We start from the raw sequence: 57,671 nt of genomic DNA on the forward strand, positions 1-57,671 counted from the left end.
TGCTGTGTTTCGACGAATTCACCGTCACGGATATTGCCGACGCCATGATCCTCGGGCGGCTGTTCAAGGCGATGTTCGAGCAGGGCGTTACCGTCGTGGCGACATCGAACGTTGAACCGCACCGTTTGTATGAAAATGGCCTCAACCGCAGCCTGTTCTTGCCGTTCATCGATCTGATCACGGCTCATATGGATGTAGTCCAGCTCGATTCGCGCACTGATTTCCGTCTGGAAAAACTCGCTGGCGCGCGGGTCTTCCATACGCCAGCGAATGAAGAGGCTCATGCAGCCCTTCGCGACGCTTTCCGTCGTCTGTCCGGCATGGCCCATGGTCGGTCGGTGACCCTGACAGTGAAGGGGCACCGGGTAGCCGTGCCGGAAGCTGGCCCGGGAGTCGGCCGCTTCGATTTCAACGACCTGTGCGCGCGGGCCTATGGCGCTGCCGACTATCGGGCGATCGCCGAGAACTTCCATACGGTCATCATCGAAAAGATTCCGGTGATGGCGATGGAGAACCGGAACGAGGCCAAGCGGTTTATCACTCTGGTCGACACCCTGTATGAGTATCGGATCAAGTTGTTGGCCTCGGCCGATGCGGAGCCGACGGCGCTGTACACCGCGACTTCCGGTCGGGAAGCATTCGAGTTTGACCGCACGGTTTCACGGCTGATCGAAATGCAGTCCGAAGCTTACCTGGCGCTGCCTTACGGGCGTCCCACGGACCTGGAGGACGTGGACGCGGAGGCTGACGTGGGCGGGAGCGTGGGGTGAACGCCGATAGCCGTCGCCTGTCCGGTGATCCGAAGGGGCGGTTGCTGGCCATCGCGACGGAACATCTGCGACGCGGCGGCGCCAAACGGGTTCGGCTGGTTGCCGTCGCCGAAGAAGCTGGCATGACCCATGCCAACGTCTACCGGTATTTTACGTCGCGAGATGATCTGCTGGACGCGGTTGTGACCGCGGCGTTGCGGCCGGTTGAGGCGCATCTGGCCGATGTGGCTGGCGCTCCGGATCCAGCTGACGACAAACTCGAGCGGATGATCTTTGCCCTGGCGCGCGGCTATCGCGACCTGCTTGAGCGCGAGCCCCGTGTATTTGAGTGCTACGCCAGCGCCGCCGCTGGCAACCGACCCCTGGCGCGCCGGCACCTTGGTCGGGTGCGGCGGCTTTTTGGCGATGTGATCGACGAGGGCCGGGTCGCCGGAATTTTCGAAGTTTCGGACCGTGACGCTGCCCTGGCGTTTCTTGTCGATGCGCTGCATCGTTTTACCCAGCCGTCCTCCGTGACGGCGGATGCGGCGCGGGTCCGGACCATGATTGACAACCGTCTGCAGGCGTCGGTGCGGGTTGTCTTGCGCGTGATGCGAGCGGGAATTGTGTGACGACTTACAAAAATGGAAACTTGTAACTCCCGTCGTTGCCGGTTTCTCGAAAGCCGACCCGCAAAAAGAAGAAAATTTTACTTAATAATTACAAATAGTTACCATGATTCTCCTGGTCGGTGAGGCTGAGCCGGCGTCTTCGTCGCCCTGCGCCACAACCACTTGAAACATAACATGGAACCTGTCTAAACGACCCTGCTTGGAAAGAGCCTTTCGCGCGATGGGCGCGATGGCCCAATCCTGGCGCAGACAGGGCGCATAGGCCGGAGAGGCATGAATACGGGTGTCGTTGCGATTGTTGGCGTCGGGCATGCTGGGCAGATTGTGGCCCGGTTGCTGCATCGCGCTGGCGTCGCCAGGCTCCGGCTGATCGATACCGCCATTGGCGTCGCAGCGAGACGGGCCGAAGACATGCGCCGCGCTGCGGTGGTGTTTGACGAAACCCTTGATGTGGCAGCCTCGGTGGATCTGGCTGATATGCGAGGCGCCGACGTTGTTATTGTGACCGCCGGGCTTCCCGCCGCTTCCCTGTCCTCCAGCGACGACTTGCTGGCGATGAACGCCGCCGCCATGACGCAGATCGGCCAGGCGATCGGTCAGGTGGCGCGCGACGCTTTCGTGCTGTGCCTGACCGGGCCGGTGGCGGCGATGACAGCGCGTTTGCAGGACGCGTCCGGCCTGGCGCCGCATCGTATCGTGGGCGTTCCGTCGTCTGCTTTCATAGCGGAGTTGTCCCTTCAGATCGCAAGCGAGCTCGACGTGGCGGTCGCCGATGTGCAGGTCAATATCATTGGCGGCGAGTTTGATGCCGATGACACGGCGGTCCTCCTGCGCTATTCGACGGTTGCCGGCGTTCCGCTTCCGGAAATTGTCCCTCCAGGACAGTCCGGCCGGGAGCGGATCGAGGCTGCGGTGGCGCGCGCGCGCAAGGTTGCGGGCGAGCCTGGAAGCGGGTTGAGGACTGGTTCGGCGTCCAGCGCGCCGGCCGCCCTGGCTGTCATCGCAGCAAAAAGTTATCTGAGCGATCAGAAACGCGTGCTCACGCTGGCGGCGCGTCTTGATGGCGACTATGGCGAGCGCGACGTTGTCGTGAACGCGCCGGTCGTCATTGGCCGGCGCGGCGTCGAACGCATCATCGGGTTGGGTCTGGATGATGCGGAGCGCGCGACGTTTGCAGAGGCTGTCGCTGTCTTCAGAAGGCGTATGGCGCTCTGCGCGGACATGGCTCCGGCATCTGTCCAGACTGGAACGGCGCCTTGATGGGGCCAGACAGACGGTTCGCGTGGCTTCCGCTGAAGCTGGCGCGCTCACAACGGAAGCCCCATCGGGCATAGAGGGACGCTTCGTATGAATATCCACGAGTACCAGGCCAAGGCCGTCATCAAGGAGTTCGGTGCGCCGGTCTCCCGCGGCAAGGCAATCTTCTCGGCTGATGAGGCCGAAGCCGCCGCGCGCGAGCTTGGCGGCCCGCTTTGGGTCGTGAAGAGCCAGATCCATGCCGGCGGTCGCGGCAAGGGCAAATTCAAGGAAGCTTCGGCTGGCGAAAAGGGCGGCGTGCGCCTTGCGAAGTCGGTGGAAGAAGTCCGCGAGTTCGCGCAGCAGATGCTGGGCGCCACGCTGGTGACGATCCAGACCGGCGAAGCCGGCAAGCAGGTCAACCGCCTCTATATTGAGGACGGCTCGGACATCGAAAAGGAATTCTACCTGTCGATGCTCGTGGACCGCGAGACGGGCCGCGTTGCATTCGTTGTGTCGACCGAAGGCGGCATGGACATCGAACAGGTCGCCCACGATACGCCCGAGAAGATCGTGTCATTCTCGGTTGATCCGGCGACAGGCGTCATGCCGCACCACGGCCGCGCTGTCGCCAAGGCGCTCAACCTGACCGGCGATCTCGCCAAGCAGGCCGAGAAGCTCACAGCGATCCTCTACACGGCGTTCACCAGCAAAGACATGGAAATGCTGGAGATCAACCCGTTGATCGTGACGACGCAGGGCCAGCTCAAGTGCCTTGACGCCAAGATCAGCTTCGACGGCAACTCGCTGTACCGTCATGCCGATATCGTTGCGCTGCGCGACATCACCGAAGAAGACTCGAAGGAAATCGAGGCTTCCAAGCACGATCTCGCCTATATCGCGCTCGACGGCACCATTGGTTGCATGGTCAACGGCGCCGGCCTCGCCATGGCGACCCTCGACATCATCAAGCTGTACGGCGAAGAGCCGGCCAACTTCCTCGACGTCGGCGGCGGCGCCAGCGAGGAGAAGGTCACCGCGGCGTTCGAGATCATCACCTCTGATCCGAACGTGAAGGGCATTCTCGTCAACATCTTCGGCGGCATCATGAAGTGCGACGTCATCGCGCGTGGCGTCATCGCCGCCGTGAAGACCGTTGGTCTGAAGGTTCCGCTGGTTGTCCGCCTTGAGGGCACCAACGTCGAAGAAGGCAAGAAAATCATTCGCGAGTCGGGTCTCAATGTGATTCCCGCCGACGATCTCGATGACGCGGCCCAGAAAATCGTCAAGGCTGTGAAGGAGCAGGGCTGATGTCCATTCTGATCGACAAGAACACCCGGATCATCACCCAGGGCTTCACCGGCAAGACCGGCACCTTCCATTCCGAGCAGGCGATCGCCTATGGCGCGACCCTGGTTGGCGGCACTTCGCCGGGCAAGGGCGGCTCCACCCACCTCGGCCTGCCGGTGTTCGACACCGTCGCTGAGGCGGCCGGCAAGACTGGCGCCAACGCCACCGTCGTGTACGTGCCGCCGCCAGGCGCCGCTGACGCGATCTGCGAGGCCATCGACGCCGAGATCCCGCTGATCGTCTGCATCACCGAGGGCATCCCGGTGCTCGACATGGTGCGCGTCAAGCGGTCGCTGGAAGGTTCGAAGTCGCGTCTCATTGGCCCGAACTGCCCTGGCGTCGTCACTGCTGGCGAGTCGAAGATCGGCATCATGCCGGCCAACATCTTCAAGCCTGGCAACGTCGGCATCGTGTCGCGCTCCGGCACCCTGACCTACGAGGCGGTGTTCCAGACCACCAACGAAGGCCTCGGCCAGACCACGGCTGTCGGCATCGGCGGCGACCCGGTCAAGGGCACCGAGTTCATCGACATGCTGGAGATGTTCCTGGCGGACCCGAAGACCGAGTCGATCGTCATGATCGGCGAGATCGGCGGCTCGGCCGAGGAAGACGCCGCCCAGTTCATCAAGGACGAGGCGAAGCGCGGCCGCAAGAAGCCGATGGTTGGCTTCATTGCCGGCCGCACCGCTCCTCCCGGCCGCCGCATGGGCCACGCTGGCGCCATCATTTCTGGCGGCAAGGGCGGCGCCGAGGACAAGATCGCGGCGATGGAGGCCGCCGGCATTCGCGTGTCGCCGTCTCCGGCTCGCCTTGGCAAAACGCTGGTTGAAGTCCTCAAGGGCTGATCTGGCCAGGCACAGGCCGTCGTTCACTGGCAAAACTGGCGAAAATCACCATATCCTCGCCAGTTTTGGATTTCAGTAACGGGGCCAGGCCAACATCATCGACAAAGGCGGATCGACCACCGAGGGCCGATTCGCGCTCCGTCTCTCCAACCGGAGAGAGACGGACCGGACTGAAAGGTCCACCATGGCGCGCCACATTCTGGTGGCGGCCAGCGGGTTCCGGCAGGGACAGACAGTTATGGCGCGACAGGACGACAACGCTCTTTTTGCCGACACAGCGTTCCTCTACGGAGGTAACGCCGCCTACCTTGAGCAGCTTCAGGCCAGGTACGAAAATGACCCGGCCTCCGTTGACGCCGAGTGGCGGGAGTTCTTCGGTGGTTTGAGCGACGACGCGTCGCTGGTGCGCAAGAACGCCGAGGGCGCCTCCTGGCGTCGGCCGAACTGGCCGGTGGCCGCCAATGGCGAACTGGTTTCGGCCATGGACGGCGACTGGCCGGCCGAGAAGGTCGTCGGCGACAAGCTGCGCAAGAAGGCGCAGGAGCAGGGCGTCGCCATGTCGGAGGGCGCCGTCGCCCAGGCCACCCGCGACAGCGTCCGCGCCATCATGATGATCCGCGCCTATCGCATGCGCGGTCACCTTCACGCGGACCTGGACCCGTTGCGCCTTGAACCGCGCGGCGATCATGTCGAGCTGCATCCCTCGTCCTATGGTTTCGAGGAAGCGGATTACGATCGCAAGATTTTCATCGACAATGTGCTCGGGCTTGAATTCGCCACCGTGCGCCAGATGCTGGATATCCTGCGCCGCACCTACTGCCAGACGATCGGCTTTGAATTCATGCACATCTCCGATCCGGTCGAGAAGGCCTGGATCCAGGAGCGCATTGAGGGACCCGACAAGGAAGTTGCGTTCACGCCGGAGGGCAAGCGCGCCATCCTGAACAAGCTCATCGAGGCGGAAGGCTTCGAGAAGTTCCTGGACCTCAAGTACACCGGCACCAAGCGCTTTGGTCTCGACGGCGGCGAAGCCATCGTTCCGGCGCTTGAGCAGATCATCAAGCGCGGCGGCGCGCTTGGCGTGCGCGATATTTCCTTCGGCATGGCCCACCGTGGTCGCCTCAACGTGCTTGCGCAGGTGATGGCGAAGCCGCATCGCGCCATTTTCAATGAGTTCAAGGGCGGTTCGTTCAAGCCGGACGACGTCGAGGGCTCTGGCGACGTGAAGTATCACCTTGGCGTCTCCTCGGACCGCGTGTTCGACAACAATCAGGTTCACCTGTCGCTGGCGGCCAATCCGTCCCATCTCGAGATCGTCGATCCGGTGGTGCTGGGCAAGGTGCGCGCCAAGCAGGATCAGCTTGACGACCGTATTGAACGCTCGAAGGCCATGCCGTTGCTCATCCATGGCGACGCGGCCTTCGCTGGCCAGGGCGTTGTGGCGGAATGCTTTGGTCTGTCGGGTCTGAAGGGGCACCGCACCGGCGGTTCGCTGCACTTCATCATCAACAACCAGATCGGCTTCACCACCAATCCGCGTTTCTCGCGCTCCTCGCCCTATCCGTCTGACGTGGCGAAGATGGTCGAGGCGCCGGTGTTTCACTGCAACGGCGACGATCCGGAAGCGGTTGTGTTCGCGGCCAAGGTGGCGACCGAGTTTCGCCAGCGCTTCCACAAGCCGGTGGTCATCGACATGTTCTGCTACCGGCGGTTCGGTCACAACGAGGGCGACGAGCCCGCGTTCACCCAGCCGCTGATGTACAAGACCATTCGCAAGCACCAGACGACGCTCGATATCTACGCGAAGAAGCTGGTCGACGAGGGCGTGGTCACCGAGGCGCAGGTCGACGAGCGCAAGGCGGAATGGCGCGCCCATCTCGACGGCGAATTCGAAGCTGCGCAGACCTACAAGCCCAACAAGGCTGACTGGCTCGATGGTCGCTGGTCCGGCATGAAGGCCGTCCGCGAAGACAGCGACGATCCACGCCGTGGTCACACCGGCGTGCCGGTGGCTGAGCTGAAGGACATCGGGCTGCGACTGACGGAGCTGCCGAAGGACTTCACCGCGCACCGCACCATCGTCCGCTTCCTCGACACCCGTCGCAAGGCGATCGAGAGCGGCGAGGGCATCGACTGGGCGACGGCTGAGGCGCTGGCTTTCGGTTCGCTGTTGCTGGACGGAAACCCTGTCCGCCTGTCCGGCCAGGACGTTGAGCGGGGCACCTTCTCGCAGCGTCATTCGGTGGTGCACGATCAGGAGACCGACCGGCGTTACAAGCCCCTGAATCATCTGCGCGAAGGTCAGGCGCGCTACGAGGCCATCAACTCGATGCTCTCGGAAGAAGCGGTGCTCGGTTTCGAGTATGGCTACTCGCTGGCGGAGCCCAACGCCCTGACCATCTGGGAAGCCCAGTTCGGCGACTTCGCCAACGGCGCCCAGGTGGTGGTGGACCAGTTCATCTCGTCCGGCGAGCGCAAATGGTTGCGCATGTCTGGCCTGGTGATGCTGCTTCCGCATGGCTATGAGGGGCAGGGGCCTGAGCACTCCTCGGCCCGCCTTGAGCGCTATCTGCAGCTTTGCGCCGAAGACAATATGCAGGTCGCCAACTGCTCGACGCCGGCCAGCTACTTCCACATCCTGCGCCGGCAGCAGAAGCGCGACTTCCGCAAGCCGCTGGTGCTGATGACGCCGAAGTCGCTGCTGCGTCACAAGCGTTGCGTGTCGCTGCTGTCGGAGCTGGGCGAGGATTCGACCTTCCACCGCATCCTGCACGATGACGCCGAGCGCTATCCCGACGCCAGCCCGATCAAGCTGGTGAAGGATGACCGCATCCGCCGCGTCGTCCTGTGCACCGGCAAGGTCTATTACGATCTGCTGGAAGAGCGCGAGAAGCGGGGCATTGATGACGTCTATCTGCTTCGCGCCGAGCAGCTTTATCCGTTCCCCGTGAAGACGCTGACCAACATCTTCAGCCGCTTCCCGAACGCTGAGCTGGTCTGGTGTCAGGAAGAGCCCCGGAACATGGGCGCCTGGACGTTCGTGCAGCCTTATCTCGACTGGGTGCTGGAGCATTGCAACGCCAGGGTGCAGCGCCCCCGTTATGTCGGGCGTCCGGCGGCGGCTTCGCCGGCGGTGGGGCAAATGTCCAAGCATCTGGCGCAGCTCCAGTCCTTCCTAGACGACGCTTTCGCGTCTTGACAGTCAGCGGGCGTGGCGCAGCCGGCTGTCGGCGCGTCACGTCCGGAAACGCCGCCCCGTCCGCACGACCGGCGGTGACTGGACTCACAGACGCCAGTCGGGCGACAGTCCGCAGGGAAGCGCGCAATTCCTGTCAGGACATGAGCGCGCCTGGATATACAATTCGGCGAGTCGCTGCGGCCTGTCCGCCCATCGCCCGATCCGAAATCTGACGCGGCGCTCCCGCTGCTTCCGGCCAGGCTGGAAAAGGCTTCAGGCGCACCGTCGCTGAAAGAAAGACCGATACGATCATGGCGACCGAAATCCGCGTTCCAACCCTTGGCGAGTCGGTGACCGAGGCCACCATCGGCCGCTGGTTCAAGAAGGCTGGCGAAGCCGTCAAGGCGGACGAGCCCCTGTGTGAGCTTGAAACCGACAAGGTGACGCTTGAAGTGAACGCGCCGGCTTCGGGCGTTCTGGCCGAGATCGTGGCCCAGGAAGGCGAGACGGTCGCCGCCGGGGCGTTGCTTGGCGCCATTACTGAAGGCGCTGCTGGCGCAGCCCCTGCGGCGCCCGCGCCGAAAAAGGAAGAGGCAAAGGCGGCTCCGCCGGCGCCCGCCCCAGCCGCTGCGAAGGTCGCCGCAGAGAACGGCCCGGCGGTTGGTCGCATTGCTGCGGAAAGCGGCGTCGATCCCGCATCCGTCGCTGGCAGCGGCAAGGATGGCCGGGTGACCAAGGGCGACATGCTTGGCGCCGTTGCGCGTCTCGCCAACGCACCCGCCCAGCAGACCGTGGCTCCGGCTGCGATGCGCGCGCCGTCTGCTCCGGATGACGCCTCCCGCGAAGAGCGGGTGCGCATGACCCGGCTGCGTCAGACCATCGCCCGTCGTCTGAAGGACGCCCAGCAGACCGCCGCCATGCTGACGACGTTTAACGACGTCGACATGACTGCGGTGATGGAGTTGCGTTCCCAGTACAAGGACGCCTTCGAGAAGAAGCACGGAGCCAAGCTCGGTTTCATGGGCTTCTTCGTGAAGGCCGCCGTCGCCGCCCTGAAGGACGTGCCCTCGGTCAACGCCGAGATCGACGGCGTCGATCTGGTCTACAAGAATTACTACCACATTGGCGTCGCCGTCGGCACGGACAAGGGGCTGGTCGTTCCTGTGGTGCGTGACGCCGACACGCTCTCCATCGCCGACATCGAGAAGCAGATTTCCGACTATGGCCGCAAGGCCCGCGACGGTCAGTTGAAGATCGAGGACATGCAGGGCGGCACGTTCACCATCTCCAACGGCGGCATCTATGGTTCGCTGATGTCGACCCCGATCCTGAACGCGCCGCAGTCAGCCATTCTGGGCATGCACCGAATCGAGCAGCGTCCGGTGGTCTACAAGGGGCAGATCGTGGCGCGGCCGATGATGTATCTGGCGGTCAGCTATGACCACCGCATCATCGACGGCAAGGAAGCGGTCACCTTCCTTGTTCGCATCAAGGAGAACCTTGAGGATCCGACCCGTCTGGTGCTCGACCTCTGATCTGGCGCGCAATCATCCCGGCGGCGGCGCGGCCCTGACCGCCTGCGCCGGGGGCGATCGCCTTCCCTGTACATGGCACTGAGAGTTCAATCATGTCCTATGATCTCGTCGTCATCGGTTCCGGCCCGGCCGGATATGTCTGCGCCATCCGGGCCGCTCAGCTTGGACTGAAGACGGCGGTGGTGGAGAAGCGCAAGACGTTCGGCGGCACCTGCCTCAACGTCGGGTGCATCCCCTCCAAGGCGCTGCTGCACGCCTCTGAGATGTTCGAGGAAGCAGGCCACGGCCTGGCGGCGCTTGGCGTCAAGGTGAGCGCGCCGGAGCTCGACCTGCCGAAGATGATGGGACACAAGACCGACACCGTGTCAGCCAACGTCAATGGCGTCGCCTTCCTGTTCAAGAAGAACAAGATCGACAGTCACATCGGCGCCGGCCGCATCACTGCGCCCGGCAAGGTTGAGGTCACGGCGGAAGACGGTTCGAAGAGCACGCTGGAGACGAAGGCGATCGTCATCGCCACAGGCTCCGACGTCATGCCGCTGAAGGGCGTGGACATCGACGAGAAGCGCATCGTCTCCTCCACCGGCGCGCTGGAGCTGGACAAGGTTCCGGGTCGCCTGGTGGTCATCGGCGCTGGCGTCATCGGCCTGGAGCTCGGTTCAGTGTGGCGGCGCCTCGGCGCCGAAGTTGAGGTCATCGAGTTCCTCGACCGCATCCTGCCGGGCATGGACGACGAAGTGGCGAAGCAGGCCCAGCGCCTGTTCCAGAAACAGGGCGTCAAGTTCCGTCTCGGCGCCAAGGTGACGGGCGCCAAGGCTACGGCGAAGGGCGTGACCCTCACGGTTGAGCCGGCGGCTGGCGGCGAAGCCGGGCAGGTGCAGGCGGATGTCGTGCTGGTCGCCATCGGCCGCAAGCCCTACACCGAAGGCCTTGGCCTGCAGGACGTTGGCGTCGCCGTCGATGAGCGCGGGCGCGTGGCCATCGATGATCACTACCGCACCAACGTTCCTGGCATCTATGCCGTTGGCGACGTGGTTATCGGGCCGATGCTGGCCCACAAGGGCGAGGACGAAGGCATCGCCATCGCCGAAATGCTGGCGGGCAAGGCTGGCCACGTAAACTACGACGCCATTCCGGCGGTGGTGTACACCCAGCCCGAGATCGCCTCTGTCGGCAAGACTGAGGATGAGTTGAAGAAGGCGGGCGTTGAATACAACGTCGGCAAGTTCCCGTTCACCGCCAATGGTCGCGCCCGCGCCAATCTGGCGACGGATGGCTTCGTCAAGGTGTTGGCCGACAAGGCTACGGACCGGGTTCTTGGCGTGCACATTGTTGGCGCCAATGCCGGCGAGATGATTCATGAAGCGGTGGTGTTGATGGAATTCGGCGGCTCGGCCGAGGATCTCGCCCGTTCAACCCACGCTCACCCAACCATGTCGGAAGCTGTGCGCGAGGCGGCGCTGGCCGTCGAGAAGCGCGCGATTCACATCTGATCTCCGGTACATTCCGGTGGTGTAGCGGCGCGAACCCATGGTTCGCGCCGCTACTGTTTCCGGCCCTCTACGGGACTGTCGCATGCGAAGCATCAAGAAGGCGCTGTGGCTGCTGCTTGCGCTGGCGTTCCTGCTGGAAGCCTGGGCATGGGCGCAGTTGCAGCCGCTGTTGCACTGGCTTGGCCGCGTGCTGCCGTGGGCGCGGTTGCGCGCCCGCACGGAAGCGGCGCTCGCGCGGTTGCCGGCCTGGGCGGCGTTGCTGGTGTTCATCGTGCCATTCGCCTGCGTCGAGCCGCTCAAGCTCGTCTCGCTATGGCTGCTGGCGCAGGGAAAATTCAAATCCGGCGTTCTGACCTTTATTGTCGCCCATCTGCTGACGGCGGGCCTCAGCCTGTTTCTGTTCGATATCCTGCGCCCGAAGCTGATGACGATCGGCTGGTTCGCAACCGGTTATGGCTGGCTAACCCGCCTGCATGCCTGGGCGATGGAGCAGACCGCGCCGTTGCGCGCGCGTTTGCGCGCCATCGCCGCAAGAATGCGACTGCGCGGCGGCGGGGCTGTGCAGCGTCTTGTGCGGCGCATGCGCCTGATACGCGCGAGGGTCAGGCGCGGGGGTGGGCCGAATCATACGCCGTGAGCAGGCGGGCGGCGTCGATCTTGGTGTAGCCCTGCGTGGTCGACAGGGAGGCGTGCCCCAACAGCTCCTGTATGCTGCGTAAATCCGCCCCGCCGCCCAGCAGATGGGTGGCGAATGAATGACGCAAGGCATGGGGCGTTGCGCTTTCGGGTAAATTGAGCGCCCCCCGCAAATTTTGCATGGCGAGCTGGATAATGCGCGGTGACAACGGTCCGCCACGCACGCCCACGAACAGCGGCCCGTCCGGCGGCAGGCCCCAGGGGCACTGGTTGATATAGTCGCCAACGAGCGCCGCCGCCTGAGGGAGAACCGGAGCCGAGCGGGTTTTTGCGCCCTTGCCGGTGACGGTCACCTGCTCCACGCCAGGCACGGGCGCGTCCTTGCGGCGGATCGCCAGAGCTTCGCTGATGCGCAGTCCGCTGCCGTAGAGCAGCGCCAGTACGGCGGCGTCGCGGGCCAGAACCCAGGCGGGGCGCTCATCGCCGGCGCGGCTGTCTACGTCAGTGACCGCCACGGCGGCGGCTGATGTCAGTGGCCGGGGCAGGTTGCGGGTCAGTTTTGGCCCGCGCACGGCGGCAATGGCGGCGAGCGTCACAATACCCTCCCGCTCGCAATAGCGGGCGAAGGAGCGCAGGGCGGAGAGTTGCCGCATCAGCGTGCGGTTGTCGATGTTGTCGCGGCGGCGCGACGACAGAAAAGCGCGCAGATCCAGCGGTTTTAATGCTGCGACCTTGGCTGTGGATGGCGGCGCCCCCAGATGCGTCGTAAGAAAGGCGAAGAACTGCCGCAGATCCCGGCCGTAAGCTTCGATGGTCAGCGGCGACAGGCGGCGGACGCTGGCCAGGTGCTCGAGCCATTGCTGGAATATGGTCTGGACGTCGGTGGCGACGATCATCCGCTGCTCCTCTGGTCCTCGACAGGTTGCGCCGGAACATTATCGCTGGCCGCCTAACGCGAGGTTGCCATTGGCGTCGCCAGGCGTTTTCCAGCGACGTCGACGACGCCTGGCGTGAAGTAAATGCGCCAACGCTGAATGATGGAGCGAGAATTCGGTGCAACATGAGCCGATTTTGCGCAAGGCGCGTTTTGCCACCCGGTCGCCCCCGAATCGATGTTATCTCCCCGCTCATGATGAACGCCGACGACCTGGACCGGAAACCGAAGCCCTCCGATGATGACGGAGCGCCAGCTGGCGCCGCGATCATTGTCGACGTGCTGGCGCCGCTGGCCCTCGATATGGTCTGGTCGTATCTGGCGCCGCCGGAGCTGGCTTTGGCGGCGGGCGATATTGTCCGCATTCCCTTTGGTTCGCGTGAGGTCATTGGCGTTGTTTGGGCGGTTCGCTCGCCGGGCGCCATCGCCAGCGACCGCAAGCTCAAGACCGTCAGCGGCAAATACGACGCTCCGCCGCTGCCCGATGGGTTACGGACGCTGCTCGACTGGATCGCCCGCTACACGCTGGCGCCGCGCGGCCAGGTTCTGCGCCTCGCCCTGCGTCATCCTGAGAAACTGCCGCCGGAAGCGCCGCGCGTCGCCGTGGCGGCGACCGGCAAGCTGCCCGCGCGGCTGACGCCGGCGCGACGGCGGGTGCTGGCGGCGTTGGCCGGTCACCGCGAGATGTCGCGCAAGGCGCTGGCCGAGGCGGCCGAAGTCAGCCTGACCGTCATCAATGGTTTGATCGATGACGGCTGCCTCGAAACCCACGTGTTGCTGGATGCGCCGCCGCTCGCGCCGGACCCGGATTTCGCGCCGGCGACGCTGTCAGACGGCCAGACGGCCGCCGCCGCCAGCTTGCGGGCGGCTGTAGCGGACCGGCAATTTGGCGTCACCCTGATTGAGGGCGTGACGGGCTCGGGCAAGACAGAGGTCTACTTCGAAGCGATCGCTGAAGCGTTGCGTCAGGGCTGGCAGGCGCTGGTGATGATGCCGGAAATCGCCCTGACGGCCCAGTTTCTTGACCGCTTCGCCGCCCGGTTCGGCGTGCGCCCGGCCGAGTGGCACTCGGGCGTCAGTCCCCGCCAGCGCGAGCGCATTCACGCCGGCGTCGCCAGCGGCGACATCCAGGTCGTTGCCGGCGCCCGCTCCGCGCTGTTTCTGCCGTTCAGCAAACTCGGCCTCCTCATCGTCGATGAGGAGCACGAGACCGCCTACAAGCAGGAAGACGGCGTGCATTACCACGCCCGCGACATGGCGGTGGTGCGCGGTCGTATCGAAAGTTGCCACGTCGCGCTGGCCTCGGCGACCCCGTCCATCGAAAGCCGGGTCAACGCCATGCGCGGACGCTATGGTCATCTGCGTCTGCCGGAGCGCTATGGCCAGCGCGCCATGCCGCGCCTGTCGGCCATCGACCTGCGCAAGCAGCCGCCGCCAAAAGGGCGCTGGTTGTCAGAACCGCTGATCGAGGCTGCGCGTGAAACCCTGGCTCGCGACGAGCAGGCGTTATTTTATCTCAACCGGCGCGGCTACGCGCCGCTGACCCTGTGCCGGAGCTGCGGTCACCGCTTCCAGTGTCCCAATTGTTCGGCGTCGCTGGTCGAGCACCGCTTCCGCCGCGCCCTGATCTGTCACCACTGCGGCCATACCGAGCGGCGGCCTGACGCCTGCCCTGCCTGTGGCGAGGTTGACGCGCTGGTTCCGGCCGGGCCCGGGGTGGAGCGTCTGGCCGAGGAGGTGGCGGGGCTGTTTCCCGGCGTGCCGGCGATCACCCTGTCGAGTGATCTGGCTGGCGGTTCCGAGCGGATGCGCAAGGAGCTGGACGCCGTCGCCGCCGGTGAGTTCCGGATCATCATTGGCACCCAGCTCGTGGCCAAGGGCCATAATTTTCCGCGTCTGACTCTGGTGGGCGTGGTTGACGCCGATGTCGGCCTCGCCACGGGCGACCCGCGTGGGGCTGAACGCACCTTCCAGATGCTGCAGCAGGTCACCGGTCGCGCCGGCCGTGGCGACGCGCCTGGTCGCGCCATTCTGCAAACGCACCAGCCGGATCACCCGGTGATGATGGCGCTGCTGTCCGGTCAGTCGGAGCAGTTCTATGCAGAAGAGATCGGCGCCCGGGAGGCGGCGGGGCTCGCGCCGTTCGGGCGGCTGGCGGCGGTGATTGTAGCGGGGCCGGACCGGCATGCGGCGGAAACGCATGCGCAGGCCCTGGCCCGGGCCGCACACGCCATGCCTGACGTATCCGGGGACATCATTGTGTTGGGGCCAGCCGAGGCTCCGCTGGCCATCGTGCGCGGCATGCACCGCTTCCGGCTGCTGGTCAAATGCGCCCGTCACACGGACCTGCAGGGCTTCCTGCGCGCGGTGCTCGCGGCGGCGCCCAATCCGGCGGCGCGCATGCGGGTGACTGTCGATGTCGACCCGCAAAGTTTCTTCTGACGATGATGTTACGCGCAACAAGGACGCGTGGTCCGGCCTGTGATCTGACGCGCGCGGATCCAGACCCCGCGCAATTGCTGATTCGATGCGACGGACCGCGACGCATCCTGAACGCAAATGCAATGTTTTTCCTGTCATCCGGCCGTATGACGGGCGCTTCCTGTGAAAAGCTGTGAACGCCGGGGATTGTCATGGCGCCTGCACGCGCCAGCATGAAGCAGCCGCTGTTGTTCGCGCAAATCGTTGGCCGTGGCGTCGGCGTTCGCCGTGCTTCTGCCCCGCGCGCCCCAATCCTGGCGCAAACATGACCACGTTGCGACGTTCAGGCGCCTGCAAGCGGTTGCGCCCCAATAATCCCCATGATAGGGGACCTGCCAACGGGCGGCTGAAACGCTTCCCGCTCCCTGTCCATGTGCTCGCGCAGCCATGTGCGTCATTGACGTGACGCCACGTGAGTCGCCGTGAGCCTGAAAGTGAGACGCCGACGTGGCCGAACAGCCTTCAATGACAGGTCCGATTTCAGGGGTCGCTGGCCGCTATGCTTCCGCGTTGCTCGATACGGCAGCGGAATCCGGCGCCGCAGCGATCGACCGCGTTGAAGCCGATCTCGACCGGTTCGACGCCCTGGTGAGGGAGAGCGCCGACCTGCAGCGCCTCGTCCGCAGTCCGGTATTCTCGGCGGATGAGCAACTGGCGGCTGTCACCGCGATCCTCGATCGGTCCGGAATTAGCGGACTTGCCGCCAATTTTCTGAAACTCGTCGCATCCCGTCGCCGTCTGTTCGCAGTTCAGCAGATGATTGCGGCGTACAAGGCGCTGGTCGCCGCCCGCAAGGGCGTGGTCCGCGCCGACGTGACGCTCGCCGGGCAGCCGTCCGATCAGGTCCTCGCCGACCTGAAGCAGGCGCTGCGCGACGTCGCCGGCGGCGACGTCGATCTGCACGTCAAAATCGACCCGTCGATCATCGGCGGTCTCGTCGTCAGGCTTGGCAGTCGCATGCTCGACGCCAGCCTGCGCAATAAACTCAATTCGATCCGTCTCGCGATGAAAGAGGTCGGCTGATGGACATTCGGGCCGCAGAAATTTCCGCCATTCTCAAAGAGCAAATCAAGAACTTTGGCCAGGAGGCTGAGGTCTCCGAGGTTGGCCAGGTTCTGTCCGTTGGTGACGGCATCGCCCGCTGCTACGGTCTGGACAACGTCCAGGCCGGCGAAATGGTCGAGTTCGAATCCGGCGTTCGCGGCATGGCGCTGAACCTGGAAAACGACAACGTGGGCGTCGTGGTGTTCGGTTCCGACCGTGACATCGCTGAAGGCCAGACCGTGAAGCGCACTGGCGACATCGTCAGCGTGCCGGTCGGCAAAGGCCTGCTCGGCCGCGTCGTTGACGCGCTCGGCAACCCGATCGACGGCAAGGGCCCGATCCAGGCGACCGAGTTCCGCCAGGTCGACGTCAAGGCGCCGGGCATCATTCCGCGCAAGTCGGTGCACGAGCCGATGGCGACCGGGCTGAAGTCCATCGACGCCCTGATCCCGGTTGGCCGCGGCCAGCGCGAGCTGATCATCGGCGACCGCCAGACCGGCAAGACCGCGATCGCGCTCGACACCATCCTGAACCAGAAGCCCCTGAACCAGGGCGATGATGAATCGCAGAAGCTGTACTGCGTTTACGTCGCCGTCGGTCAGAAGCGCTCGACGGTCGCCCAGTTCGTGAAGGTTCTCGAAGAGAACGGCGCGCTGGAGTACTCGATCATCATCGCCGCCACCGCTTCGGATCCGGCGCCGATGCAGTTCCTGGCGCCGTTCTCCGGCTGCGCCATGGGCGAGTTCTTCCGTGACAACGGCATGCACGCCGTGATCACCTATGACGACCTCTCCAAGCAGGCCGTCGCTTACCGTCAGATGTCGCTGCTGCTGCGCCGTCCGCCGGGTCGCGAGGCCTATCCGGGCGACGTGTTCTACCTGCACTCCCGTCTGCTGGAGCGCGCGGCGAAGATGAACGACGCCAGCGGCAACGGTTCGCTGACGGCGCTTCCGGTCATTGAGACCCAGGCAAACGACGTCTCGGCCTACATTCCGACCAACGTGATTTCGATCACCGACGGTCAGATCTTCCTCGAGACCGACCTGTTCTTCCAGGGCATCCGTCCGGCCGTCAACGTCGGCCTGTCGGTGTCCCGCGTCGGTTCGTCCGCCCAGACGAAGGCGATGAAGAAGGTCGCCGGCAAGATCAAGGGCGAGCTGGCCCAGTACCGCGAAATGGCGGCCTTCGCCCAGTTTGGTTCTGACCTTGACGCCACCACCCAGCGCCTGCTGAACCGCGGCGCGCGCCTGACCGAACTCCTGAAGCAGCCGCAGTTCTCGCCGCTGAAGATGGAAGAGCAGGTCGCGGTGATCTACGCCGGCGTTAACGGCTATCTCGACAGCCTGCCGGTCTCGCGGGTTCGCGAGTTCGAGGACACCCTGCTTGGCTCCCTGCGTGGTCGCCACACGGACATCCTCGACGCCATTCGCGCCTCGAAGGACCTGAGCGACGATGTCGCTGCGAAGCTGCAGGCTGTCGTCGCTGACGTCGCCAAGACCTTCGCCTGATTGAAGGGCGCATTGCATGGCCTCGCTCAAGGATCTTCGCAATCGCATCGCCTCGGTGAAGGCGACGCAGAAAATCACCAAGGCCATGCAGATGGTCGCGGCGGCAAAGCTCCGCCGCGCCCAGAGCGCGGCTGAAGCCGCGCGCCCGTTTGCCGAGCGCATGGGCCAGGTGTTGGGTAATCTCGCCTCGGGCGTTGTCGGTCAGCCAGGCGCTCCGCGTCTGCTCGCCGGCACAGGCTCCGACAAGGTGCATCTGCTGGTGGTCTGCACCGGTGAGCGTGGTCTCGCCGGCGCCTTCAACTCATCGATCGTCCGTCTGGCCCGTGAACAGGCCCAGGCGCTGATCGCCGAAGGCAAGACGGTCAAGATGCTTCTTGTCGGCAAGAAGGGCTACGACGCCCTTCGTCGCCAGTTCGACGACAAGATCATTGAGTACATCGAACTGCGGTCGGTCAAGAACCTGACGTGGGACGTGGCGGACGAGATCGGCCGCAAGGTTCTGGCGCTGTATGACGCCGGCGAGTTCGACATCGCCACGCTGTTCTACGCCCGCTTCCAGTCGGTGATTTCGCAGGTGCCGACGGCGCAGCAGATCATTCCGGCCGAGATCCCGGCCGATGGCGTCGGCGACAAGCTCGGCGGCGCTGTCTACGACTATGAGCCGAGCGAGGAGGAAATCCTCGAATCGCTCCTGCCGCGCAACGTGACGGTTCAGATCCTGCGCGCGCTTCTGGAGAACAACGCGTCGTTCTACGGTGCCCAGATGAGTGCCATGGACAATGCGACCCGCAACGCGGGCGAGATGATCCGCAAGCAGACGCTGCTCTACAACCGCACGCGTCAGGCGATGATCACGAAGGAACTGATCGAGATCATTTCCGGCGCTGAGGCGCTCTGATCAGGCAACTGCAGGCCGGCGGCCTGCCCTGACGCACGGCGGCGGGGCAGGGCGCGGGTCATAACCATTCCAGCGCGACGCGCGGCCAGATCCGCAGTGTCCGACATTACTTCAAGGCGAGGCCCGTACGGGCTCGGACGGGAGCTTCCCATGGTTGCAACAACCTCCGCAGGACGCATCACGCAGGTCATTGGCGCTATCGTCGACGTGCAGTTCGACGGCCACCTGCCGGAAATTCTGAACGCGCTCGAGACCACCAACCAGGGCAACCGCCTGGTGCTCGAAGTCGCCGCCCAGCTCGGTGAGAACACCGTCCGCTGCATCGCCATGGACACCTCCGAGGGTCTGGTGCGCGGTCAGGCGGTCGCCGACACCGGCCGGCCGATCGAAGTGCCGGTTGGCGCTGGCACGCTCGGCCGCATCATGAACGTCATCGGCGAGCCGGTCGACGAAGCCGGTCCAGTCGCCTCTGAAGGCCGCCGCGCCATTCACCAGCCGGCCCCGAGCTATTCGGAGCAGTCGACCGAGGCGCAGATCCTCGTCACCGGCATCAAGGTCGTTGACCTGCTGGCTCCTTACGCCCGTGGCGGCAAGATCGGACTGTTCGGCGGCGCTGGCGTGGGCAAGACCGTGCTCATCCAGGAACTGATCAACAACATCGCCAAGGCGCACGGCGGTTACTCCGTGTTCGCTGGCGTGGGTGAGCGCACCCGCGAAGGCAACGACCTGTATCACGAGATGATCGAGTCGGGCGTGAACGTTGATCCGCACGCCAACAACGGCTCCACCGCCGGCTCCAAGTGCGCCCTCGTGTTCGGCCAGATGAACGAGCCTCCGGGCGCCCGCGCCCGCGTCGCCCTGACCGGCCTGACTGTCGCCGAGCACTTCCGCGACCAGGGCCAGGACGTGCTGTTCTTCGTGGACAACATCTTCCGCTTCACCCAGGCTGGCTCGGAAATGTCGGCGCTTCTCGGCCGTATTCCTTCGGCCGTGGGCTATCAGCCGACCCTGGCGACCGACATGGGCGCGCTGCAGGAGCGCATCACCACCACCAACAAGGGTTCGATCACCTCGGTGCAGGCCATTTACGTGCCGGCCGACGACCTGACCGACCCGGCGCCGGCCACCTCGTTCGCCCACCTTGACGCCACCACGGTGCTCAACCGCGCGATCTCCGAGAAGGGCATTTATCCGGCGGTGGACCCGCTCGACTCGACCTCGCGCATGCTGTCGCCGCTGATCGTTGGCGAAGAGCACTACAATGTCGCCCGTCAGGTCCAGGAAGTTCTGCAGCGTTACAAGTCCCTGCAGGACATCATCGCCATTCTCGGCATGGACGAGCTGTCGGAAGAGGACAAGCTGGTCGTGGCTCGCGCCCGCAAGATCGAGCGCTTCCTGAGCCAGCCGTTCTTCGTCGCCGAGGTGTTCACGGGTTCGCCCGGCCAGCTGGTTTCCCTGGAAGACACCATCAAGGGCTTCAAGGGGCTGGTCGAAGGCAAGTACGACCACCTGCCGGAAGCGGCCTTCTACATGGTCGGCTCGATCGATCAGGCCATCGAGAAGGCCCAGAAGCTCGCCGCTGAGGCCTGATGAAGGCTCGCGGACCCGTCATCGGGTCCGCGCACCGCCCGCTCCGGTTTTGACACCTGCGGAGCGCGGCGAGGTCCAGACCCGCGACGTGATCCGGCCATGGCGCCGGACGCCCTATTGGAGCAGCGCCCCATGGCGGAAAACTTCCACTTCGAGCTGGTCGCCCCGGAGCGCCTGCTGTTCTCCGGCGACGTTGAGGCAGTCATCGTTCCGTCCGTGGACGGCGACCTGACTGTTCTGGCGCATCACGCGCCGCTGATGGCCGTGCTGAAGCCGGGCCTGATCACGGTTGAATCGGCTGGCAAGGCGCAGGCGATTTTCGTTCGCGGCGGCTTCGCCGACATCCGTCCGGATGGACTGACCATCCTCGCTGAACAGGCCGTGCCGGTCGAGGAACTGACGGACGACCTGATCGACGTGGTCATCAACGACGCCGAGCGGGCTGTCGATGCGGCCACGGACGACGACCAGCGCCGCGTGGCTCTGGAGCGGCTTGGGCAGCTGAAGGAAGTCCGCGGTTTACTGCAGAGCTGAAAAGCTGAGGCAGGCCTGCCCTGATTTGACGCAGGGCGGTTTACGCGATTTTCGCCGCGTTCCGGTATAAACAGCATCCCGGCCTCCTGAGGTCGGGATGTTCTGTTTTTGGCGTCGTGCGCGTCGGAACGGGACATGGCGCCGGCCGATGCGCGATCGCGGATAGCGGCAGGTCGGTTGAGGTCGTGTTTCGGGGCAAGCTCCGTTCTTGCAGGGGTGGAGCGCTGTCCTGCCTCTTTGAATTTGCAGCGTTTCCCGACGCCTGATTACGCCTGCACCGGGCAGGCGCTCCAGCTGGTCGGGTTCATGCGCGACGGCGCGGGCAGGGACCAATGCCGGCGTCGAACCGTCTCGGGGCGTTGAGAATGATGGCATTCGCCAACCCATGGGTGTTCATGAAGTGGTCCGGGCGCCTGCTGCCGTGGCTGACAGCCATTGCGATGCTGGCGCTTGCCGGAGCCCTGTGGCTGGCGTGGCGTGCGCCGGCGGATTATCAGCAGGGCGATTCGGTGCGGATCATGTTCGTACATGTGCCTGCAGCCTGGCTGGCCCTGTTCATGTACGCCATCATGACCGTTTCGGCGCTTGGCACCCTGGTGTGGCGGCACCCGCTGGCGGATGTTTCGCAGCGCGCCGCCGCGCCAGTCGGCATGGTGTTCACCCTGTTGTGCCTCATTACCGGATCGATCTGGGGCAAGCCCATGTGGGGAGCCTGGTGGGTTTGGGACGCCCGGCTGACCTCGGTGTTGGTGCTGTTCCTGATGTATTGCGGCGTGCTGGCGCTCTGGCGGGCGATGGAAGATCCGCTGCGCGCCGCGCGCGCCGTCGCCATCCTGACGATCGTCGGTTTTATCAACGTGCCAATCATCAAGTTTTCCGTGGACTGGTGGAACACCCTGCACCAGCCAGCTTCCGTGCTTCGCCTCGAAGGCCCGGCGATGCATCCGGCCATGCTGTGGCCGTTGCTGGCGATGGCCGGCGCCATGAGCCTCGTCGCCATCTGCCTGCATATGGCTGGCATGCGTACCGAGGTGCTGCGCCGCAGCATCCGGACGCGGCGCATCGTGCTGCTTGACCGCATGTCGCGGGCGGCGGCCGAACCTGTTGGCTCTGCGCCATGACCGGGACCTATGCCGGATATGTCATCGCCGCCTATGCGGTGGCGTTCGTGCTGCTGGCTGGCCTGACCCTGTGGACGGTGCATGGGGCGCGACAGGCGAGGCGCGAGTTCGATCGCGTCAAGGCTGAGGGCCTCCATGTCGCCGGGCGTCGCGCCAACCGGACGCCGGATACGGGGCCGCAGCCATGAGCGATGCGGACGGACGGGTGGGCACCCGGCGATTGCTGATGGCCGCGCCGCTGGTGTTTTTCGCCCTCATCGCCGCTTTGCTCGGCTGGCGGCTGTGGAGCGGCGGCGACCCCTCCATCGTGCCTTCGGCGCTCGTTGGCAGGAAGGCGCCGGCGTTGGTTCTGCCGCCGCTGGAAGGTTTGAAGAGAGCCGATGGCGCATCGTCTCCAGGTTTGACGCAATTCCTGATCGGCGACGGAACGCCGGTCGTGGTGAATTTCTGGGCCTCCTGGTGTGGGCCATGCCGTATCGAGCACCCGCAATTGATGCGGCTGGCGCAGGAAGGGCGGATTCGCCTGCTTGGCGTCAACTACAAGGACGTGGCGGAGAACGCCCGCCGCTTTCTCGGCCAGCTCGGCGATCCCTTCGTCGCCGTGGGGGTCGATCGGGACGGGGCGACGGCGGTGAACTGGGGCGTCTATGGCGTTCCGGAGACATTCATCGTTGATGGGGCAGGGATCATCCGCTACCGGCATGTGGGGCCGTTGACGGAAGAGGCGCTGCGGGGGGCTTTCGGCGCGGAACTGGCCAAACTGGCGCGCTGACAGGCGTTTGCTGTTTTTGGACATGGGGCCCGCCAGGCTGTTGAGGAGTGCGATGGCCAGACCGATGCCGTCCCAGGGGCGGGAGCTGTTGCGCACGGCTGACCTGGGCGCGGAGCGCCAGGTCAGCTATGTGCGCATTGCCACCGCGCTGCTGCTGCTGGTGGTGCTGTGGCTGCTGACGACGCCCGAAGACTACGCCAATCACGAATCAGCGGTCATGCTGTGGGCGGCCGAGGCCTCCCTCATTGTGCTTTTCCTGTCGGGCGTGATTGCGCTGGCGCTGGTGCAAACCAAACGCTGGCGGCCGTGGATGGCCTATCTCACCGTCACGGTCGATACCGGCGTGGTTCTGGCCAATCTCGCCATGACCGCCGCAGCGAGCAGGCTTAGCGGTGATTTCCTTGCCGCATATCCGGCCGCCAGCGGCATCCCGCTGATCCTGGTGACGTCGATCGTCCGTATGCGCCCGGCGGTGCAGGCCTACACCGGCCTGCTGATCATCGCTGGCGCGCTGGCGATCGCGATGCTTCACGGCCATATGGATTATCCTGAGCGACAGCCTCTGGTTGGACCGCTGGCCCCGATGTTCGGCGACAACGCCAACGCCACCCGCGTGCTCATCCTGATCGGCATGGCGATGATTACCTGGGTCGCCGCCGTCCGTGGCCGGGCCATGCTGCTGCGGGCCGTGGACGAAACGCGGCGGCGCATGAATCTCGGTCGCTATCTGCCGTCCGAGCTGTCGCAGATCCTCGCCACGGAAAGCATGGATGACCTCAAGCAGGGTAGCCGCAAGAAGGTTGGGCTGCTGTTCGTCGACATCCGTAACTCCACCTCGATGGAAGAAAGTCTCGACGCGCGCTCGCTCAGCGTGATGATCAACGCCTTTCGCGATCACCTGACCCGGATCGCGCAGAAGCATGACGCGGTCATCGACAAATTCATTGGCGATGGCGCATTCCTCGTCTGCGGGCTGCTTGACGCGCGGCCAGACGACGCCCGCCGCACCATCGCCTGCGCCGTTGAAATCGTGCAGACCATGGAGTTGTGGTCACGCGAGCGCGAGGCGGAGGGCGAACCGCCGGTGCGGGTGGGCGCGGGGGTGCATTTCGGCGAGGCGTTCGTTGGCGCCATCGGCAATGACGACCGGCTGGAGTTCACGGTGCTTGGCGACGCCGTCAATGTCGCGGCGCGGCTGGAGCAGGCCACCAAGACCTGCCACACGCCGCTGCTGGTTTCGGGCGACGCGGTGGCGGCGGCGGGAGACGATACGCCGAGACGGCTGGCCGGCTACAGATTCGTCGGCGCCGAGCAGTTGCGCGGTCGCCTGGAGCCGGTGCCGGTCTATGCGCCGCTGGCTACCGACCGGCTGGCGCAACGACCGCACAACTGATGCTGACAATGGGTTCAGGCTCGCCGGCGCGCTGACGCCTCCGCCGCCAGCAGGGCCAAGGCGCGTGCGGGGAAGCAACCCATTCACCCGGCTCATTCACCCGGCTCATGGAATTTCGGCGTTACTCGATCAGCGAATTGGGATCGCCGTGGGGCTCCGGCTCCGCGTCTTCCGGCAGGGTGTGGCGCATGATCAGCGGCGTCTGCGCCAGGGCGAACGCCAGGGTTAGCGGCATGATGCCGAACACCTTGAAGTTCACCCACGCGTCGGTCGACCAGTTGCGCCAGACAATCTCATTCAGCGCTGCCAGGACGAAGAAGAACAGCGCCCAGCGGAAGGTCAGTTTGCGCCAGCCTGCGTCGGTGAGGCGGATCATGCTGTCCAGCACTACATTGAGCAGCGGCCGACCGAAGGCGAGCCCACCAAGCAGCGCGCCGCCGAACAGGCAGTTGACGATGGTCGGCTTGAGTTTGATGAAGTGGTCGTCGCGCAGCACGAGCGTAAGCGTTCCGAAGATGAGCACGACAACGGCCGACACCAGCGGCATGATGGGCAGCTTGCGCACCAGCGCGTAGTGAATCACCAGCGCGGCGACGGTGGCCGCCATGAACACCGCAGTAGCGGTGAGAATGCCAAGTTGACCGGTTTGCGCCAGATTTTCAGGCAGAAGGCCGCCGACCAGCGGCGTGAACAGTTGCGGACGGGCGTTGGCGAAGAAGAATACGCCGAGGGGCCCCAGTTCAAGGGCGAACTTGGCCAGCGGAGAGATCGTCCGGGATTGCGCTGTCACGTGCTGTGTCCCCAATCGTCCAGGCGGACGGTATTGTCATGTCATGCGGATGCGCGGTTGCGCGCCGCGCTCCCTATAAAACCGCCGTGGCTGCATCAAGGCGCGAGCGGCCACGGTCGTCCCAGGGTCAGAAATCCGAGGCAATGCCGTTGTTTTCCCAATCCTGATAGCGCACCGGGTCTGGCCCCTCGCGACCGCCGAGCTCAGTCCTGTCGCCAAGGGCGGCGATTCGGGCTTCCACGTCGGCGCGTCGCGCTTCCGCTTCGGCTAGCGCCCGCTGCGCGGCCGGCGTCAGCCGGCGCGGCTGGTCACGCTCCTCCCGCCCGTTGGCGACACTGGAGGCTGGAGTATGGTCGCTCATGCGCCGGATCCTTTCGCTCGAACATGCAGCTGCTGCGGGGCGTCCCGGTTGATGGCGGCAGACCAGGAGCAAAAGCTGCGCGATGTCAATGGATGCGCGAGGCCATGCCCTTGCGGGAGGGCATATGGGGCGCCCACATTGGGAATGGCCGGCGACCGGGACGTCGCACCCGCGTGATCATCCACGGTCGCCAGGCCAGGAGCTGCTGATTTTACGCATTTTCACGCCGGTTGGCGCCCGAAAATGGGAGAGTGCCAGATGAATTTTGCCAGAACCGCATTGCTGCTCGCGGCGCTGACCGCGCTGTTCGGCGTTGTGGGGTACATGCTGGGCGGCGCTGGCGGCATGCTGATCGCCCTGGTGGTGGCCGCTGGCATGAATGTGTTCGCCTACTGGAATTCCGACCGTCTGGCTCTCGCCGCCTATAACGCCCGGGAAGTGGACCAGCACAGCGCGCCGGAACTGGTGCAGATGACCCATGAGCTGGCGCGGCGCGCCCGGTTGCCGCTGCCCCGCGTCTATCTGATCGACAGTCCACAGCCGAATGCTTTCGCCACCGGGCGCACCCCGGAAAAAGGGGCTGTCGCGGTCACCACGGGGTTGATGCATGCGCTGTCGCGGCAGGAGCTTGCTGGCGTCATCGCCCATGAACTCGCGCATATCCGCAACCGCGACACGCTGACCATGACCGTGGCGGCGACCATTGCCGGCGCCATTTCCTCCATCGCCCAGTTTGGCATGCTGTTCGGAGGCAATCGCCAGAACGGCAACAGCCATGGGGCGCTGACGGGTCTGCTCGTCGCCATTGTCGCGCCTCTCGCGGCGATGGTTATTCAGATGGCGGTCAGCCGCTCGCGCGAGTATGAAGCAGACAGGCTGGGCGCGGAAATCTGTGGCGAGCCGGTCTGGCTTGCATCCGCCCTTGCGCGAATCGAGCAGGGCGTGGCGCAGGTTGTCGACGAGCGCGCGGAAGCGCATCCGGCCACCGCGCCGCTGTTTATCATCAACCCCCTTTCCGGGCGCGGCATGGACAATCTGTTTTCTACTCATCCCTCGACGCAGAATCGCGTCAATGAATTGCAGAAACTGGCCGCGGCCTGGGGCAAGGGCTGGCGCGTCGACCAGCCCGGCGCGCCTTCCGCAGGCGGTTTCACCACAGGCGCCGCTGGCAATCCCTGGTCGCGCAGGAGCGGACCGTGGGGTTGAAATCGGGAGACGATCGCCGGAAGGGCCGCCCCTCTGGCCGCCCATCCGGCAAGGCCGGCGCGCCGCGCGGCAATCGCCAGGGGCAAGGTCAGGGCCGTCAGGGCGGCGGCGCGGTCATGGGACCAGGCATGGCGGCGCGGCGCGCCGCTGTCATCGTGTTGCGCGCTGTGCTGGAGCAGCCGGATGAAGCGCCGCAGGTCGACGCGCTGCTCGCGGACGCGACCGCCGACCTCGACGACCGCGATCGCGGTCTGGCCCGCGCCATCGTCACCGCCACCTTGCGGCGCCTTGGTTCGATCCAGCATTTGCTGGCGCAATTGATGGAGCGCGGTTATCCGCGCAAGTGCGGGCCGCTGGAGGCGATCCTCGTCACCGCTTCGGCGCAGATCCTGTTCATGGATACGCCTGATCACGCCGCTGTTGACACCGCCATCAACCTGGCCCGGGCTGACAGGAACGCCGCGCCGTTCACCGGGCTGGCCAACGCGGTGCTGCGCAATGTCGTGGCGCGCAAGGATGAGGTCGCCGGCTACGACCCTCTCGATATCGACGCGCCGCGCTGGCTGGCGGCCCGATGGCGCGCCGCATGGGGCGAGTCGCAAGCCAGGGCCATCGCCGCAGCACTGCGCCACGAACCGGGCGTGGACGTCAGCGTGCGTGGCCCGGCCGGGGCCTGGACGGAGCGGCTCGACGGCGTGGCTCTGCCGCTGGCGCCAGATTCGGCGGCGACGCAGACCGTCCGCCTGCGCACGACGCGGGGCATCGAGGAACTGCCCGGCTATGCGGAAGGCGCATGGTGGGTGCAGGACGCGGCGGCGGCGCTGCCAGCGCGGCTGCTGCATGTGCAGCCCGGCGAGCGCGTGGCCGATCTGTGCGCCGCTCCTGGCGGCAAGACGGCGCAACTTCTGGCTGCGGGCGGCCAGGTGGCGGCTTTCGACCGCTCCCCCGCCCGCATGGACCGGCTGGCCGCGAACATGCGCCGGCTTGGTTTCTCGCCGGAGCGTCACGTGGTTAATCTGGCGACTGTCGCTCCAGAGAAGATCCGGGGCGGGCCTTATGACGCGGTGCTGCTCGATGCGCCATGTTCGGCCACCGGCACGATCCGCCGCCATCCCGACGTGGCGTGGACCAAGCGGCCGGGCGACATCGCCTCGCTCGCCGATCTGCAGGCGCGGCTGCTCGATTGCGCCGCCGCGCTGCTGAAGCCCGGTGGGCGTCTGGTCTATTCGACCTGTTCGCTGGAGCCGGATGAGGGCGAACTGCAGATCGCCCGGTTCCTTGAGCGCAACCCGCAGATGCAGCGCGTTCCCGTGGCCGCGGCGGAGTTGCCGGGGTTACCGGAAGCTATCAATGCGGCCGGCGAGGTGCGCACTTTCCCCTCCATGCTGCCAGACGCGGAGCCCCGCATGTCCGGCCTCGACGGATTTTTCGCCGCGCGATTGCAGCGCAAAAGCTGAAAGCGCGTGGATTCATTGCGGCGCCATGCTTCCCGTCGCCGGGCGGCGCGGTATAGTCTCCGGACGCGCGGCGACGCCGATTCACTGGCCGCTTTCGTCTGGACGCCGGCAATGGCTTACGTTCTGGAAGCGTCCCTTGCCCAACGCTCCGGCCTGGCGTGTTTTTTTGCTGGCGTGAAGTGACGTTCACTGCGCTGGGGAACGCGCATGCCGGCGGGGCGGGCCTGCGCCGCGCGAATGTGCGTGAGAACGGCGGATTGGCGTGTTTCCGCGGTGCGGCCTGAGCGGCGACGCTCTGGCGTGATCTTGATCCGGAGGTGGCGCGCCACGTCCTGGAGGCATGCTCCGGAGGGATGTTCTGGGTGGCGGCGACAGGCGACAGATTGCGGCTTCATGCGCTGGTCGTACGGGAAACGGTGCGCAGCGCCCTGTCGCTGGCTGGCTCGCTCGCGCTCCGCATCTTCCCGACCCCGGCGCGGGCGCCCGAGCGGCTGCTGGTTGCGCCGCAGGATCTGCGCACCGCAGATCCCACCCTCGCGGCTGACTATTACGCCGGCCGTTTCGCCTTCGCTGGCCGTATGGTGGAAACACGCGGCAGTTCGCCGTTTGGCGTTTCGCCTCCCAGTCAGGCCTGGGACGAGGAGTTGTGCGGATTCGGCTGGCTGCGCCATTTGCGCGCCGCCAACACCGATATCGCGCGCGCCCACGCTCGCAGTCTTGTCGACGATTTTCTGCGTCATGATGGCGACCGGCGTGGCGGCGGCGCGCTGCCGCGCGTTGTCTCGCGTCGTCTGATTTCGTTCCTGTCCCAGGCGCCGCTGCTGCTGGAGGGGGCGGACCGGGCGTTTTACCTGCGCTTCATGCGCACGGTCGGTCGCTCGCTGGCCCAGTTGCGCGCCGCCGCCGGCCCGGACGTGGCGGCGGATGACCAGCTGCTGATCGCCATTGCCCAGAGCTTCGCCAGCCTGTGCGTCGCCGCGCCGTCGCGCTCCCAAACCCGCACCGACGCTACGCTGGGCTCGCTTCTCGGCGAGCATGTCCTGCAGGATGGCGGCCATGTCAGCCGCAATCCGCGCCGGTTGATCGAACTGCTGGCCGATCTGTTGCCGTTGCGGCAGGTTTACGCCACGCGCGGCATGGAGCCGCCGCTCGCCCTGATCACCGCCATCGACCGCATGATGCCGATGTTGCGGCTGTTCCGGCACGAGGATGGGGCCATCGCCCTGTTCAACGGCATGGGGGAGTCGGCGCCCGATCTGCTGGCGACGGTGCTGGCCTACGATGACGCCCATGCCCGGCCAATGACCCATGCGCCATGGAGCGGCTATGAGCGCATGACCGCAGGAAGAACACTGGTGATCGCCGACGTCGGCGCGCCGCCGCCACGGTCGTTCTCGGCCGAGGCGCACGCCGGATGCCTGTCGTTCGAGATGTCCGTCGCGGGTTCGATGATGGTGGTCAATTGCGGCGCCTCGCCGGTGGATTCGGCGGCGGCGCGGCTGGCGGCGCGCTCAACTGCGGCTCATTCCACCGTAACGGTGGAGGATACGTCGTCGTGCCATTTTGCCGGCGCGCCGCGCGGCGACCGGCTGGCGGCCTGGCTGGAGCGGCTGCTCGGCCCGGTCATTCTTGCTGGCCCGGTCAATGTGAAGGCCGAGCATGGCGGCGACGCCAGCGGCCATGCGCTCACGGCCTCACATGATGGTTACTTCCCCCGCCACGGCGTGGTGCACGAGCGCCAGTGGCGTCTGTCGTCCCAGGGCGAGCAGCTCGCAGGCTTGGACCGGCTGGTCAAATCGGCCTCTGGCCGGGTGTCGGCCGTCATCCGGTTCCATCTGCACCCCGCGGTGGACGTCGCCCCGGAAGAGGACGGCATGGCCGTGTCGTTGCGTCTGCCCGATGGACAGTTCTGGCGTTTCGAGGCGCCTGGTCATGTGGTGCATATTGAGGAGAGCGTCTGGTTCGCCGCGCCGGGCGGCGCCCGGGCGTCCAGGCAGCTGGTCATCGACATGACGGCGCCGGAGCGCACGGCCTCCACCGAGATCGCCTGGCGGTTCGTGCGTGAGGGCTGGGAGGGCGGCGCGCCTGGCCAGGATCAGCGATCCGCGCCCTGATTGACGAATTCCGCGCGTGACCCGCGGGTTGGCGCGGCGTTCGCGCATGCCTGCCTTGCGGGCATGTGACGCAACGACGATTGGATCACCGGCGCATCCGTGCTATCGCGCCGCTTTCATGACGTTTTTTGGCGCCGGGCGCCGCGCGGCCGGATGACATCGGACAATACACGGATCTTACATGTCGAACGAACTGCGGCGCGTGACCCGCGCACTTCTCTCCGTGTCGGACAAGACCGGCCTGATTGAATTCGCCAGGGCTCTGGCGGAACGTGGCGTCACGCTGGTTTCGACGGGCGGCACGCGCAAGGCGCTGGCCCAGGCCGGGCTGCCGGTTCTCGATGTCTCTGAAGTCACCGGCTTCCCCGAGATGATGGACGGTCGCGTCAAGACCCTGCACCCGGCGGTGCATGGCGGTCTGCTCGCCATCCGCAACAATCCGGAACACCAGGCGGCGATGCTGGCCAACGGCATCGGCCCAATCGACCTGCTGGTGGTCAATCTCTACCCGTTCGAGGCGACCGTCGCCTCCGGCGCCGGTTATGATGATTGCATCGAGAATATCGATATCGGCGGTCCGGCGATGATCCGCGCCGCCGCCAAGAACCATGGCGATGTCGCCGTGGTCGTCGAAGGCTCCGATTACCAGGCGGTGCTGGACGACCTGGAGGCCAACGCCGGCTCCACATCGCTGGAGTTGCGCCGGCGTCTCGCCCAGAAGGCCTACGCCCGCACCGCCAGCTATGATGCGGCGATTTCCAACTGGTTCGCGGCCCAGATCGGCGAGGCCAGCCCGGCGTTCCGCGCCATCGGCGGCGAACTGGCGGAGGCCATGCGCTACGGTGAGAACCCGCACCAGAGCGCGGCGTTCTATCGCGGCCCCGAAGCCCGCGCCGGCGTCGCCACGGCCCGCCAGCTGCAGGGCAAGCAGCTGTCCTACAACAATATCAACGATACGGACGCCGCCTTCGAATGCGTGGCGGAGTTTGATCCGGCCCGCACGGCCGCCGTCGCCATCATCAAGCACGCCAACCCCTGCGGCGTGGCCGAGGGCGCCAGTCTTGTCGAGGCCTATGAGCGCGCCCTGCGCTGCGACCCTGTGTCGGCCTTTGGCGGCATCGTCGCCCTCAACCAGACGCTCGACGCCGACGCCGCGCGCAAGATTGTCGAGATCTTTACCGAGGTGATCATCGCCCCGGATGCCAGCGAGGAGGCCATCGCCCTCGTCGCGGCCAAGAAGAACCTGCGCCTGCTTCTGACTGGCGGCCTGCCAGACCCGCGCGCCGCCGGCCTCGCGGTGCGCACGGTCTCGGGCGGTTTCCTGGTCCAGGGTCGTGACAACGCCGTGGTCGATGACATGGACCTGCGCGTGGTGACGAAGCGTGCGCCTTCGGCGCGTGAACTGTCCGACATGCGCTTCGCCTTCCGCGTCGCCAAGCATGTCAAATCCAACGCTATCGTCTACGTGAAGGATGGCGCCACGGTCGGCGTCGGCGCTGGCCAGATGAGCCGCGTCGATTCCTCGCGCATCGCCGCCTGGAAGGCTGCCGAAGCGGCGAAGGCCGCAGGTCTGCCCGAGAGCCTTGCTGTGGGTTCGGTGGTGGCGTCTGACGCCTTCTTCCCCTTCGCCGACGGTCTGTTGGCCGCGGCCGAGGCCGGAGCCACGGCGGTGATCCAGCCCGGCGGCTCCATGCGCGACGATGAAGTCATCAAGGCCGCGGACGAAGCTGGTCTCGCCATGGTCTTCACTGGCCACCGCCACTTCCGGCACTGAATCCCGGGGGAAGGGCGCGCCATGAGTGACTTGCCGGCCGCTTCCCTGACCCTGCTGCTTGGGGGCGCCCGCTCTGGCAAGAGCCGGCACGCCGAACTGCTGATCGAACAGCTTGCTCCGCCGTGGCGTTACATCGCCACGGCGGAGCCGTTTGATGACGAGATGCGCGACCGCATAAGCCATCACGTCGACCGCCGCGGCGCCGGCTGGCGCACGCTGGAAGCGCCGCTCGACCTTCCTGGCGCGCTGGCCGGGTTGCCGCCGGGCGAGCCGGTTCTGGTTGATTGCCTGACCGTCTGGCTGACCAATGTCATGCTCTCCGGCGCTGATGTGGCGGAGGCGATTGGGCGGCTGGTCGCGACTTTGCAGACCCCGCGCGGCCCGTGGTTCGTCGTCGCCAATGAGGTTGGCCTCGGCATCGTGCCGGACAACGCGCTGGCGCGGCGGTTTCGTGATGAGGCGGGCCGCCTGAACCAGTCCGTGGCCGCCATCGCCGGCACGGTGCTGTTTCTCGCCGCTGGCCTGCCCATGCGACTCAAGGGCTGACGATCGCGTGAAGCTGGCTTGGCCTCCCGGGTGCGGAGGGCGAACCTGCAGGCTCGGACAGCAACCGGGACAGGATGAGCCGGATGACGGGCGAACTGGCGGCGCGTGAGACAGTTTCGGAATGGCTGGAGCGCTTTCCGACCAGACGGAATCGTCTGGTCGATCAGAATTCGCTCAAAACAAGGGAAACTCTAGCAATCCCCGATCCATGTAGATCGGGAATTGCTCCAGCCGGCTCGCGTCTGGCCTGGATGGCGCGACTGGCCCTTGCGGTCGCCATTCTGCTGCCGGCGCCCGGGGCGCTGGCGCAGCAGGTCAGGGATTATCTGGGAGTTCCAGGTCCCATCGAGATTGCCGGCGACCGGTACGGGCTGGCCTGGTCCTCGGCTCCGCGGCCGGGTTATTTCAAGCAGGAATATCTGCCTGCCGGAGAAACGCCCGGCCGGCATAGCCGCATGGTCCTGCTTGAAGTCATCAGCCAGGGCATGGACGTCGCCGGGGCTGTGCGCGCCCAGGTCGCGAACCTGAACGCCCGCAAGCCGCAAGATCCGCTGGTGAACATGTCAGTGATCCGCAACGCACGCAGCGGCGAGGTCCTGCTCGACTTCGTGCTCAGCGGCAAGCGCCCGGACGGCCAGTTTATGGTCGAGTGGAACGCCTACCGCTACATGCCGCGACAGGGCGGCGGCGTGACATTGTTTGGCCTCAGCCGCCGGGCGGAGGGCGATGAGACGGCGCGGACGTTTCTGACCAGCCTGAAAGGTTTGCGCCCGCAACTCATCGACGTTCTGGCGCGGCATGCGCCGCCGCAGCCAACGATTCCCCGCTAAAGCATTTTCGAGAAAAACAGAATCCGCTTCTCGCGAAGAATGGCTGTCAAATCAAAGAGCTATGGCGGTTTGAGTGAACCGGATTTCACCGGACATGCCCCAGAGCGCATTTTGACCAGACGGCGTTGTCTGGCTGCTCCGGATTCCCTCAAAACAGGAAAACCGGAAGCGCTCCGCATCGCCATTGCATACATCGCCGCTTCCGCTCACTCTGGCCAAACCGGCGCGGCGGGCGCGCCTGAAGATGCACGTCAATCCAGAAAGACAGGAAAAGTCTGGTTCACCATGAACCGGCTTTCTCCAGCGGAGGGAACGCAATGGCGAAGAAGTCCGATGACAGGGGAAAGAAGGCGGGCAAGGCGGCGAAGCCCGCCGTGGGAGATGCGACGCCCCGCCGGCAGCGGGACAGTCACATCATGGCGGTGACGCTGCCGGCTGGAGAACTCTCGGAACGCTCGCAGGCCTATTTTCGCAAGTGCGAGGAGAAGATCGGTTATGTGCCGAACGTGCTCCAGGCCTATGCGTTCGATGACGCCAAGCTGCAGGCATTCTCCGTCTTCTACAATGATCTCATGCTGTCGCCGTCCGGGCTGTCCAAGCTGGAGCGCGAGATGATCGCGGTGGTGGTGTCGAGCATCAACCGCTGCTTCTATTGCCTGACCGCCCATGGCGCCGCCGTGCGGCAGTTGTCCGGCGATCCGGTGCTTGGCGAACTGCTGGTGATGAACTATCGCGCCGCCGATCTCGACGCGCGCCACCGCGCCATGCTGGATTTCGCCGCGAAGTTGACCGAAGCGCCGGAGAAGGTGGTCGAGGCTGACCGGGACGCCCTGCGCGCCGCCGGTTTCAACGATCGCGATATCTGGGACATCGGCGCGGTGGCCTCGTTCTACAACATGAGCAACCGCATGGCCTCGGCCATCGATATGCGGCCGAACCCGGAGTATCACGCCTCCTTCCGGCAAGGCGGAGACTGACCATTACCCCCGGCGTAATGGCGGCGCGTCGGTCGTCGTGCTTCGATCAGCCCGTTGTTGAGAGGGAGAAGCGGTGATGGCGGAGACGCAGGGCGATGTTGGCGCCCGGTTGCGGGAATGGCGGTTGCGGCGGCGCATGAGCCAGCTTGATCTGGCCTGTGAAGCCGATATCTCGACGCGGCATCTGAGCTTCGTCGAAACCGGCCGGGCGCAGCCGTCGCGCGACATGCTGATGCTGCTGGCCGAGCACCTATCCATCCCGCTGCGTGAACGGAATGTGCTCATGGTTGCCGCTGGCTATGCGCCCGTCTTCGCCGAGCGTCCGCTCGATCATCCCGACATGGCGGGCGCCCGGGCCGCCGTCGAACAGGTGCTGGCCGGGCACGATCCCTGGCCGGCGCTGGCCATCGACCGGCACTGGAACCTGATTACCGCCAATGCGGCGGTGGCGCCCTTGCTGGCCAGCGTCGCGCCAGCCCTGCTGGAGCCTCCGGTCAATGTGATGCGCCTGTCGCTGCACCCGGATGGCCTCGCCAGCCGGACGCTGAATTTCCATGAATGGCGGGACCATCTGCTGGCCCGGCTGCGCCAGCAGATCGACGTCACCGCAGACGCCGGACTGATCGCCCTGCTGGATGAGTTGAAGGCCTATCCGGCTCCGCCCGGTGCGACGCGCCGCAGCGCCGCCACTGGCATCGTCGCGCCGCTGCAACTGGCCATGGACGGCGTCGTACTGTCGTTCATCAGCACCACCACCGTGTTCGGCACGCCGCTCGACATCACGCTGTCGGAACTGGCGCTGGAAACGTTCTTCCCGGTGGACGAAGCGACGGCCAATGTGCTGCAGGCGCTCTCCGCCGCCAGACGCAAGGACGCAGCGGGCGGACGGCCAGGCTGAAGCCTTTTCAGGAGATCTGGCCTGCTGCGCGCGATGGCGCGCCAAGGGGAGCAGAATCCGCCTCAGGTGAACGGATTTGCTTCAGGCATGTTGTGCATAATAGCCGGCAATGATTCCGGTCAGGCGTTTGCCTGGCCGGAATGCTGTCGTCAGTTGCTTGCCTGCTGCTTGCCGCGCGCGGCGCGGGCGAGCAGTCGCGTCAAACGCCCGGCAAAAGCGCTGGCGTCGCCGACCTGGCCGCCATCGAGAATCGCCGCCTCATCCAGCAGCAGATGCGCCACGTCGCTGCGGAAGTCCGGATCGTCCGCAGGCAGGGCCGCCAGCGCCTGGGTCAGCGCGTGGTGCGGGTTGATCTCCAGCACCGGCTTCGTCGCCTGATCCAGTCGTCCGAAACCGGAAAGCAGCCGCTCCATATGCCGGTCATAGCCGCCGCCGGGCGCCACCAGACAGACAACGCTGTCGGTCAGCCGGTTTGAGGCGCGCACATCGGTGACAGCGTCGCCAAGCGTCTCCTTCACGGCGGTGATGAAAGCGGTGACCTCGGGGCCGGCGTCGCCGCCCTTCGGGGCGTCCGCATCGATGAGCGGAATCAGGTCGAGATCGGCGCCGCCCTGGGTGACGGAACGCAATGGCTTGCCTTCGAAGCCTGGCGCCCCCATCACCCAGAAGCTGTCGACCGGGTCGGTCAGCAGCAGCACCTCGACGCCGCGCGCCCGATAACCTTCCAGATGCGGCGAACTCTCCAGCTTCGCCGCGGCGTCGCCGGTGATGTAATAGATGGCCGTCTGGTTCTCGCGCAGGTTCGCTACATAGTCCTTCAGCGACCGCCAGCTGTCGCCGCCGGTGGTGGTCCTGAAGCGGGCCAGACCGAGCAGTCGTTCCTGGCGGGCAAAGTCCTCGTGCACGCCCTCCTTGATGACGGGCCCGAAATTCTCCCACACTTTCGCGTAGGCGTCCGCGTCGGATTCCGCCAGTTTTTCCAGTTCGGTGAGCACGCGGCCGGTGACGTTCTGGCTGATGGCGCGCAACACCGGGCTGTTCTGGATCATCTCGCGGGAGAGATTGAGCGGCAGATCAGCGGAATCGACCACGCCGCGCATGAAGCGCAGATAGCGCGGCAGGATTTCAGTGTCGTCAGTGATGAACACGCGTTTGACATAGAGCTTGACCCGGCCCTTGCGCTCGGGATCTAGCAGGTCGAACGGCCGCGACGACGGCGTGAACAGCAGGGCGCTGAACTCGTGTCGGCCCTCGGCGCGGTAGTGGATCGTCATCGCCGGTTCGTCGAACATGCCGCCGACGGAGCGGTAGAAATCGGTATATTCTTCCGGCTTGACGTCGTTGCGGGACCGGGTCCACAGGGCGCTGCCGTCAACGATCTGTTCATCGACCGCTTCGTCCGGCTTCGCGGGCTTTTCAGCGTCCGCAGCATCGCTTTCCACGCCATTGTCCGCCGCCGCGTCGTCGTCCTGCGCCGGACGGGTGAAGTGCAGGGTCACCGGCACCGGCACATGGCCGGACTGGTCGCGGATGTGACGGCGCACGTTCGCCGGATCCAGCCATTCGTCGGCGCCGTCCATCAGATGCAGCACGACGCGCGCGCCGTGGGCCGGGGCGTCCGCGAGGTCGACCGGGCTGACGGTGAACTCGCCCTTGCCGTCGGATGACCACCGCGCCGCCGTGTCCGCGCCGGCCTTGCGGGAGAAAACCTCCACCTGGTCGGCGACCATGAAGGCAGCGTAAAAGCCGACGCCGAACTGACCGATGAGATGCGCCTCCCCGGAGGCGGTCGCGGTGTCTTCGCTGGCGTCCTGCGTCTTGCCCTGGTTGTTTGCGCCGCCCTGAAGCCCCTCCATGAAGGCGCGGGTTCCGGAGCGGGCGATGGTGCCGAGCGCCTCGGTCATCTCCTCCGCGGTCATGCCGACGCCATTGTCGGCGACGGTCAGGGTGCGGCGCGCGCGGTCGAGGGTGATGTCGATGCGCATGCCCGAGGCATCGTCTCCCAGAAGTTCGGGGCGAGCGATGGCCTGATAGCGCAGCTTCTCGCAGGCGTCGGCGGCGTTGGAGATCAGTTCGCGAAGAAAGACGCTTTTGTCGGAATAAACCGAGTGCACCATCATGTGCAGCAGTCGCGCGACGTCCGCCCCGAACGCCTGTTTATGACCGCTTTTTTCGTCTGCCATCGTCATCAGTCTTCCCTGAAGTATTGTGAACCGGCGTTTTGCGCCCGCGCCATGGCGCGACGCGTCTCCCTGGACGCGAGACGACGTCCACCTTGCGGGAAAACGCGCGGACGCGCGGGCGTGTGCAACGTGTACAGTGGCGGAAATGGCCAGGATGACGCCGCTTTTCAAGTCGGCTCAGCCGCCTTGCCGGGCGCCGCCCTGGAGCATTTCCGGTGAAAACCGCTTCACCTAAAACGCCACGCTCTTTGATTCGACGTGTTTTCGTGACGAAAAGCGGGCTCCACTTTTCTCGCGAATGCTTCAGGTCGTCCGTCCTTGCCCGGGAGAGCAACAAAAAAGCGGGCCATATGGCCCGCTTGATGTCGTTGACTGGCGGCGCGCTGACGCCGGCTTACGGGCATTCCTTGCGCACCCGCTCCATGGCCTGGGTGAAGCCGCGCAGGGAGTATTCGTCGGTGAGGCTGTTGCCGCGTTGCGACTGCACCTTCAGCGCCAGCTTGGTTCCGCGCGTCATGGCGGCGACGGTCGGGCCCTCCTGGGAGGCGTCGCGCAACCAGGCGCTCTCGCCGCGCGTCACCACCGGCTGGCCGGCGCCGTCGATCAGCACTTCGCCATCGGGTTTGGCGGAGAAGCCGAGGCCCCAGGCAATCTCGTTGCGGACGCCGTCCGCCGGGCGCGCCGAAACGAACACATAGCCGGGATCGCGGTTCAGCCCCTTGGGCAGGCGGACCTTGGGATGGGAGAGGGCGTAGCAGACCTTGCCGCGGCCATTCCGGGAGACGTAGACGCCCCAGTCGCCATAGGTGCCCACAGATTGGCCGCCGGCGGGAGCGGCGGCCCTGGCCGCGGCTTTGCTGCGTCCCTGGGCGTTGGCGTCCGTCGCCAGGCCGGCGACGAGAGTGGTTGAAAGCAGCAAGCCCATGCAGACAAGCGCGCGGCGCAACAAACGGTCCGGACGAATCATTGAATGATCAAATCCCCTGCGGTGGTGAGCCCGAAGGGCCTCATAAATGACGTGAGGCAACGACCGCGCGGCTGGGACCTGAACGGTCGCTAATGCGAATGTTATGATCATACCCTGTGATCGTTATCAGGGCGTTAGGAACTTGTGTCAGGGACCGACAAAAGACGCAACCGGCTGATGGGACGCAACATGCCCTCGCGGCAGGGGCGTCGCGGCGTCTCACCGTCTGGAGCGACCCGTCCATTTGCGCCAGCCGCCGCGCCTGTCCTGCCTTGCGCCATCCTCATCAATGGTCGACGGCTCCGCGGGGGCGTCGCGGTCGGCCAGGGCGTTTTCCGCCATCTGGCGGTGCTCCGGTTTGATGGCGGTCGTCACCGTGGCGATGGCCAGGGTCAGCACGGCGATATCGTCAGTGAAGCCAACGAGCGGCAGCAAATCGGAGATGGCGTCGAGGGGCATGATGAAATAGCCCAGCGCGCCGAACAGGATCATCCGCACCTTCATCGGCGTCGCCGGATCGCGCGCGCAATAGAACGCCGCCGCCAGATCGTGGGCGAACGGCGTATGGCGGGCGATGCGCTTCAGCGCGCGCCAGAAATTGGTTCGGACATGTTCTTCACGGGCATGGGCGCCGGCGTCCTCACCGCTGGCGGCGCGGCGGATCGCCTGCATTTCCGCTTCGGTGAAAGGTTCGGTCAGCGAACGGGGCATGAGGGACGTGTCTCCCGACAGGTTGCCAATTGGCAATGGATAGACCGGAATCTGGCCCCAATAACGCCGATTTCAAGATTTCTTCCGTATCTTCCGGGAGATCTGGCGCTCAGCCCAGCGGATAGGCGGCCTCGACCACATACGGCCCGCCGCCGACGGAATCGCGCGAGGAGTACAGCACGAAGCGTCGGGCGGTGAAGGTGAAGCGCGGAAAAGCGCCGCGCACCGCCAGATAGTCAGCGACATCAAGCGGCGACGCATCGCGCAGACGCGCCAGCGTGATATGCGGGGAGAACTTGCGGCCTTCCGGCGCCGCCCCGGCCTTGCGGATCTGTCGCTCATGCGCCGCCTGCAATTCAAGCAACGCCCTGTCGGGGACGACGCGGGCGACAATGGCGCGGGGGCGTTTGCCGCCGAAAGCGTCCAGTCCCTCGATGGTGACTTCCAGCGGGTCGCGGTGGATTTCCGCCAGCAGGCCGTAAACGTCGCGCGCGAGCCCATGATCAACATCGCCGATGAAGCGCAGGGTGATGTGGTAATTTTCCGGATCAATCCAGCGCGCGCCGTGCAGGCCGCCGCGCGCGCCAGTCAACGCGGCGGCGAGATCGGTTGGAAGCTCCAGTCCGGTGAACAGTCGTGGCATGGGACCTCCGCGTGAGCCTGATGTTCCTGGCGCGCGGGACATCAGCGCATGGCTGGGCGAAACACGATCGAACGCGGAGCGGCTTGCGTCGGGATCCGGTCCGTCGCCGGTTTGCGGCGGCAGGCGCCGCAACTGTTGTCGCAGTATCGCAGGCTGGCGCCACGCCTGTCGATCCGGGGAGCTTCAGGCTGGCGCCGGACCAGATCAGGCGGATTCCTGACCAGGCCGGCTATCGCGGGGTGAGCGACGCCAGAAACTGCTCGACGGTCGGCAGGATCCTGCTGACCATCATCTGGACTCCGACCGGATTGGGGTGCATGCCGTCGGGCAGCAGCAGGTTGCGCTCGCCGGCCACGCCGTCGAGGAAGAACGGATACAGCGCCAGATTGTGGCGCTTCGCCAGATCCTGGTAGATGCTCTCGAAATCATCGCTGTAACGGCCGCCAAGGTTGGGAGCCGCCCGCATGCCGGCGAGCAGCACCGGAATGCCGCGCGCTTTCAGACGCGTGATGATTTTGTCGAGCGCGTCGCGCGGGATCGCCGGATCAACGCCGCGCAACATGTCGTTGGCGCCCAGTTCGACGATGACGCCGGAGGCATTGTCCGGCACCGACCAGTCAAGCCGCTCCAGGCCGCCGGTGGTGGTGTCGCCAGAAACGCCGGCGTTCACCACCTTCACATTGTGGCCGCGCACCCGCAGGGCCTTTTCCAGCACGGCGGGAAACGCCTTGTCGCCCGGCAGATTGTAGCCGGCGCTGAGGCTGTCGCCGAGCACCACCAGCACCTGTTCCTTCGTCTGGGGCTGTGCGGCCGGCGGCTGTGCTTCTGCCTGCGGCGGCTGGGCCTGTTGCGGGACTCCGGCGTTGGGGGGCTGTTGCTGGGACGCGGCCTGGGCGGGGGCTGGCTGCTCCTGCTGCGCTGGGGACGTTGGAGCCGGGACCGGCTGTGCGGAGGCCGGGGCCGGAGACGCCGCCTCCTGGGCAAGGACAATATTGGCCGACGCCATCATGGCCAGCGCCAGGACGCCTGCCGCCACAGTGAACCGGCGCCCGGCGCGCCTGGACCGCGCAGCCGGTTGGCCAACGCTGCCCTGCCGGGTCATGGATGGGCTGGTGCGACAGGCGGGCCGTGACATGCGGGAAGTCTCCGTGGCGGACGGGAGTTGCGGGAGTGAAGGTCGTATCGTCCGGCGCATCAGGGCTGGCGCCGGGACCGTATGACCCCATATGAGGCTGATTGCGTCAGGCGCCAGAGCCCTTGCAGCACAAGCCGTTTCTGTGGCGGCGCTGCCCGCGGTTGCCTCTTTCCTGTTTTTGTCCCTGGAATTGCGGCAAATGTGAAGAGGCTGGGCATTTACGCGGCTCTGCCTGGACCGGACGCAGCGTGTCGACAGCAGGATTGGACTTGAAGCATGGCGCAGCCCGCAGATCGCGAATCGACCCATGATATGGCGGTGGCGCTGACAGATTTACAACTGTCGCTCGGCGTCGGGGCGGCGCGGGTCCACATCCTGAAAGGCATTTCGCTGGACATCCGCCGTGGCGAGATCGTGAGTCTCGTCGGCCCGTCCGGCTCCGGAAAATCCACCCTGCTGATGACCTTGGCCGGGCTTGAGCGCCCCGACAGCGGACGCGTCGTCGTCGCTGGCCAGGACCTCACCCGTCATGGCGAAGACGAGCTGGCGCGGTTTCGTGGCCGCAATGTCGGCATCGTCTTCCAGTCATTTCATCTCGTGCCGACCATGACGGCGCTGGAAAACGTCGCCCTGCCGCTGGAGCTGGCCGGCGCGGCCGACGCCTTCGCCCGCGCCGCCGCCGAACTCGCCGCAGTCGGTCTGGCTGACCGGGCCGGCCATTATCCGGCGCAATTGTCTGGCGGCGAGCAGCAGCGCGTGGCGGTGGCCCGCGCCATCGTCGCCAATCCGCCCCTGCTGGTGGCGGACGAACCCACCGGCAATCTCGATGAAGCCACCGGCGCCAGCATTATCGACCTGTTGTTCTCGTTGCGTCGCGAGCGCGGATCGACGCTGGTGATCGTGACCCACGACAACCATCTGGCGGCGCGTTGTGACCGTGTGATCCGCATCCGCTCCGGCCGGATCGACGCCGCCGAGGCACAGCTCGCCCCGGAAGCCGCGGCATGAGCGTCGACGCCGTGGGCGGCCAACGCGCCGTATTGCCGTTGACCCTGCGGTTGGCGCTGCGCGAATTGCGTGGCGGCTTGCGCGGTTTTGGGGTTTTTCTGGGCTGCATTATCCTGGGCGTCGCGGCCATCGCCGCGGTTTCCAGCATTTCGCGCAGTCTGACGGAGGGGCTGGCGCGCGAGGGCCGGGCGATTCTGGGCGGCGACCTCGCCATCAGCTTTGTCCAGCGCGAGCCTGACGCCCGCGAAACGGCCTATATCAAGGGGTTGGGAGCTAACGCCGTCACGGCCAATTTACGCGCCATGGCCCGGGTCGACGGACCAGCCGGCGACGCCGGCTCGGCCGCCATGGTCGAACTGAAGGCAATCGAAGACCCGTATCCGCTGGTTGGAAAGCTGGAGCTGGAGCCGGCGTTGTCGTTGCGCGACGCGCTGGCCGTGCGCGACGGCGCCCCGGGCGCGGTGGCCGAACCGGCCCTGTTCGCCCGTCTTGGGGTAAAGGTCGGCGATCGCATCCTGATCGGCGACAAGCCGGTCGAGCTGCGCGCCCGCCTGGTCAGTGAGCCGGACAAGCTCGGCGGCGGCTACGGCTTCGGCCCGCGCCTGATGGTAAGCACGGAAGCCTTGCGCGCCAGCGGCCTGATCCAGCCCGGCAGTCTGGTGCGCTGGACGCGGCAGGTGGCGCTGCCCGTCGGAGCCAACGACGACGCGGCGCTGAAAGCGGTGCAGACGAAGCTGGAGGCCGACTGGGGCAAGGCCGGATGGCAGGTGCGGTCCCGCCAGGCGGCGGCGCCCGAATTCGAGCGCAATATCGAGCGCTTCACCCAGTTTCTGTCGCTGGTGGGGCTAACGGCCCTGCTGGTGGGCGGCGTTGGCGTCGCCAACGCCACGCGTGGCTTTGTCGACCGGCAGCGGCGCAGCATCGCCACCATGAAGAGCCTCGGCGCTTCTGGCGGCAGCGTCGTCGCCATCTATCTGACCCAGGTGATGCTGGTGGCGCTGGCTGGCGTCCTCATTGGCCTGATGGTCGGGGCGGTTGCGCCGTTCGCCGCCGTGGCGCTGGCCGGCGATCTGCTGCCGGTTCCGATCATTCCCACCCTGGCCTGGCGTGAACTCGCGCTGGCGGCGGTCTATGGCCTGCTGACGGCGTTCGTCTTCGCCATCGGGCCGCTGGGGCGGGCGCGCGACGTGCCGGTCTCCGGCCTGTTCCGCGACATGGCCGACGCGGACCGGCGCTGGCCGCGCCCTGTCTATCTGCTGGCCATGGCGGCGGGGCTCGCCGTTCTGGTCGCTGTCGCCATCGGCTTCTCCTATGACCGGCGCATCGCCATCGCCTTCGTCGTCGCCGCGTTCCTCACCTTCCTGATGCTGCGTCTGGTGGCGATGGGCGTGATGGCCGTGGCGCGCCGCCTGCCGCGACCGCGCCATGCCCCGGCCCGGCTGGCGCTGGCCAATATCCATCGCGCCGGCGCGCTGACGCCGTCGCTGGTGCTGTCGGTTGGCCTCGGCGTGACCCTGCTGGTCGCGCTGGCCCTGGTGCAGACCAATATCCGCGACCAGCTGACCCGGTCGGTTCCAGGCACGGCCCCGGATTTCTACTTCGTCGACATCCCCTCGGCGAAGGCCGACGCCTTCGCCGCCATGATCGATCAGCTCGTCCCCGGCGGCCGTTTCGAGCGCGTGCCGATGATGCGTGGCCGCATTGTCTCCATCAACGGCGTGCCGGCGGAGAAGATCAATGCGCCGCAGGACGTGGCGTGGGTGCTGGACGGCGATCGCGGCGTCACTTTCTCGGAAAAGCCGCCGGAGGGATCGCGCATCGCATCAGGCGCCTGGTGGCCGGCGGACTACAGCGGCCCGCCGCTGGTGTCGCTGGACCAGCGCATCGCCAGGGGACTTGGCGTGGAGGTGGGCGGCGAGCTGGTGGTGAATGTGCTCGGACGTGAAATCCGGGCGCGGGTCGCCAGCCTGCGGGCGATCGAATGGCGCTCGCTCGGCATCAATTTCGTCATGATTTTCTCGCCCAACACGTTTCGCGGCGCGCCGCACACGGCGCTCGCCACCTTGCGGATGCCCCCGGGCGCGCCAGCCGGGGCCGCGGATCCTGTGGTGCGCGAAGCGGCGAAGGCGTTTCCGATGGTGGCGTCGTTGCGGGTGCGCGAGGCGCTCAACGCCATCGACGAGATCGTCGGCAAGCTGTCCTGGGCTGTCGCTGGCGCCAGCCTGATTTCACTCGCGGCGAGCGTTCTGGTGCTGGCCGGAGCGCTGGCGGCCGGCCAGCGGGCGCGCCTCTACGATGCGGTGATCCTGAAAACCCTCGGCGCCACGCGCGGCCGGCTGCTGCTGGCCTACGCGTTGGAGTATGGCGGGCTGGCGGTGGTGACCAGCGTCTTTGGCCTCGCCGCCGGCGCGGCGGCGGGGTGGTTCATCGTGACGAGATCGATGCGTCTTGAGTTCCTGTTCAGCTGGCCGGAGCCGATGATGGCGATCATCATCGCCATCATCGTCACGGTAGGGCTTGGCCTTGCCGGCACGTGGCGGGTGCTTGGCCAGTCCCCGGCGCAGCGGCTACGGGCGAACTGAGGGTGAAAGCCGGGGCGCGGGAACTTCTCCAGGCCCCCGATCTCCGCGTCGCCGGCTCCAGCAGGCGCATTAACGCATGAGCGGGTTTTCACTTGTATTATGCGCGTTGAGCAACCATGTTTTGCTCACGGTGCAACTGTCCGCCCTGTTGGACGGCGCATGCGCACTATGAGACGTTGTGAGGGTTTAATGTCAAACTGGAACCGCGGCGCCCCTGAGCTGAACCAGGGGTATGCCCAGACCGGGACTGTAGAGCTCGATCAGGGCCTGCGGTCCTACATGCTCGGTGTCTACAACAACATGGTGGTCGGCCTGGCCATCACCGGCCTTGTCGCCATCGGCACATACATGCTGGCGGTCACGAACGACGCTTCGCAGGCTGCGGCGCGCGCCGGCAACATCATGCTGACCAGCGTGGGTTACGCGCTGTTCGCCAGCCCGCTGAAGTGGGTGGTGATCCTCGCGCCCCTGGCCTTCGTGTTCTTCCTGAGCGCCCGCATGGAGCGCATGCAGGCGTCGACGGCGCGCGGGCTGTTCTACGCCTTCGCGGCGATCATGGGCCTGTCGCTATCGTCAATTTTCCTCGTCTACACGCACGCCTCGATTGCCCGGGTGTTCTTCATCACGGCGGCGGCGTTCGGTGGTCTGAGCCTGTATGGCTACACGACAAAGCGCGACCTGTCGGCGTTCGGCACCTTCCTGGTGATGGGCCTGATCGGCGTGGTGATCGCCTCGCTGGTCAACCTGTTCCTGCAGTCGTCAGCCTTCCAGTTCGCCATCTCGCTGGTCGGCGTGCTGGTGTTCTCCGGCCTGACCGCCTGGGACACCCAGCGCATCAAGGAGATGTATTACGAGGCTGACGGTTATGAGACCGCCGCCAAGAAGTCGATCCTCGGCGCGCTGATGCTGTATCTCGACTTCATCAACCTGTTCACGATGCTGCTGCAGCTCTTCGGCTCGCGCAACAACTGATCCGGTTGTGACGTCAGGTCCGGCAATGGACCGCAGTGTAAAAGGCCCCGTTCGCGGGGCCTTTTTCGTTTCCGGCCGATATCCCACCTGGCGCCGAAGCGGCCTTCCGTGGAATTGCGTCAGCCGCGCACGAGGCGAAGCGGCTTGTCGATGATGGCCAGGACCCTGGACAGGTCATTGCCGCGCTTCAGGATGAGACCCGCCGCCGAGACCACGCTCCAGGCGCCTTGCTTGCGCTCCAGGCGCGGCTGCTTTTCGATGCGGTACAGGGGCGCTTCGGATGTCCGCCTGAACACCGAGAAGATGGCGCGGTCCTTGTGGAAATCGATGGCGTAGTCGCGCCATTCGCCTTCAGCGACGCGACGCCCGTACAGGTTGAGCAGCGTGTTCAGTTCCCGGCGGTCGAAGCTGACCCGGGGTGGCGCCGGCGCGACAGGGGCCGGGCTATGGAGCGGCGGTGGGGCGACTGCGCGGGACAGCGGCGCGTTGATGGCGACGACGTCGCCTGGCGGCGGGCGCGTGGTTTGCTCATCCGGTTGCTCTGAAGTCATCATGTCGGTCGCTTTCCTCCTGGGTCCAGAGCGCAAGACCGATGTGTTGCGCCGCCAGTCTGGGGCCAATTGGTCGCGAGGTAAATGGCGCAGCGACCTGGCCCTGACGCGGCGGCCCGGACAGGCGTGGCGAGGACATTTTCCAGAATTATCGTCTGCGCAAATACAGGAAATGCTGCAAGCCGGCATTCGCGGCGCCCATTTCAGGTCGCGGGGCCTTGCTGCTGCGGGCGCCAGCCCGAAATTGTATTGTCGTTGTATTGGAAGTGATTATTTGTTGTGCAGCAATCAATGATTGTGTAAGTTTATTGTACTTGTCGATGTTCAAGAAATTGTTATTGAAAAATCATGATATCGACATCGCCATGCCTTGCGGTTGCCGCAAAGTCACGTCAATAATCCCCTCGTTGTTCCGGCAGTCTGACGCTGTTTCGCCGGGTTTATCAGCCCCCCAGCCCCACCGGCGTATGGCCGTTTGGACTGCCGGACAACATAAAGAAACAGGGCCGGTCTGACCGGCCCTGTTTCTTTTTGCGTTCAGGCCAGTTTGCCTGCAGATCAGGCGGCCGGACCTGTCCGGCCAGCCGTCTGCCATTGCGCGTTCAAAGCGCGGCTGGCCTTCAGGAGAGGCGCTGCATCTCGGCGATGATGGCGTCGCCCATCTCGCTGGTCGAGACAGCGTTGGCGCCGGCGCTGGCGATGTCGCGGGTGCGCAGGCCCGCGCCCAGCACGTTGGCGATGGCCAGGTCCAGCTTGTCGGCCGCTTCGCCGAGGCCAAAGGAATAGCGCAGCGCCATGCCCAGTGAGCCGATCATGGCGATCGGGTTGGCCATGCCCTTGCCGGCGATGTCCGGCGCCGAGCCGTGCACCGGCTCATACAGGGCTTTGCGCTTGCCGGTGGCCGGATCTTCCGCGCCCAGCGAGGCCGATGGCAACATGCCGAGCGAGCCGGTGAGCATGGCGGCCACGTCAGAGAGGATGTCGCCGAACAGATTGTCGGTGACGATCACGTCGTACTGCTTGGGGTTGCGCACCAGCTGCATGGCGCAATTGTCGGCCAGCACATGCTCCAGCGCCGCGCCGGCGAATTCCTCGCGGTGCACGCGGCTCACCACCTCATGCCACAGCACGCCGGTGCGCATGACGTTGCGCTTCTCGGCCGAGGCGACGCGGTTGTTGCGCTTTGCCGCCAGATCGAAGGCGACGCGGGCGATGCGCTCGATCTCATGGGTGGCGTAGAGCTGGGTGTCGACGGCGCGCTTCTCGCCGTTCTCCAGGGTGACGATCTCCTTCGGCTCGCCGAAATAGACGCCGCCGGTCAGCTCGCGCACGATCATGATGTCGAGGCCTTCGACCAGCTCGCGCTTCAGCGAGGAGGCCTCGGCGAGGGCCGGGTAACAGATGGCCGGGCGCAGATTGGCGAACAGGCCGAGGTCCTTGCGCAGGCGCAGCAGGCCGGCTTCCGGGCGCACCTCGTAAGGCACCGAATCCCACTTGGGGCCGCCCACGGCGCCGAACAGCACCGCGTCGGCGGCCTGGGCGCGCGCCATGGCTTCCTCGCTGATCGACACGCCATGGGCGTCATAGGCGGAGCCGCCGACCAGGTCTTTCTCGATTTCGAATTTCGCCACGCCAGCCTGGTCGAGCCAGCGCACCAGCTTTTCGACTTCGACGTTGACCTCGGGGCCGATGCCGTCGCCGGGGAGCAGGAGAAGATTGAAGGATGCCATGGACGCCTCACAGAGATTGTTCGCGACCGGGTTTAGGCGCGGCGGCGGCCTGGTGGCAAGTTTTCTGTGGGCTCAGCCCTGATCACGCAGCGCCGTCACCTCGATCTCGACCTTCATCTCCGGTTCGATGAGGCCAGCGATCAGCATCGTGGCGGCGGGGCGGATGCCGGCCAGCACCGCGCCGCGGACATCCAGCACGGCGCGGGCGTCGTCACGGCTGGTCACGTAATACGTTGCCCGCGCGATGTCCCCCCTGTCGCAGGGTCTGTCCAATCGTCGTTGCGCGCCTGTTCCGCCGCGCTCTCCGGCCGGGTCATGGCCGCATGATCATGGCCGGTGGTTCCGGCCACGAAAGCAAAAAGGCCCGTCAATGACGGGCCCTGTATATCCCCATGCGCTCCCGAATGGCGAGCTGGTGGAGATGCGCCGGCGGGACCAGGTCCCGCCGGAACTGTCATTGCCGGCGCTCAGTTGCCGCCCTCGATCAGGCGGCGGGCGATGACCTGCGCCTGGATCTCCGCCGCGCCCTCGAAGATCGACAGAATGCGGGCGTCGCAGAGCAGGCGGCTCACGGTGTACTCGAGCGCGAAGCCGTTGCCGCCGTGGATCTGCAGGGCGTTGTCGGCGTTCGACCAGGCGATGCGGGCGGCCAGCAGCTTGGCCATGCCGGCCTCCAGGTCGCAGCGCTTGCCTTCGTCCTTGGCGCGGCCGGCGAAATAGGTGAGCTGGCGGGCGATCATCAGTTCCGCAGCCATCATCGCCAGCTTGTCGGAGACGCGCGGGAAGCTGATGATCGGCTTGGCGAACTGGATGCGCTCCTGGGCGTAGCGCAGGCCGACTTCCAGCGCCGCCTGGGCGACGCCAACGGCGCGCGCGGCCGTCTGGATGCGGGCCGACTCGAAGGTCTGCATGAGCTGGCGGAAGCCTTCACCCTCGACGCCGCCGAGCAGGTTCTCGCCCTTCACCTCGAAGCCGTCGAACGCCAGTTCGTATTCTTTCATGCCGCGGTAGCCGAGCACCTCGATCTCGCCGCCGGTCAGGCCGTCGACCGGGAACGGGTTGGCGTCGTCGCCGCGCGGCTTTTCCGCCAGCAGGAGCGACAGGCCGCGATAACCCGCGACGTCGGGCCTGGTGCGGACCAGCATGGTCATGACGTCGGCGCGGACCGGGTGGGTGATCCAGGTCTTGTTGCCATAGACCTTCCAGACAGCCGCGTCCCCTTCGCCTTCCTTCACGGCGCGGGTGCGCAGCGAGGCGAGGTCGGAGCCGGTGTTCGGCTCTGTGAACACGGCGGTCGGCAGGATCTCGCCCGAGGCGATCTTCGGCAGCCAGTGCTGCTTCTGCGCGTCGGTGCCGCCGCCCAGGATCAGTTCGGCGGCGATCTCGGAGCGGGTGCCGAGCGAGCCGACGCCAATATAGGCGCGCGATAGCTCTTCGGAGACCACGCACATGGAAACCTTCGACAGCCCCATGCCGCCGTATTCTTCCGGAATGGTCAGGCCGAACACGCCGAGCTGGGCCATGCCGGCCACCACGTCGAGCGGGATATATTGATTCTTCAGGTGCCACTGATGGGCGTGCGGAACCACTTCGGCGTCAGCGAAGCGCTTCATTTCAGAGCGGATCGCTTCCAGCGTCTCGTCAAGACCGGTGGCGCCGATGCTGGAGCCGCCGTCCATGTCTTTCATCAGCGCGACGAGGCGCAGGCGGGTGGCCGGGGTGTTGCCGATGGCGATCAGCTCTTCAACCGCGGCGGTGCGGTGGCCGGCGACCGTTGCAGCGTCGACGCCGAGGTCGCCGAGGCGAACCATCTCGTTCTGGCTGATCGGAATGCCGCCAAAGATCTGCGCCGTGTACTCGCCGGCGGCGATGCCCAGCAGCAACTGCTCCACTTCGCCGAACCGGCCCTCATCGCTGAGGCGCTGCGCCCAGCCGGCGGCCTCGCGCACGCCGGTGACATAGGTGGCGAGCCAGGACAGGCCGTGGGCGGCGTGCTGCTCGGCGTCGATGCGCGCGGCGGAAACCTTGCCATTTTCAGAAACGCGGGCGCGCACAGCAGAGGTGGCGGCGGCCTGCAACGCCTCCAGATCGCCGGAAACCCGGCTGACCAGGGAGATGAGGTCGGAGGCGGCGGGAAGGGTGGCGGTCGCCACTTGGCTCATGACGCAGTTTCCTTGTTACGCGACGGCCATCGGGGGCGTCGCGGCGCTGTATTCCGGAGCCGGTCCTGTCCAGAAGGCATCGCAGGGCGATCCCGACCGGACGCGAAACCGTCTCGTTGTAAATCAGGGCCGGCATGGACCGACCGTCAGGGCAGGCTCCGCTCCTCATGAAACGGAACCTGGCCAGTTTCCGGTTTGACGTGTCTTCTCCATGCAAAGTGAGGCCACTTTGCTGGAAAACGCTCCCGGCAATCCGGACGCGCGCCCGTTGCGGGCGCGGCCAGCCGGCCGGGAATGGGTTGCGGAGTCACATTGCGCTGGATGGCGCACCGGTGACAATCCGGCAAAAGTCACAACAGGACCGGTTGTTGGCGGCACAATAAACAAGCTGCCCGCGCAGGCAACGGCGTTGTGACGGCGAGAGCCGCGCAGATGGGAGCAGGCGTCATTGGGGCGGGGCGGCGGCGGGCCGCGTCGGAACCGCCCGGGGCGCGCGGTTGGCCAGCCAGACGCCGGCGACGGCGATGACCATGCCAAGAATCTGCACGGGCGTCAGCGTTTCGCCGAAAACCAGCCAGGTCATGGCTGCGGCTGTGACAGGCACAAGGTAGAACAGCGCCGACATGGCCGACACCTGCATGCGCCGCAACAGCCACAACATCAGCAGGATGCCGGCTGCCGAGGTGCCAAGCACCGACCAGGCCATGGCGATCCACAATTCGCCGGCGCCATCGAAATGCAGGTCCTCGACCAGCAGCGCCAGCGGCGTCACCAATACAAAAGCGGCGAGAAACTGGATGGTCACGTTGACTCTGAGGTCGCCGGTCTGCCCGGTTTTTTTCTGCCAGAGCGTCCCGATGGAAATGGCGACCAGGCCGCAGCCTGCGGCCAGAATGGCGGCGGGCGGCAGGGCGTCGTCGCCGGCAATGCGCGGCGCCAGCACCATGCCGGCGCCGACCAGCCCCGCGCCCAGCCCAGCCCAGGCGCGCGCGGTGACGCGTTCGCCGAGGAACGGGCCGGCCAGCAGGCCGGTGAGCACCGGCTGCAGGGCGAGAATCAGCGCGCAGACGCCGGCGGGCAGGCCGTGGCGGACGCTCCAGAACACTCCGCTGAGCATGACGCCCTGCAATAGCGCGCCGGCGATGGCGATGTCGCGCCATTCCCGGACTGATGTTGGCCATGGCGCGCGCGCCGCCACGGCGATCACGCCCATGGCCAGAGCGGTGGCGGCGAAACGGAGGGAGAGAAAGGTCAGCGGCTCGGCGTGCGGAGCGACGTAGCGGGCGACGATGTAGCCGCTGGCGAGTATGACGACCAGGGCGGCGCCGGCAAGGCGGACCGCCGGAGCGGGATGGGGCATGGGAACGGCGTTTCCGGATGTGGCTCTCACAACAGCGCGGCGGGCTGCTGTGTCGAAACTGCAGCAATGCGCCTGAATTTCCACACAGCGCGCGGCTCTGCGAAATTCCGGCGACGCTGTTGTTTCAGGGCTTCTTGTCGGGGGCTCGGAAGACAACGGCGTCCGGGAAGCCAGCTTTGGCGGTCATCAACGCGGCAAGCCCTGTTCCCGGCCTGACAGTGGTGGGATTTTTTCCATTCAAAAGCAATCGCCCCGGCGCATGAGGTTCGTGATCCGGATGGGACAGGCCGGGAAACCGTCAGGCGGGGTTGCCTTTTGATCCGGCCCGCGTTGTGCTTTGGATGGACGCGGGGTTGGGTGCGCGTGTGGCAAATTTTGTGGCAAATTCTGTTCATCGTGAACCTGAATTTGTTCCATCTGTCTGGTCGGGCGCATTTTGTTCATGCAGGGGGAGGCGCCCTGTATCAGCAAGGCGCTCCAGGCAATCGAGGGGGGGTGAGCCATCACAGCGATCTACCGGGTGTTCAGCGCCGCCATTAACCGCTTTCTTGAGCATGACGGCTGGGCGCTTGCCAGCCATATCGCCATGTCGGCGCTGATGGCGCTGTTTCCGTTCATGATCGTCATTGCATCGCTGGCAAGCATGATCGGCGCCGCCGGTCTGGCCAATCGCGCCGCCACCCTGCTGTTCGAAATCTGGCCGGCGGACATCGCCGCGCCGCTGGCCAGCGAGATTCGCAAGGTGCTGACGGTGACGCGCGGCGACGCGCTGACCTTCGGCGCGCTGTTCGCCGTCTACTTCGCCTCCAACGGCATTGAGGCGTTGCGCATTGGGCTCAACCGCGCCTACGGGGCGGTGGAGTGGCGCGCCTGGTACTGGACGCGGCTGGAATCCATCCTGTTCGTGCTGGTCAGCGCGGCGGCGCTGATGATCTTCGCCGTGCTGGTGGTGCTGTGGCCTGTGCTCTGGCAGACGCTGATCGCATGGGCGCCGGCGCTGGAGGCGCAATTGCAGCCGCTTCGCTTCCTTGTCGGCGTGGTCCGCTACGTGGTGACCGGCGCCGTCATGTTCGTGGTGCTGACGGCGGCGCACATGCTGATCGCCGCTGGCCGGCGCAGCTTTCGCCAGGTGATGCCGGGCGTGGCCCTGACCATCATCGCATGGTTCGTCGGCGGCGCGATTTTCGGGGCCTATATCGCCGACTTCGGCCAGCGGGGTTATGTCACGACCTATGCGGGCCTTGCCTCGGTCGCCATCGCGCTGGTGTTTCTTTACGTGCTGGGCGCGCTCTTTCTGCTGGGCGGCGAGGTCAATGCGGCGCTGATCGATTATGCGGAGGAGAGCGGCTGAGGAATTGGGTTCGCTGGAATTGGGGTTCGCTCGTAAAAAAACCGGCCGCCAGGGCCGGTTTTTTTGTGTCGATCAGGCGTTCTGCCCGGGAGGCGTGGCGGCGGGATGGTCGCCGCCTGTCTTGCCCGCGAGGTCCGCCATGACGGACCTCAGCCGCCCTTGCTGGCCTCGATGACGTCGTCGAGATTGCGCAGGCCGGCGCGGGGCGCATTGACCAGCACGGCCATGTTGCCGGGCGCATGGCGGTTCTGCCACATCTTCATGTGGGCGTCCGGAATGTCGCTCCACTGGAAGACCTCGGACATGCAGGGGTCGATGCGACGGTCGATGACGAACTGGTTCGCCGCAGAGGCCTGCTTGAGATGGGCGAAGTGCGAACCCTGGATGCGCTTCTGCCGCATCCAGACGTAGCGGGCGTCGAAGGTGATGTTGAAGCCGGACGTGCCGGCGCAGAACACCACCATGCCGCCGCGCTTGGCCACCAGGGCCGACACCGGGAAGGTCGCCTCGCCTGGATGCTCGAAGACGATGTCGACGTCCTTCTTGCCGGTGATGTCCCAGATCGCCTTGCCGAAGGCGCGGGCGTTCTTCGTCCAGGTGTTGAACTCGGGCGAATTCACCTTGGGGAGCTGGCCCCAGCAGTCGAAGTCCTTGCGGTTGATGACGCCCTTGGCGCCGAGTTGCATGACGTAGTCGCGCTTTGATTCGTCCGAGATCACGCCAATGGCGTTGGCGCCGGACGCGGCGCAGAGCTGCACGCCGAACACGCCGAGACCGCCCGAGGCGCCCCAGACCAGCACGTTGTCGCCGGGCTTGATGGTGTGCGGCGCGTGGCCGAACAGCATGCGGTAGGCGGTGGCCAGCGTCAGCGTATAGCAGGCGGCCTCTTCCCAGGTGAGATGGCGGGGCTTCTCCATGAGCTGGCGCGACTGCACGCGGCAGAACTGGGCGAAGGAGCCGTCCGGCGTCTCATAGCCCCAGATGCGCTGGGAGGACGAGAACATCGGGTCGCCGCCGTTGCACTCCTCGTCGTCGCCATCGTCCTGGTTGCAGTGCACCACGACCTCGTCGCCGACCTTCCAGCGCTTCACCTTGCTGCCGACGGCCCAGACGACGCCAGAGGCGTCGGAACCGGCGATGTGATACGGCTGCTTGTGGGCGTCGAGCACCGAAATCGGTTCGCCGAGCGCAGCCCAGACGCCGTTATAGTTGACGCCGGCGGCCATCACATAGATCAGCACCTCGTCCTCGCCCACCGTCCAGGTCGGCACGGTTTCCAGCAGCATGGCGGTGTCTGGCGGGCCGTGGCGTTCCTTGCGCACCACCCACGCCGTCATGTTGGCGGGCACATGGCCGAGCGGCGGCACTTCGCCCATGCGGTACAGATCCTTCTGCTCTCCACTGGACGACTTCTGAACGGCGGTCATGATGATGTTCCACTCCATGGCCCGGACGGAAGGCCTATGATAACTGGCGGGAGCCGTTCCGGTCCGACCGGATCGTGCGCCGCCTTCCTGATGCGTGGCAGTTGCCTGCCGTTAGCCGGAGGCGTCGCCACATAAAGACAATGCTCGGTTACGCCAGCTCCGGCGCGAGGCGCGAAAACCGGCGCGGCTGGCGGCCAGACAGCGATCCCGCTCCGGAACCGCAGATCGCGCCAGCCTTCGAGATATAGACACGCCAACCGGAGCCCGGAAGTTGGCCAAAAGTTTGATGCGCTTCCGTTGCGCGCCCGGCAGACGTTTGGACATCTTCGGGCTAGATTGGCGTTTCATGCAACAGCCCCCGCGTGGGGCGCAGGTTTTTGTCCGCCGCTGACGCTGATGTTGACGCCAGGCGACCGGACCTTATGAGCGAGTGGCTTGATGAGCGCACAGGACAGCACCGCAGCAGGCGCCGACGCCGGCAAGACGGTCGCACGCGACAAACCCTGGATTTTCCGCACCTACGCCGGCCACTCCACGGCGGTCGAGTCCAACCGCCTGTACCGCAGCAATCTCGCCAAGGGCCAGACCGGCCTGTCGGTCGCCTTCGACCTGCCGACCCAGACCGGCTACGATCCGGATCACGAACTGGCGCGCGGCGAGGTTGGCAAGGTGGGCGTGCCGGTGTCGCATATCGGCGACATGCGGGCGCTGTTCGACGGCATTCCGCTGGCGACGATGAACACCTCGATGACCATCAACGCCACGGCGGCCTGGTTGCTGGCGCTGTACATTGCGGTGGCCGAGGAGCAGGGCGCTCCGCGCTCGGCGCTCACCGGCACGACCCAGAACGACATTATCAAGGAATACCTGTCGCGCGGCACCTATGTGTTTGCGCCGGCGCCGTCCATGCGTCTGATCAAGGACGTGGCGCTGTTCACCACCCGGGAGGTTCCCAAGTGGAACCCGATGAACGTCTGCTCCTACCATCTGCAGGAAGCCGGCGCGACGCCGGTGCAGGAGCTCTCCTACGCCCTCGCCACCGCCATCGCCGTGCTCGACACGGTGAAGGCCTCCGGCGAGGTTGACGAGATCGGCTTCGGCAAGGTGGTGGCGCGCATCTCGTTCTTCGTGAACGCCGGCCTGCGTTTCATCACTGAAATGTGCAAGATGCGGGCCTTCGTCGAACTGTGGGACGAGATCTGCACCGAGCGCTACGGCATTACCGACGCTCGCCAGAAGCTGTTCCGCTACGGCGTGCAGGTGAACTCGCTGGGCCTGACCGAGCCGCAGCCGGAGAACAACGTTTACCGCATTCTCATCGAGATGCTGGCGGTGGTGCTGTCGAAGAACGCCCGCGCCCGCGCCGTGCAGTTGCCGGCGTGGAACGAGGCGCTCGGCCTGCCGCGCGCCTGGGACCAGCAATGGTCGATCCGCATGCAGCAGATCATGGCCTATGAGACCGACCTGCTCGACTATGGCGATATCTTCGACGGCTCCGTCGAGATCACCCGCAAGGTGGAGGAGCTGAAGGCGGCGGCCCGCGCCGAGCTGGCCCGCATCGACGCCATGGGCGGCGCCATCGTCGCCGTCGAAAATGGCGCGATGAAGCGCGCTTTGGTGGAATCCAACGCCCGCCGGCTTGCCGCTATCGAGGACGGCTCGCTGGTGGTCGTCGGCGTCAACCGCTGGATGGAGAGCGAGCCGTCGCCGCTGACCGCCGGCGAAGGCGCCATTCTCACGGTTCCCGAGACGGTGGAAATGGAGGCGGTGACCAAGATCCGCGCCTGGCGCGCCGGCCGCGATCAGGCGGCGGTGGACGCGGCGCTGGCTGATCTCGCCGCCGCGGCGCGCGAAGGCCGCAATATCATGGAGCCGTCGATCGTCTGCGCCCGCGTCGGCGTGACTACGGGCGAATGGGGCCAGACCCTGCGCGACATCTTCGGTGAATACCGCGCGCCGACTGGCGTCACCATCGAGACGAAGTCGCCGGAGATCGAGCGCGAGGTGCGGCTGCTGGTGGCCGATCTGGCCGACCGCATCGGCGCGGCCCCGCGCATCGTTGTTGGCAAACCGGGCCTCGACGGCCACTCCAACGGCGCCGAGCAGGTGGCGCTGCGCGCCCGCGACGTTGGCATGGACGTGACCTACGAAGGCATCCGCCAGACGCCGGCCGAGATCGTCCGCCGGGCCCGCGAGACCAACGCCCACGTCATCGGCCTGTCGATCCTCTCCGGCTCGCACGTGCCGCTGGTGCGGGAGGTGAAGGCGAAGCTGCGCGCCGAGGGGCTCGACCACATTCCGGTGGTGGTCGGCGGCATCGTGCCCCCGGAAGATGAGCTGGTGCTGAAGAACATTGGCGTCGCCGCCGTTTATACGCCCAAGGACTACGCCCTCGACGAGGTGATGAAGGGCATTGTTCACGTGGTCCAGCGCTCGCTCGACAACCAGGACAAGGCCGGCGCGGCGGAGTAACGCAACGGCCTGCCAGCTCCCCCGGAGCCTGGGGGAACTGGCCAATAAAAAAGCGCCCTGTCGGGCGCTTTTTCGTATTCAGGCGAGGCCAGAACCAAATCCACGCATGCTCTGATGCGGATTTGGCTCCATTCATCTGGCGCCGTATTTTCCTGGCGCAAATGGCGTCTGTCTTGCCGGGAAACCTTCCCGGGATCAGGCCTTCAGCTTCTTGCCGCGCTCGATGGCCTCGGCGATGTAACGGCGCGCTTCTTCAGCGTCGCCCCAGCCGCTCAGCTTGACCCACTTGCCGGCTTCCAGATCCTTGTAGTGCAGGAAGAAGTGCTCGATCTGCTTCCAGGTGATCTCGGGCAGGTCGGTGTAGTTCACCACGCTCTCGTAGCGGCGCGTCAGCTTGGTGGACGGCACGGCGATGATCTTCTCGTCGCCGCCGCCGTCGTCTTCCATCTTCAGCACGCCGATCGGGCGGCAGTTCATCATCGCGCCAGGCACGATCGGACGGGTGTTGGCCACCAGCACGTCGATCGGATCGCCATCCTCGGACAGGGTGTGGGGCACGAAGCCGTAGTTCCCCGGATAACGCATCGGAGTGTAAAGGAAGCGGTCCACGGTCAGGATCTGCGCATCCTTGTCCATTTCGTACTTGATCGGCTCGCCGCCGAGCGGGACCTCAATGATGACATTGATGTCGTGGGGCGGGTTCTTGCCGATCGAAATTGCGTCAAGGCGCATGAGAGTCTTCCGGTAAAAGCCGTGAATGGATTGCAGGACGGTTTGTCCCGTGAACGGCGTCTGTTTAGGTCCGATCGGCCACAACAACAAGTGAGACAGAGGTTTTTTTCGTCCGGAGGCGGGAATATGGCGCGGCCAGTCCCGCACGAACGCACGTTTACGCGCGCCTAGCTGAACGCCCAGGCGCTGGCGGGGAAGTCCACGCCGCCAATGCGGAAGCCGGCGCGGGTATGGAGCACGCCGCCAAGGCCGGCGTAAAACTGGCTGCCGCGCGTGTTGGCGTCGAGGCACCAGATGACGGTGGAGCCGAGCGAGCGGCCGGACAGATCACGCCGGGCCGCGCGAAACAGCCGGCGGCCAAGGCCCAGCCCCTGGCAGACCGGGTCGAGATACAGCGCATCGATTTCACCGCGCTGCGGCAGGGAAAGCATGCGGTTTGGGCCATAAATGACATAGCCGCCGACCTGATCGCCGACCTCCAGAACCAGCATCTGACGGCTGCCAGGTTCTTGGCCCCGCGTGGCGCTCTGCCGCCACCAGTCCGGTCCGCGCCGGGCGATCATCCGCTCGAGGGCGACGCCGGGCAACACGCCCTGGTATGCTTCTCGCCACGCAGCGTCATGCACGATTGAAAGACCCTCGGCATCGGAGAGTCTGGCGCGACGGATGCTGATGACAAGTTCACGCATGACAGGAGCGTATGAAACAGCTCCGGGATCGACAAGCTTTGCCGTGCTGACGAAAGCGTGAAGCCGGCGCGGAGGAATGCCTGCGGAAGCGGTCTGGCGGATTTTCGGGAAAGT

The 57,671-nt window shown here is 65.8% G+C and carries 48 protein-coding genes (1 of these 48 cut by a window edge); 32 read left to right on the forward strand and 16 right to left on the reverse strand.

The genetic code is table 11. From position 1 onward, the window contains the following. The 9 genes from zapE to IE243_RS06560 form a co-directional block, all read left to right on the forward strand. Window positions 1–770: the 3' portion of a cell division protein ZapE gene (gene zapE / locus IE243_RS06520; RefSeq protein WP_191318522.1), read on the forward strand. Its footprint begins 457 nt before the window's first position; the window shows 770 of its 1,227 coding nt (coding positions 458–1,227); the start codon falls outside the window, past its left edge; its stop codon occupies window positions 768–770. Next, window positions 767–1,381: a TetR/AcrR family transcriptional regulator gene (locus IE243_RS06525; protein WP_244642862.1), complete on the forward strand. Its 615-nt coding sequence runs from the start codon at window positions 767–769 to the stop codon at window positions 1,379–1,381. The genes zapE and IE243_RS06525 overlap by 4 nt, the downstream gene beginning before the upstream one ends. A 273-nt stretch (window positions 1,382–1,654) precedes the next feature. Beyond that, entirely contained in the window at window positions 1,655–2,641 is a 987-nt protein-coding gene (locus tag IE243_RS06530) for a lactate/malate family dehydrogenase (protein WP_191318523.1), read from the forward strand. An 87-nt stretch (window positions 2,642–2,728) separates the two neighbouring features. Beyond that, window positions 2,729–3,928 (forward strand): ADP-forming succinate--CoA ligase subunit beta, encoded by a 1,200-nt coding sequence (gene sucC / locus IE243_RS06535; RefSeq protein WP_191318524.1) that lies wholly within the window; start codon window positions 2,729–2,731, stop codon window positions 3,926–3,928. Further along, window positions 3,928–4,812: a succinate--CoA ligase subunit alpha gene (gene sucD / locus IE243_RS06540; RefSeq protein WP_191318525.1), complete on the forward strand. Its 885-nt coding sequence runs from the start codon at window positions 3,928–3,930 to the stop codon at window positions 4,810–4,812. The genes sucC and sucD overlap by 1 nt, the downstream gene beginning before the upstream one ends. Window positions 4,813–5,050: 238 nt before the next feature. After that, window positions 5,051–8,011: a 2-oxoglutarate dehydrogenase E1 component gene (locus IE243_RS06545; protein ID WP_191318661.1), complete on the forward strand. Its 2,961-nt coding sequence runs from the start codon at window positions 5,051–5,053 to the stop codon at window positions 8,009–8,011. 290 nt (window positions 8,012–8,301) lie between these two features. Beyond that, a complete protein-coding gene (gene odhB / locus IE243_RS06550; protein ID WP_191318526.1) occupies window positions 8,302–9,525 on the forward strand; it encodes a 2-oxoglutarate dehydrogenase complex dihydrolipoyllysine-residue succinyltransferase in 1,224 nt (407 codons plus the stop codon). A 92-nt stretch (window positions 9,526–9,617) separates the two neighbouring features. Next, window positions 9,618–11,018 (forward strand): dihydrolipoyl dehydrogenase, encoded by a 1,401-nt coding sequence (gene lpdA / locus IE243_RS06555; RefSeq protein WP_191318527.1) that lies wholly within the window; start codon window positions 9,618–9,620, stop codon window positions 11,016–11,018. 82 nt (window positions 11,019–11,100) lie between these two features. Then, window positions 11,101–11,655 carry a hypothetical protein gene (locus tag IE243_RS06560; protein ID WP_191318528.1) on the forward strand — a complete coding sequence of 185 codons (555 nt, stop codon included), beginning with the start codon at window positions 11,101–11,103 and terminating at the stop codon, window positions 11,653–11,655. On the opposite strand, the gene IE243_RS06565 is transcribed toward IE243_RS06560, so the two are convergent. Further along, window positions 11,621–12,550 (reverse strand): tyrosine recombinase XerC, encoded by a 930-nt coding sequence (locus IE243_RS06565; protein WP_191318529.1) that lies wholly within the window; start codon window positions 12,548–12,550, stop codon window positions 11,621–11,623. The genes IE243_RS06560 and IE243_RS06565 overlap by 35 nt on opposite strands. A 233-nt stretch (window positions 12,551–12,783) precedes the next feature. Here IE243_RS06565 and IE243_RS06570 point away from each other — a divergent pair, with 233 nt between their 5' ends. The 10 genes from IE243_RS06570 to IE243_RS06615 all read left to right on the forward strand — a co-directional run bounded on the left by IE243_RS06570 (window position 12,784) and on the right by IE243_RS06615 (window position 23,929). Further along, window positions 12,784–15,030, forward strand: a complete 2,247-nt coding sequence (locus IE243_RS06570) for a primosomal protein N' (RefSeq protein ID WP_280514580.1) — start codon at window positions 12,784–12,786, stop codon at window positions 15,028–15,030. A gap of 486 nt (window positions 15,031–15,516) precedes the next feature. Continuing rightward, window positions 15,517–16,092 carry a F0F1 ATP synthase subunit delta gene (locus IE243_RS06575; RefSeq protein WP_191318530.1) on the forward strand — a complete coding sequence of 192 codons (576 nt, stop codon included), beginning with the start codon at window positions 15,517–15,519 and terminating at the stop codon, window positions 16,090–16,092. Continuing rightward, complete coding sequence (atpA, locus tag IE243_RS06580) at window positions 16,092–17,621, forward strand: F0F1 ATP synthase subunit alpha (RefSeq protein WP_191318531.1); 1,530 nt, start codon at window positions 16,092–16,094, stop codon at window positions 17,619–17,621. The genes IE243_RS06575 and atpA overlap by 1 nt, the downstream gene beginning before the upstream one ends. Window positions 17,622–17,637: 16 nt before the next feature. Next, complete coding sequence (locus IE243_RS06585; protein WP_191318532.1) at window positions 17,638–18,519, forward strand: F0F1 ATP synthase subunit gamma; 882 nt, start codon at window positions 17,638–17,640, stop codon at window positions 18,517–18,519. A 150-nt stretch (window positions 18,520–18,669) separates the two neighbouring features. Beyond that, window positions 18,670–20,109 (forward strand): F0F1 ATP synthase subunit beta, encoded by a 1,440-nt coding sequence (gene atpD / locus IE243_RS06590; protein WP_191318533.1) that lies wholly within the window; start codon window positions 18,670–18,672, stop codon window positions 20,107–20,109. Window positions 20,110–20,241: 132 nt separating this feature from the next. Continuing rightward, window positions 20,242–20,643 (forward strand): F0F1 ATP synthase subunit epsilon, encoded by a 402-nt coding sequence (locus IE243_RS06595; RefSeq protein WP_191318534.1) that lies wholly within the window; start codon window positions 20,242–20,244, stop codon window positions 20,641–20,643. 365 nt (window positions 20,644–21,008) lie between these two features. Next, entirely contained in the window at window positions 21,009–21,764 is a 756-nt protein-coding gene (locus tag IE243_RS06600) for a heme ABC transporter permease (protein ID WP_244642863.1), read from the forward strand. Next, a complete protein-coding gene (gene ccmD, locus IE243_RS06605; protein WP_191318536.1) occupies window positions 21,761–21,952 on the forward strand; it encodes a heme exporter protein CcmD in 192 nt (63 codons plus the stop codon). The genes IE243_RS06600 and ccmD overlap by 4 nt, the downstream gene beginning before the upstream one ends. Further along, on the forward strand, window positions 21,949–22,536 hold the full coding sequence (locus IE243_RS06610; protein ID WP_191318537.1) for a DsbE family thiol:disulfide interchange protein: 588 nt from the start codon (window positions 21,949–21,951) through the stop codon (window positions 22,534–22,536). Before ccmD ends, IE243_RS06610 begins: the two co-directional genes overlap by 4 nt. Window positions 22,537–22,588: 52 nt before the next feature. Beyond that, window positions 22,589–23,929, forward strand: a complete 1,341-nt coding sequence (locus tag IE243_RS06615; protein WP_191318538.1) for an adenylate/guanylate cyclase domain-containing protein — start codon at window positions 22,589–22,591, stop codon at window positions 23,927–23,929. A 121-nt stretch (window positions 23,930–24,050) separates the two neighbouring features. Here the strand turns inward: IE243_RS06615 and IE243_RS06620 are convergent, their stop codons facing one another. Both IE243_RS06620 and IE243_RS06625 read right to left on the reverse strand, forming a co-directional pair. Then, window positions 24,051–24,719, reverse strand: a complete 669-nt coding sequence (locus IE243_RS06620) for a septation protein A (protein ID WP_244642865.1) — start codon at window positions 24,717–24,719, stop codon at window positions 24,051–24,053. A 127-nt stretch (window positions 24,720–24,846) separates the two neighbouring features. Then, window positions 24,847–25,080, reverse strand: coding sequence for a DUF1674 domain-containing protein (locus IE243_RS06625; RefSeq protein WP_191318540.1), 234 nt, complete (start codon window positions 25,078–25,080; stop codon window positions 24,847–24,849). Window positions 25,081–25,338: 258 nt separating this feature from the next. On the opposite strand from IE243_RS06625, the gene htpX reads away from it, so the two are divergent. From htpX to IE243_RS06665, 8 genes are all read left to right on the forward strand, one after another. Then, complete coding sequence (htpX, locus tag IE243_RS06630; RefSeq protein WP_191318541.1) at window positions 25,339–26,286, forward strand: zinc metalloprotease HtpX; 948 nt, start codon at window positions 25,339–25,341, stop codon at window positions 26,284–26,286. After that, complete coding sequence (locus IE243_RS06635; protein ID WP_244642867.1) at window positions 26,277–27,743, forward strand: RsmB/NOP family class I SAM-dependent RNA methyltransferase; 1,467 nt, start codon at window positions 26,277–26,279, stop codon at window positions 27,741–27,743. The genes htpX and IE243_RS06635 overlap by 10 nt, the downstream gene beginning before the upstream one ends. Window positions 27,744–28,096: 353 nt before the next feature. Next, window positions 28,097–29,857 carry a heparinase II/III family protein gene (locus tag IE243_RS06640; RefSeq protein WP_191318664.1) on the forward strand — a complete coding sequence of 587 codons (1,761 nt, stop codon included), beginning with the start codon at window positions 28,097–28,099 and terminating at the stop codon, window positions 29,855–29,857. 181 nt (window positions 29,858–30,038) lie between these two features. Then, window positions 30,039–31,631, forward strand: a complete 1,593-nt coding sequence (gene purH, locus IE243_RS06645) for a bifunctional phosphoribosylaminoimidazolecarboxamide formyltransferase/IMP cyclohydrolase (protein ID WP_191318542.1) — start codon at window positions 30,039–30,041, stop codon at window positions 31,629–31,631. Window positions 31,632–31,652: 21 nt separating this feature from the next. Beyond that, on the forward strand, window positions 31,653–32,177 hold the full coding sequence (gene cobU / locus IE243_RS06650; protein ID WP_191318543.1) for a bifunctional adenosylcobinamide kinase/adenosylcobinamide-phosphate guanylyltransferase: 525 nt from the start codon (window positions 31,653–31,655) through the stop codon (window positions 32,175–32,177). A gap of 83 nt (window positions 32,178–32,260) precedes the next feature. After that, window positions 32,261–33,007 (forward strand): HI_0983 family protein, encoded by a 747-nt coding sequence (locus tag IE243_RS06655; protein ID WP_191318544.1) that lies wholly within the window; start codon window positions 32,261–32,263, stop codon window positions 33,005–33,007. 416 nt (window positions 33,008–33,423) lie between these two features. Continuing rightward, complete coding sequence (locus tag IE243_RS06660) at window positions 33,424–33,984, forward strand: peroxidase-related enzyme (RefSeq protein WP_244642915.1); 561 nt, start codon at window positions 33,424–33,426, stop codon at window positions 33,982–33,984. Between the two features lie 76 nt (window positions 33,985–34,060). After that, window positions 34,061–34,882, forward strand: coding sequence for a helix-turn-helix domain-containing protein (locus IE243_RS06665; RefSeq protein ID WP_191318546.1), 822 nt, complete (start codon window positions 34,061–34,063; stop codon window positions 34,880–34,882). Window positions 34,883–35,031: 149 nt separating this feature from the next. Here the strand turns inward: IE243_RS06665 and htpG are convergent, their stop codons facing one another. From htpG to IE243_RS06690, 5 genes are all read right to left on the reverse strand, one after another. Then, window positions 35,032–37,071, reverse strand: coding sequence for a molecular chaperone HtpG (gene htpG / locus IE243_RS06670; protein WP_373301591.1), 2,040 nt, complete (start codon window positions 37,069–37,071; stop codon window positions 35,032–35,034). Between the two features lie 388 nt (window positions 37,072–37,459). Next, complete coding sequence (locus IE243_RS06675; protein ID WP_244642872.1) at window positions 37,460–38,032, reverse strand: invasion associated locus B family protein; 573 nt, start codon at window positions 38,030–38,032, stop codon at window positions 37,460–37,462. A 219-nt stretch (window positions 38,033–38,251) separates the two neighbouring features. Continuing rightward, complete coding sequence (locus tag IE243_RS06680; RefSeq protein ID WP_191318547.1) at window positions 38,252–38,743, reverse strand: YkvA family protein; 492 nt, start codon at window positions 38,741–38,743, stop codon at window positions 38,252–38,254. Window positions 38,744–38,852: 109 nt separating this feature from the next. Beyond that, window positions 38,853–39,386, reverse strand: a complete 534-nt coding sequence (thpR, locus tag IE243_RS06685) for an RNA 2',3'-cyclic phosphodiesterase (RefSeq protein WP_191318548.1) — start codon at window positions 39,384–39,386, stop codon at window positions 38,853–38,855. 229 nt (window positions 39,387–39,615) lie between these two features. Then, complete coding sequence (locus tag IE243_RS06690; RefSeq protein WP_244642917.1) at window positions 39,616–40,170, reverse strand: arylesterase; 555 nt, start codon at window positions 40,168–40,170, stop codon at window positions 39,616–39,618. 627 nt (window positions 40,171–40,797) lie between these two features. Between IE243_RS06690 and IE243_RS06695 the strand changes: the two genes are divergently transcribed. The 3 genes from IE243_RS06695 (at window position 40,798) to IE243_RS06705 (ending at window position 45,083) form a co-directional block, all read left to right on the forward strand. Next, window positions 40,798–41,529: an ABC transporter ATP-binding protein gene (locus IE243_RS06695; RefSeq protein ID WP_191318549.1), complete on the forward strand. Its 732-nt coding sequence runs from the start codon at window positions 40,798–40,800 to the stop codon at window positions 41,527–41,529. Next, the gene (locus tag IE243_RS06700; RefSeq protein WP_191318550.1) at window positions 41,526–44,111 is read left to right on the forward strand and encodes an ABC transporter permease; all 2,586 of its coding nucleotides are present in this window, start codon (window positions 41,526–41,528) and stop codon (window positions 44,109–44,111) included. The genes IE243_RS06695 and IE243_RS06700 overlap by 4 nt, the downstream gene beginning before the upstream one ends. A 189-nt stretch (window positions 44,112–44,300) precedes the next feature. After that, complete coding sequence (locus IE243_RS06705) at window positions 44,301–45,083, forward strand: Bax inhibitor-1/YccA family protein (RefSeq protein ID WP_191318551.1); 783 nt, start codon at window positions 44,301–44,303, stop codon at window positions 45,081–45,083. Between the two features lie 119 nt (window positions 45,084–45,202). On the opposite strand, the gene IE243_RS06710 is transcribed toward IE243_RS06705, so the two are convergent. From IE243_RS06710 to IE243_RS06730, 5 genes are all read right to left on the reverse strand, one after another. Continuing rightward, complete coding sequence (locus IE243_RS06710) at window positions 45,203–45,634, reverse strand: DUF2794 domain-containing protein (protein ID WP_373301600.1); 432 nt, start codon at window positions 45,632–45,634, stop codon at window positions 45,203–45,205. 620 nt (window positions 45,635–46,254) lie between these two features. Continuing rightward, window positions 46,255–47,364, reverse strand: coding sequence for a 3-isopropylmalate dehydrogenase (gene leuB, locus IE243_RS06715; protein WP_191318553.1), 1,110 nt, complete (start codon window positions 47,362–47,364; stop codon window positions 46,255–46,257). A gap of 72 nt (window positions 47,365–47,436) precedes the next feature. After that, a complete protein-coding gene (locus IE243_RS23905) occupies window positions 47,437–47,589 on the reverse strand; it encodes a RidA family protein (protein WP_373301592.1) in 153 nt (50 codons plus the stop codon). A gap of 242 nt (window positions 47,590–47,831) precedes the next feature. Then, window positions 47,832–49,526, reverse strand: a complete 1,695-nt coding sequence (locus tag IE243_RS06725) for an acyl-CoA dehydrogenase family protein (RefSeq protein WP_191318554.1) — start codon at window positions 49,524–49,526, stop codon at window positions 47,832–47,834. 445 nt (window positions 49,527–49,971) lie between these two features. After that, the gene (locus tag IE243_RS06730; RefSeq protein ID WP_191318555.1) at window positions 49,972–50,886 is read right to left on the reverse strand and encodes a DMT family transporter; all 915 of its coding nucleotides are present in this window, start codon (window positions 50,884–50,886) and stop codon (window positions 49,972–49,974) included. A gap of 520 nt (window positions 50,887–51,406) precedes the next feature. Here IE243_RS06730 and IE243_RS06735 point away from each other — a divergent pair. Continuing rightward, the gene (locus IE243_RS06735; RefSeq protein ID WP_244642875.1) at window positions 51,407–52,237 is read left to right on the forward strand and encodes a YihY/virulence factor BrkB family protein; all 831 of its coding nucleotides are present in this window, start codon (window positions 51,407–51,409) and stop codon (window positions 52,235–52,237) included. A 149-nt stretch (window positions 52,238–52,386) separates the two neighbouring features. Here the strand turns inward: IE243_RS06735 and ccrA are convergent, their stop codons facing one another. After that, entirely contained in the window at window positions 52,387–53,664 is a 1,278-nt protein-coding gene (gene ccrA / locus IE243_RS06740; protein WP_191318556.1) for a crotonyl-CoA carboxylase/reductase, read from the reverse strand. Between the two features lie 438 nt (window positions 53,665–54,102). Here ccrA and IE243_RS06745 point away from each other — a divergent pair, with 438 nt between their 5' ends. Further along, window positions 54,103–56,136 (forward strand): ethylmalonyl-CoA mutase, encoded by a 2,034-nt coding sequence (locus IE243_RS06745; RefSeq protein WP_191318557.1) that lies wholly within the window; start codon window positions 54,103–54,105, stop codon window positions 56,134–56,136. A 195-nt stretch (window positions 56,137–56,331) separates the two neighbouring features. Here the strand turns inward: IE243_RS06745 and ppa are convergent, their stop codons facing one another. Further along, window positions 56,332–56,868 carry an inorganic diphosphatase gene (gene ppa / locus IE243_RS06750; protein WP_191318558.1) on the reverse strand — a complete coding sequence of 179 codons (537 nt, stop codon included), beginning with the start codon at window positions 56,866–56,868 and terminating at the stop codon, window positions 56,332–56,334. A 167-nt stretch (window positions 56,869–57,035) separates the two neighbouring features. After that, on the reverse strand, window positions 57,036–57,557 hold the full coding sequence (locus IE243_RS06755) for a GNAT family N-acetyltransferase (protein WP_191318559.1): 522 nt from the start codon (window positions 57,555–57,557) through the stop codon (window positions 57,036–57,038). Between the last annotated feature and the right edge of the window lie 114 nt (window positions 57,558–57,671).

This window comes from Camelimonas fluminis, from assembly GCF_014656355.1.
GTDB classification, from domain to species: Bacteria; Pseudomonadota; Alphaproteobacteria; order Rhizobiales; family Beijerinckiaceae; genus Camelimonas; species Camelimonas fluminis.

Excerpts from the sequence above, each read along its gene's own strand:
- ccmD (WP_191318536.1), top strand. The coding sequence starts at position 21,761 with ATGACCGGGACCTATGCCGGATATGTCATCGCCGCCTATGCGGTGGCG.
- atpD (WP_191318533.1), top strand. The coding sequence starts at position 18,670 with ATGGTTGCAACAACCTCCGCAGGACGCATCACGCAGGTCATTGGCGCT.
- IE243_RS06560 (WP_191318528.1), top strand. The coding sequence starts at position 11,101 with ATGCGAAGCATCAAGAAGGCGCTGTGGCTGCTGCTTGCGCTGGCGTTC.
- purH (WP_191318542.1), top strand. The coding sequence starts at position 30,039 with ATGTCGAACGAACTGCGGCGCGTGACCCGCGCACTTCTCTCCGTGTCG.
- IE243_RS06610 (WP_191318537.1), top strand. The coding sequence starts at position 21,949 with ATGAGCGATGCGGACGGACGGGTGGGCACCCGGCGATTGCTGATGGCC.
- lpdA (WP_191318527.1), top strand. The coding sequence starts at position 9,618 with ATGTCCTATGATCTCGTCGTCATCGGTTCCGGCCCGGCCGGATATGTC.
- ppa (WP_191318558.1), bottom strand. The coding sequence starts at position 56,868 with ATGCGCCTTGACGCAATTTCGATCGGCAAGAACCCGCCCCACGACATC.
- IE243_RS06585 (WP_191318532.1), top strand. The coding sequence starts at position 17,638 with ATGGCCTCGCTCAAGGATCTTCGCAATCGCATCGCCTCGGTGAAGGCG.
- IE243_RS06565 (WP_191318529.1), bottom strand. The coding sequence starts at position 12,550 with ATGATCGTCGCCACCGACGTCCAGACCATATTCCAGCAATGGCTCGAG.
- IE243_RS06725 (WP_191318554.1), bottom strand. The coding sequence starts at position 49,526 with ATGAGCCAAGTGGCGACCGCCACCCTTCCCGCCGCCTCCGACCTCATC.
- atpA (WP_191318531.1), top strand. The coding sequence starts at position 16,092 with ATGGACATTCGGGCCGCAGAAATTTCCGCCATTCTCAAAGAGCAAATC.
- IE243_RS06745 (WP_191318557.1), top strand. The coding sequence starts at position 54,103 with ATGAGCGCACAGGACAGCACCGCAGCAGGCGCCGACGCCGGCAAGACG.
- IE243_RS06665 (WP_191318546.1), top strand. The coding sequence starts at position 34,061 with ATGGCGGAGACGCAGGGCGATGTTGGCGCCCGGTTGCGGGAATGGCGG.
- IE243_RS06640 (WP_191318664.1), top strand. The coding sequence starts at position 28,097 with ATGTTCTGGGTGGCGGCGACAGGCGACAGATTGCGGCTTCATGCGCTG.
- IE243_RS06705 (WP_191318551.1), top strand. The coding sequence starts at position 44,301 with ATGTCAAACTGGAACCGCGGCGCCCCTGAGCTGAACCAGGGGTATGCC.
- htpX (WP_191318541.1), top strand. The coding sequence starts at position 25,339 with ATGAATTTTGCCAGAACCGCATTGCTGCTCGCGGCGCTGACCGCGCTG.
- sucD (WP_191318525.1), top strand. The coding sequence starts at position 3,928 with ATGTCCATTCTGATCGACAAGAACACCCGGATCATCACCCAGGGCTTC.
- htpG (WP_373301591.1), bottom strand. The coding sequence starts at position 37,071 with ATGACGATGGCAGACGAAAAAAGCGGTCATAAACAGGCGTTCGGGGCG.
- IE243_RS06675 (WP_244642872.1), bottom strand. The coding sequence starts at position 38,032 with ATGATTCGTCCGGACCGTTTGTTGCGCCGCGCGCTTGTCTGCATGGGC.
- IE243_RS06660 (WP_244642915.1), top strand. The coding sequence starts at position 33,424 with ATGGCGGTGACGCTGCCGGCTGGAGAACTCTCGGAACGCTCGCAGGCC.
- IE243_RS06755 (WP_191318559.1), bottom strand. The coding sequence starts at position 57,557 with ATGCGTGAACTTGTCATCAGCATCCGTCGCGCCAGACTCTCCGATGCC.
- leuB (WP_191318553.1), bottom strand. The coding sequence starts at position 47,364 with ATGGCATCCTTCAATCTTCTCCTGCTCCCCGGCGACGGCATCGGCCCC.
- IE243_RS06655 (WP_191318544.1), top strand. The coding sequence starts at position 32,261 with ATGACGGGCGAACTGGCGGCGCGTGAGACAGTTTCGGAATGGCTGGAG.
- IE243_RS06595 (WP_191318534.1), top strand. The coding sequence starts at position 20,242 with ATGGCGGAAAACTTCCACTTCGAGCTGGTCGCCCCGGAGCGCCTGCTG.
- ccrA (WP_191318556.1), bottom strand. The coding sequence starts at position 53,664 with ATGACCGCCGTTCAGAAGTCGTCCAGTGGAGAGCAGAAGGATCTGTAC.
- odhB (WP_191318526.1), top strand. The coding sequence starts at position 8,302 with ATGGCGACCGAAATCCGCGTTCCAACCCTTGGCGAGTCGGTGACCGAG.
- IE243_RS06530 (WP_191318523.1), top strand. The coding sequence starts at position 1,655 with ATGAATACGGGTGTCGTTGCGATTGTTGGCGTCGGGCATGCTGGGCAG.
- IE243_RS06570 (WP_280514580.1), top strand. The coding sequence starts at position 12,784 with ATGATGAACGCCGACGACCTGGACCGGAAACCGAAGCCCTCCGATGAT.
- sucC (WP_191318524.1), top strand. The coding sequence starts at position 2,729 with ATGAATATCCACGAGTACCAGGCCAAGGCCGTCATCAAGGAGTTCGGT.
- IE243_RS06710 (WP_373301600.1), bottom strand. The coding sequence starts at position 45,634 with ATGACTTCAGAGCAACCGGATGAGCAAACCACGCGCCCGCCGCCAGGC.
- IE243_RS06545 (WP_191318661.1), top strand. The coding sequence starts at position 5,051 with ATGGCGCGACAGGACGACAACGCTCTTTTTGCCGACACAGCGTTCCTC.
- cobU (WP_191318543.1), top strand. The coding sequence starts at position 31,653 with ATGAGTGACTTGCCGGCCGCTTCCCTGACCCTGCTGCTTGGGGGCGCC.
- IE243_RS06615 (WP_191318538.1), top strand. The coding sequence starts at position 22,589 with ATGGCCAGACCGATGCCGTCCCAGGGGCGGGAGCTGTTGCGCACGGCT.
- IE243_RS06600 (WP_244642863.1), top strand. The coding sequence starts at position 21,009 with ATGATGGCATTCGCCAACCCATGGGTGTTCATGAAGTGGTCCGGGCGC.
- IE243_RS06695 (WP_191318549.1), top strand. The coding sequence starts at position 40,798 with ATGGCGCAGCCCGCAGATCGCGAATCGACCCATGATATGGCGGTGGCG.
- thpR (WP_191318548.1), bottom strand. The coding sequence starts at position 39,386 with ATGCCACGACTGTTCACCGGACTGGAGCTTCCAACCGATCTCGCCGCC.
- IE243_RS06680 (WP_191318547.1), bottom strand. The coding sequence starts at position 38,743 with ATGCCCCGTTCGCTGACCGAACCTTTCACCGAAGCGGAAATGCAGGCG.
- IE243_RS06625 (WP_191318540.1), bottom strand. The coding sequence starts at position 25,080 with ATGAGCGACCATACTCCAGCCTCCAGTGTCGCCAACGGGCGGGAGGAG.
- IE243_RS06730 (WP_191318555.1), bottom strand. The coding sequence starts at position 50,886 with ATGCCCCATCCCGCTCCGGCGGTCCGCCTTGCCGGCGCCGCCCTGGTC.
- IE243_RS06700 (WP_191318550.1), top strand. The coding sequence starts at position 41,526 with ATGAGCGTCGACGCCGTGGGCGGCCAACGCGCCGTATTGCCGTTGACC.